Below are 56,114 nucleotides of genomic sequence, written 5' to 3'. Positions count from 1 at the left end.
CATCCTCCGCGTATTCAGGGCCCCAAACCTGGGTGAGGAGATAACGGTGGGGGAGCAGACGCCCGGGGTTGCGCATCATCACGCTCAACAACCGGAACTCCAGGGGGGTGAGCGATACGGGGCGCCCGGCCACCGTCACGGTATGTTGATCCAGGTCCAGCACGATCTCCCCGCACCGGTAAACCCCCTGCTCCGGCGGCGGCTGGCGCTGGGCTCTTCTCAGGAGGGCCCGGATGCGGGCCAGCAGCACATCCGTCTCATAGGGCTTGGTCACATAATCGTCCGCTCCCACCTCCAGGCCCCGGACCACATCCGGGGTCATCCCCTTGGCCGTCAGCATGAGGATCGGGACCTCGGAGACCTGGCGGATCCGCCGGCAGACCTCATAGCCGTCCATCCCCGGCATCATGATGTCCAGGATCACCAAATCCGGTCGCTCCGACTCCAGCATCCGCAGCCCTGTCTCTCCATCCAGGGCCGCCAGAATCCGATATCCGGCCCCTTCCAGGCGCTTGCGGAGCAGATCGATGAATCCCCGATCGTCATCGATCACCAACAAAGTAGGAGACATCGGGCGATCCTCTCCCTTTGCGGTCTGCATATCGGGCATTGAAGATAAGAGCCATCCGGATCCCTTCATGGCTCACCCCGAACGCCAATTATTTTGAGTTGAGTATAAAGGAGGATCGCCACTCCGGATATAGGACTTTCGTCCCCCCTGGTCGGTTCGCCGGAGGGGGCGATCCCGCTTACCATGGGATCCCTGGCCGGAGCCCGGGCCGGCAGGGACCTGCTCGGGCTTCGGACTCCGATGGGACCTAAGAGGAGCGTCGGGATGTCCTTAAGCCGCCGGATATGGATCTGGATCCTTCTGCTGGGGCTGATCGGGATGGCCTTCGCCTTGCGGCTGCACCGCATCGCCGTCCAGAGCTGGTGGTGGGACGAGGGCTATAGCACCTATCTGGCCCGCCACGGCTTCCTCACCGCCATCCGCATGACGGCGGTGGACATCCATCCCCCGCTTTATTACCTTCTGCTCTCCCTCTGGGGATCCTTCACGGGCTATACCGAGTTCACCACGCGCTTTCTTTCCACGATCTTCGGCATCCTGATCCTTCCCCTGCTTTACCGGGCGGGCCGGGAGGGGGCCGGGCGCGCCGTGGGGTTGCTCGCCGCCGGCCTGGCCGTCCTGGCCCCCGCTTATGTGTATTACTCCCAGGAAACCCGGATGTATACCCTCTTCGCCCTGGAATATCTCATCGCCCTCCTCCTGCTGGCCCGCCTGATGAAAACCCGGCGCTGGCCGGCTTCGACCCTCGCCGCCATCGGGGTGGCGGAGGCCGCCATGATGTATACCCACTATTTCTCGGTGGTCGCGGTGGCCTTCCTGAACCTGACCGCCCTTCTCCTGCTCCTGCGCCAACCTATCGAAGATCGTCGATGGAATTTCCGACGCTGGGCGCTGACCCAGGCGCTGGTGGTGCTGGCTTACGCCCCATGGCTCCCGCCCGCCTACCGCCAGACCGGCCAGCACAGCGATGAGCGGGCCACGTTCCCCACGCTGCCCGAGTTCCTCTCCCTCACCTGGCACTTCTTCAACATCGGCATCCGGGAGGTGCTCGGGAAGACCGGCGAGCCGCCCCCCCGCCCCGGCTTCGTCGGGGCCTCCGCCGCTTATGGGCTCGCCTTCGCCGGAGCCCTGGCGCTGGCCCTCTGGAGCCGGCGACGGGACCTCCGCCGCGTCCCCGCCGCCCCGGCGCTGTGGCTGGCCGCCTTCGCGGTGCCGCTCCTGCTGGTCTTCGGCATCACCCGCTGGAAGCCCATCGTCCACCCTCGCTACATCCTGATGCTCACGCCGGCGCTGCTGCTCACCGACGCCTTCCTGATGGTGGATCTCTGGCGGGCGCAGGGCCTCCGACGCGGGCCCGCTCGTCTCCTCGCGCTGGCCCTCGCCGTGGCCATCGGCGCCACCTTCCTCCAGGGGCTGTGGATCGTCTACTATGACCCCGCCTTCTTCCGGGAGGACGTGCGGGGGGTGGCCGCTTATCTCACCGGGGTGACAACCCCGGACGACGCCATCGTGGTGGACTCGGAGGAATACACGCTGCAACAATATTACGCAGGGCCTTCCCCCATCCAGGGGATCAAGATGCGGGGGCGGGAGGCGGAGGGGCTGGCGGAGCTCCGGGCGATCACCGCCGGCAAACGGCGTGTCTTCCTCCTGCATTGGTTCCGCTCGGTGACCGACGACAAGCGCTTCATCCCCTTCCTTCTGGAACACGCCGGACGGCTGGTCGATCACCGGGAGTTCCCGGGATACACCCTCCGGGTGTATGAGCTGGAGCGCCCGGTGGCGATGCCGCCGCTGCAGCCGGCGGCGGTGAACTTCGGGGATCGCTTGCTTCTGTCCGGCGTCTTCTACGAAACAGAGGGACATGCCGGCGAGGGGATCGCCGTCGCCCTCCGCTGGCGCATGCCGGCTCCGATCTCCGAGAACCTGAAGGCGGCGGTCAGCCTCCTGGACGCCGGCCGGCAGCGCATCAGCGGGATGGACTGGATGCTGATGAACGACCTCCACCGCTACACCGCGCGCTGGACCCCCGGCGAGGAGACCACCACGTATTTCGTGGTCCCGATCCCGCTGGGCGCGCCGCCCGGGCCCTACACCCTCACCGTCACCCTCTATCGAGAGCCGGATCTCAAAGGGCTGGACATCCTGGACGAGGCCCGCAATCCGGGAGGGCGGAGCCTTACCCTGGGCGCCGTCCGGGTGGATCCGCCCCGGATGCAGGTGGACCCCTACGGCACCATGTCGGGGATCCCTCAGCTCCCCGCCCCTGTTCCCCTGGGGGACGGCCTGGAGCTGCTGGGCTTCCAGCTTTCCACCTCCACCGTGGCACCGGGGGAGCCCCTCCATGCATCGCTTCTGCTCCGGGCCACGCACTCCGGCCTGCCGGATCGACCGCTGACCCTGGAGCTCCTGCGAGGAGAGGAGATCCTCGGGCGACAGCAAGGAGATCCGGGCTACGGCCGCTATCCGGTCTCCCGGTGGATCCCGGGCCTGCCTGTGCTGGACCGCCGGACTCTCTGGGTCCCCCCCGAGGCGACGGCGGGGAAAGCCGAAGTGCGCTTGCGCTGGGGAGAGGGGGCTTCCTTCTCGCTGGGAACGGTGGAGATCGCGGGGCGCCCGCGTCGGTTCGAGGCCCCGCCCTTCGACATCCCGGTGGGCCGTCGGTTCCCCGGCGTCGCGGAGCTGGTGGGGGTCACTCTGGATCGGACCACTTTGCGGGAGGGGGAAAGCCTCAACGTGAAGCTGGTCTGGCGGGCGCTGAACGAAACGCCCATCGAGCGTCCCTACGTGGTCTCGGTGCAGGCCCTGAACGCGGAGGGACGCCTGATCGGTCAGGACGACCGGCCGCCGGCGGACGGACGCTCCCCCACTACCTCATGGGTCTTCGGGGAGTTCATCGAGGATCCGCATCCGGTGACCTTCCGGGAGCCCCTGCGCGGGGAGGGCCGCCTCATCGTCGTGATGTATGACCCCGAGACCATGCAGCGCCTGCGAGCGGAGGACGGAAGCGACCACATCCTCCTGCCGGTGCGCATCCAGGGGTCTGCGGTGCCATAGCGGCAAGGGCCCCGCCCCCGCTTCCGGCTCAACGCTCAGGACGCAGCCTGCGTCCCCTCAGGCGGAGGAGGAGAGATCCGGGCTTCTCCTCTCAAAGAACGCGCGTTCCCGTAGCGCTCCAGGAAGCGCTCGCGGGAGATCCAGAACTCCACCCGCTCCAGCTGATGCAGGCGCTTGCCGCGCAGGCTGGCGGGGTTGTAAGCCTGCATCAGCATCCACACGTAAAGATCATCCATCCGATAGCGGAGCCATCGCCAGCCGCTCGCCCCCCGTTCCACCCGAAACACCTCAAAGCCCAGGTCGCGGATCAGCCCTCGCATGGGATCGATCAGCGAGGTCTCCCCTCGGAGCGCCCGGGCCTTCCGGGCCTCCGGATGGCTCTCCATCCACTGCGCGATCAGCCGGAGGGAAGCGATGGCCTGCCGGTAGAACTGCAGACCCCAAGCCAGATCCGGACCCTCCGGGGGCATGCGGGGGATCCTCTCGTTCCACAGATGGAGCTCAAGGATAGGCTCTCCTCGGCGAAGCTGGGTGCCATCGCAAAGCACGAGGTCACGCGGACATGCGCCGATGGCCACCCGGAGCAGACACCGCGGGTCATCGGTGAACTCCCGAACGCCATGCGCGCGCCGCAGAAGAGGATCCAGCTGGTGGACCAGGGCCTCCACCATGGTCTGCATGGTTCAACGCCCCCCGGCGATCAGGGTGATCCCCAGCACCACCAGCGCGGTCCCCAGCCATTTCGACCACCCGATGGGCTCGTGAAAGATCAGCCAGGCGGTGAACACCTGGACGCTGGCGAAGCCCAGCCCCATCGTGAGGCCCACCGCGACGTGGACCGGGAGCCAGCGAAGGAGCGCGGTGTAGGTCAGGACGCTCAGGAAACCCGCCAAGTTGCCCAGGACCTGCCAGGCCAGGAAAGCGGTCGCCGTCGTGCTCTCCGCCGAGCGCTTGAATCCAACGTTAGCGACCACAACCAGGCCCTGGTAAAGCAGGACGAGCAAAGGGATCCACACCGAATGGAGCAGGCCGGACATCGCGCACCTCATCCGAATGGATCGGTTCATCCTTCGCCGGGTTGAGGGGGCCGGGGAGGTTTTTCACGCCTCGGGTCATGGGGACGGGTGTTCTGACCGGAGGAGGGCGCGCTGCCACTCGGCCAGGCGCCGCAACGCTTCCAGGCGTTCCCGATCCCCTACCCGGGCCCGGGCCACCGCCTCGTGCAGGATCCGGATCGAACGGTCATAGAGGGCCCGGTCTACCGGGAATGGATGGCGATCCTTCCCCCCGTGAGCGAAGGCGAAGCGGGCCGGGTCCCGGAACGACAGGGGGGTGCCGTAGAGCAGCTCCGCCAGGAGAGCGAGGGCCCGGATGGTCTTGGCGCCAACCTGAGGGAGGCCGAGCAGCTCCGCGAACGAAGCCGGTTGCGCCTCATAGGTCTTCACAAAGATCGAGGCCAGATGATCCGGGTGGATGTCCCGGAGCAGGATCTCGTGGTGAGGCGGGAGGCGCAGGCGTTGCAGGCGCCGGAGCTCCTGGAGCAGCCGCCAGGGCTTCTCGCGGGAGAGCTCAGCCACCGCATGTCGGGCCGCCTCCGCCTCCGCCGCGACCATGTTGAGAGGACGGGTCCGCTCATCGCAACAGACCGCGGCGTGGGGTTCGTTCACGAAGTCCACGACTGTCTCGCTCAGCCAGTGATACCGGCGCGCATAGCGGTTCTCCAGGTTCATCCCTTGCTGGATCACCGCCCACCGTCCCTCTCGATCGAAGACCATCACGTGATGGTAGATCTGGTAGCCATCCTGGAGGGCGTGGTTGTCGACCTTCGCTGCCATCCGGCTGGCCCGGATCAGGGTTTCGGGGTCGCTTCGGAGGTGCGCGGCGGCGGCCGCGATCTCCTCCGGCGTGCGCCGCGAGGCCCTCCCCTTCCCTCCGGCCACGAACAGGCCCAGCTCCCGCCCGGCCTCCTTCAGGGCTTCCTTCAAAGCCCCGCAGACCACCGTGGTGAGGCCGCTGGAGTGCCAGTCATAGCCCAAGACGCAGCCGAAGGCCTGGAACCAGTAAGGGTCGCTCAGGCGACGGAGCACCTCCGCCGTCCCGAACTCATCGACCAGAACGGTGATGATCTCCCGGGCCAGGGCGGTCATGCGAACGAAGAGCCAGCGAGGCGCCCGGCCTGTATGGAGCGGAAGATCCGCGAACCCGGTGCGCGGCATAAGCCTTTCGGCAAAGATTCAAGAGGGAGAAGGGGTCCTCTGAAGCCTTTTTGCATGCAGGAAGCGCGCGAAGTCTAAAACCTCCAGCGCCATATCCTCCGGGAGCCGGGCAATGAGCTCGGCCATCCGTTCGGAAAGGGGAACCCACTCCCGGGTTCGGGCACGCCAGATCACAATGAACTGATCCCGATGTAAAGGAAGAAGCGCGATCGTTTCCCCATCTTCGTTAACAAACTCTATCTCGCAAACACTTTCTGAATGACAATGCACAACTGTGCCCTGCATGCCCGCCCGTAACCCATGCTCCGGGAGATCTACGATTAACTCAATAACATCGAACAGATCTGGCATGATTATTCGCTCCTTTCTATTCGTGAAACTTTTCGCACATAAAGGGTCAATAACTTTGCCTCTCGACTCCCATGGGGAATCAGCCAACCGGTTCGCACAATCGCTTCCTGCCCCTCAACGCCCCGGATCCGGAGATCAACCGTATAACGCTTTCCAAATCGGTCTTCTCTATGAAGAAAAGCCTCTCCATCCAAAGCTTTTTCCATGATTTGCTCCATCAGAAGTTGATAATTTTCCTTAGTAAATCCCAGCTTTTCCTTGAATCTTCTGGCCTTGTGACGCCCCCAGGGAGATTCCGGATCCAGGGCATACTCCGTTAGCTTTCGAGGATCAATCACTATGGAATCAGCCACGTCAGCAAGGCGCATGTTGCTCCCCTAAGCCAAATTATAATGCAACCGGTAAAACAGGAGATGGGTGCTCCCGTAATCCCGGCGGTCGACCAGATCCAGGTGATGGAGGGTCAGCGTTTCGAACTCGCGCGGGTGGATCTGGACCACGACCCGTCCCTCCGGGGCGATCCACTCCGGCCGGGCGTCCAATTGCTCCAGGGTGCGGCGCCACCAGCCCCGATACTGTGGGGGCGCGACGTAGATGAAATCAAAGGCCTCTGCGCGGGCGGAACGCAGAAATGTGAAAACATCTGCCCGCACCACCCGGGCCCGGTCCGCCAGGCCGGTCTCCCGGAGGTTTTCCCGCAGCACCCGGATCGCCCGAGGATCCTTCTCCACGAACACGGCCTCCGCCGCCCCGCGGCTCAGGGCCTCGATGCCCACGCTCCCGGTGCCCGCGAAGAGATCGAGGACCCGCGCCCCGACGATGCGGGGACCCAGGATGTCGAAGAGGGCGGTCTTCACCCGATCGGTGATCGGCCGGGTGGCGGAGCCCGGCAGGCTCTTCAACCGGCGGCCCCGGGCCGAGCCCGAGATCACCCGCATCAGTGCCCCCAGTCTCGCAGATATCGGAAGTCGATGCCCACCGTGCGGGAGGTTAGCTTGGCGATGATCGGCGTCCGCCGCTTGAACTGGGTGTCGCGGACCATCCGCCACAGGCGGCGGACGGTCTCCGCATCGAAGCCCAGGCGGATCACCTGCTCCGGCGTCATGCGCTCCTCCACCAGCAGGTAGAGGATGCGGTCCGCCTCATCGTAGGTCACCCCCAGCTCGCCCTCATCGGTCTGGCCCAGCCAGAGATCCGCCGTGGGAGGCTTGCGGATGATCTCCTCCGGCACGCCGACGGCGCGGGCCAGCTGGCGGACCTGGTTCTTGTAAAGATCCCCCAGGGGGGCCAGGGCGTAAGCGCCGTCGCCGTAGAGGGTGAAATAGCCCAGCAGGATCTCCGTCTTGTTGCTGGTGCCCACCACCATCCCGCCCCACGCCGCCGAGAGGTCGTAGAGGATGATCATCCGCATGCGGGCCATGACGTTGCCTCGCCGCCGGGCGTCCATGTCCGGGAACCGCTCGAAGAGCGGCTCCACCATGGGCGTGATCTCCACCGTTTCCGAGGGGACGCCCAGCTGCTCGATGACCAGATGGGCATGCAGCAGGCTGTCCGGCGAGGAGGTGCGATAGGGCATGCGCACCGCCAGCACGTTCTCAGGGCCCAGGGCCTCCGCGGCCAGGAAGCACGTCAGCGACGAGTCGACCCCTCCCGAAAGGCCGATCACCGCCCGCCGCATGCCGAACTTGCCGATCTCATCCCGGATGAACCGCACCAGCACCCCGCGCACCAGCTCGGGGTCGATGCGCATCCGCTCATCCACCCACTCCCGGATCCGCTGTGGATCCGGCACCCCATCCCGCTCGATGATCTTCCAGGATCGCATCCCGCTCACTCCCCCAGGATCTGCACCACGATCTCACGCTGACGGGGGCGGACGTCGAAATCGATCAGCACGATCTGCTGCCAGGTCCCCAGCAACAGACGGCGCTCCCGGAAGGGAACCGTGAGGGAGGGCCCGATCAGGGAGGCCCGCAGATGGGAATGTCCGTTGCGGTCCCCCCAGCGCAGATTGTGACGGTATTCCCGGTCCGCCGGGACGGCCTCCTCGAACCAGCGCTGCAGATCCTCCACCGCCCCTGGTTCGAACTCCATGGTGGTCAGCCCGGCTGTGGAGCCGGGGACGAACAGGGCGACGATGCCCGCTTCCAGACCGGAGCGCGCGACGGCCTCCGCCACCCGCTCCGTCAGATCCACGATGTGGTTGTTCCCATGCGTTCGCACCGTCAGGCGCTCGGTGACCACCATCTCCCTCACCTCCCCCTCGGTCAGGAGGCGCCCTCCTCCGGGCCCATTCGCTCCATGCGTCCCAGGAGCCGCAGGCTCTCCAGATCCTCCAGATCCGCCGGGCGATGCCGGCGGAACAACTCCCGGACATCCCGGAACTGCTCCGGGGTCGCCTGGCCCAGCATGCGAGCGATGTCCGCCAGATCCTGCAGCCGGCCCGCCTCGAATTTCATCAGGATCAGGTAAGGCAGCGGCATGATCGGAAACCCGGCCTCGTCCCGATTCCCCTGGGCCGCCTCCAGGGCTTCCTCGGCCCAGGGATCGTGCAGCTCCAGCACATCGAGGCGCCATCCTTCCCGGGAAACCCAGGAGAATCCCGGGATCGCCAGCTCCCCTTCATACCGGAAGCCGGCCGCCTGCAACCGCCGTCGGGCCTCCGGCCCGTCCGCAGCCCGGATGGCAATGTCCAGAGCCCGGGTTGCCCGCTCCGGCATATAATAGCGGGCCGCCATGGCGCCAACGACCGCCCACGGGATCGGATCGAGAACCGCGCGCAGGTCAGGAAGGCCGGACAAAGGCGACCTCCGGGCGAGGAGCTCCCACCGGCTCCCGGCCCCCGGCCGGGCGCGCCGGAGGGCCATCCGGATTAAGGTTTTCCGAATCCGGGTTCGAGGATCCATGCTTGCCGCGCGGACAAGGTTTCCCTTCGCTCCGTTAGGGCGTCTGGATCCGCATATCCAGCGGGACCATCTGGAACCAGGTGTTGCCCGGCTTCAAGGGGATGGGCTGCCCCTGGGCGTCCACGAAGCGGAGCATGTCCTCTCGCCGAAAGCGTTGCCACTGCCCTTCGAACATCCGCCCGTCCCGGAAGATCTGGACCGGCCCGCTTCCCCAGATCTGGATCTCAATGGAGTAGTTGCCCAACCGGTCCTCCAGGATGTCCGTAGTCTGGTGATGGGCGTAAACCACGACCACGTTCGCGGCGGAGAGCTGGCGGCCTGTGAGGGCATCCATATGGGGCTGGCCAGCCGTCCAGCGAAGCCAGCGTCCGGACCCGGAGTCGTAGCGCCAGGTGACCGGCTCCACGCGATAGGGGATGATCAGCGTGGAGACCGGCCGGCCGCCGGGTGGGGGCTGTTCTGAGAACATCATCCCCCGCAGGTTCGGACGGGTGTTGATCCCGCGACGGGTGGCTTCCTCCCAAAGCCGCCGGGTGCTGGTGAAGAGGGTATGCTCCAGGGCCACGCCTTCGCGAGGGATGCGCCAGAAGATCGGGGCTCCGACCCCAAAATCCGGGCTCAGGGCCCGCTCGAAGAAATCCGAGTTCCGGATACGGGCGTTGACGCCGGCGCTGGCCCCGGAGTAGGCGAGGATGGCCTGGAACATCGCCGGGATTTCCAGATCGATGAGCCGGGCGCTGCGCACGGAGCCCACCGGCTCGGCGTCCTGGCTCAGGAAAACGGCGGTGAAACGCGTCACCCCGCCCTCCGCATAGTGTTCAAAGACCAAATCGGCCAGATCCACCCCGGACTGGGGTCGGACCACCGGAGGGTAGTTCGAGATTTTGATGGCCAGGGGCCGTCGGTTCAGCACGGCGGGATCCGGCACGCGCAGGCCGGTGAGGGGGTTCACATCGGGCGGGAGCTCGTTCGCCCATACCAACGGAGTGGGGGTCGGCGAAGGAGCAGGAGAAGAGGTGGGTTGGGGTCGGGATGGGGAATCCGTGACGATGAGGGGAGGTGGCATGGTCGGCGTCGGAAGCCGGACCTCCCCCGCCGTCGTGCGGAAGGCGCAGGCGTTGAGCCCTACCACCCCGAGGATCATGAGCCATCGAGGCGGCCGCATCCTGAATCCCATATCTCCTCCTCCTGAAGGATCTTCCCATGTCTTGAAGTATAAACCGGGCGAGGCCGGCCTGTCGCAGCGCGAGGTGGGAGATCTTTCCCACAAACAAAACGCTGGGGGCCCGGCCGGCGTCCGCCGCGCCAGCCCGGCCCCCAGGCCCCTGTGGGGAGGGCGGCCGTTCATTCGGAGGACGAGGAGGACGACCCGCTTTCGGACTTCTCCTTTCCCTTGTTCGCGGACTTGCGGCTCTCGGTGATATACCAGCCATCGCCTTTGAAGATGATCCCGGCAGGGGAGAGCACCCGACGCACGCCCGGGTGGCCCTCCGGGCAACGCTCCAGAGGAGGATCGGTGAAGCGTTGCTGTTGCTCGAAGCGGATGCCGCAGACCGGGCACTCGTATTCATAGATGGGCATCGGCCATCACCTCCTGCGTCGGCAGGCTGTCAGGCGATCCGGGAAAGGGACAGGGGCGGGCCGAGGACCCGCCCCTGTCGGATTCGGGCTTCGACCCGGGATCAGAACTCCTCGGACGGCGTCGGCGTGGTCTCCTTCTTCTTCTCCGGCACCTCGGTGACCAGGGCCTCGGTGGTGAGGATCATGGCCGCGACGCTGGCGGCGTTCTCCAGGGCGGTCCGGGTCACCTTGGCCGGGTCGATGATGCCCGCCTCCACCATGTCCACGTATTCGCCGGTGAGCACGTTGTAACCGATGTTCGGGTTGTTCTTCTCCTTCTGGAGGCGGCGCACCATCTCCACCACCACCGCGCCGTCCTCGCCGGCGTTCTCGGCGATGCGGCGGAGCGGCTCCTCCAGGGCGCGGCGCACGATGTTGATGCCCGTCTGGACGTCGCCATCGGCCTTCAGGCTATCCAGGGCCTTAGCGGCGTTCAGCAGGGCCACGCCGCCGCCGGGGACGATGCCCTCCTCCACCGCGGCGCGGGTCGCCGACAGGGCGTCCTCCACGCGGTGCTTCTTCTCCTTGAGCTCGACCTCGGTGGCCGCGCCGACGCGGATGATGGCCACCCCGCCGGCCAGCTTGGCCAGCCGCTCCTGGAGCTTCTCACGGTCGTAGTCGCTGGTGGTCTTCTCCATCTCCGCCTTGATCTGCTCAATGCGGCCCTTGATGGCCTTCGGATCGCCGCGCCCGCCGATGATGGTGGTGTCATCCTTGGTCACCACCACCTTGTCGGCCCGGCCGAGGTCGGAGATGCGCACGTTCTCCAGCTTGCGGCCCAGCTCCTCGCTGATCACCTGCCCGCCGGTGAGGATGGCGATGTCCTGGAGCATGGCCTTGCGGCGCTCGCCGAAGCCGGGGGCCTTCACCGCCACGGCGTTGATGATGCCCCGCAGCTTGTTGAGCACCAGGGTCGCCAGGGCCTCACCGTCCACATCCTCGGCGATGACCAGCAAGGAGCGGGTCTCGCCCTCCTGGAGAAGGCGCTCCAGGACCGGGATGATATCGGCCGCGGCGGAGATCTTCTTGTCGTGGATCAGGATGTAGGGGTTCTCCAGCACGGCCTCCATGGTCTCGGGGTTGGTCACAAAGTAAGGCGAGATGTAGCCCCGATCGAACTGCATCCCCTCCACATACTCGGTCTCAAAGGGCAGGCCGGTCTTGGACTCCTCCACCGTGATCACGCCGTCCTTGCCCACCTTGTCCATCACCTCGGCGATCAGGTTCCCGATCTCCGGGTCCGCCGAGGAGATGGCAGCCACGTGGGCGATGTCGTCCTTGCTCTGGACCGGCTTGGCCATCCGCTTGATCTCCTCGACCACGGCCTTGACGGCCATCTCGATGCCCTTCTTCAGGAGCATCGGGTTGGCCCCCGCGGCCACGTTCTTCATCCCCTCCGTGACCATCACGTGAGCCAGGACTGTCGCCGTGGTCGTCCCATCGCCGGCCACGTCGTTGGTCTTGGTGGCCGCCTCCTTGAGGAGCTGCACGCCCATGTTCTCATAGGGATCGGGCAGCTCGATCTCCTTGGCCACCGTCACCCCGTCGTGGGTGATCGTGGGGGCCCCCCACTTCTTGTCCAGCGCCACATTGCGGCCTTTGGGCCCCAGCGTGGTCCCCACCGCGTTGGCCAGGATGTCGATGCCGCGCTTCAGGCGGCGGCGAGCCTCCTCACCGAAAACCAGCTGCTTGGGCGCCATCTCCGATCACCTCCTTCTCTGGGATTAAAGGTTGAGGGCGAGAGGTTTTTCGCCCCTACTCCTCAATGATCGCCAGGATATCGCTCTCCTTGAGGATGAGGAGCTTCTTGGTGGTGTCCACTTTGAACTCGGTGCCGGCGTATTTGGCGAAGAGGACGCGATCGCCGACCTTGACCTCCATCGGAACCCGCTTGCCGCTCTCATCCACGCGCCCCGGGCCCACGGCGATCACGCGGCCTTCCTGGGGGCGCTCCTTCGCCGTCTCCGGGAGGATGATGCCGCTCGGGGTCATCTCCTCCCGCTCGATGGGCTCCACCACCACCCGATCCGCAAGCGGTCGAAGTTTGAGCTCCGCCATCTCTGCCCTCCTCGGGGAACTCAGATTAGAATTAGGGGGTTGAGAGACCGCTCACTTCACCTTGACTTTAATCGTCCGCGCCTTCACCGCCTCGGCCTTGGGCAGCCGCAGGGTCAGGACCCCATGCTCGTATTCCGCCGTGGCCCTGTCTGCGACCACCTCAACCGGGAGCACGAAGGAGCGGGTGAAGGCGCCGAAGCGACGCTCCTGACGCACCCAGGATCCCTCCCGGGCCTCCTGCTCCTCCCGGAGCTCCCCACGGAGGGTGACGGTGTTCCCGCTCACCGTCACTTCCAGATCCTCCGGCCGGACCCCGGGGACGGCGGCTTTCACCACCACCTCGTCCTTGGTTTCGTAAATATCCACCGCCGGCCAATCAGCGGAGCCGAAGAAGAGGGAGGGACGGGCGAAGGCCTCGTCCAGGATGCGGTCAATGGCCCGCCGAAGGGAGAGGACCTCCTGGAAGGGATCCCACCGGCGGATCTCGCCAGCCATCGCAGGCCTCCTCGTGCCGTTCCTGGGATCGGGGCGTTCCGTCCCCCTATCGTAATTCGGCCGTGTTAGAGCCGCGCAAGAGCCGCATAAGAGTTTCGTAAGAGCCTCAGGCTGCCCGCCGGGCCAGCGCCTTCACGCGCAGGTTGTTCACCACATTACGAACGCCGCGGACGGAGCGGGCGATCTCCTCCGCGCGCTGGCGCGCGGCCTCATCGGGCACCCAGCCGGCCAGCGTGACATCGCCCTGGACGCTGGTGACCAGCACCCGGGCGCGCGGCGGGCTGAGGTCCGGATCCGCCGCCAGGCGCAGGCCCAGCTCGGCCTCGATCTCGGGATCCGAGATCAGATCGTTCTGCACTTCCCGCACTCCCGGCACCGCCCGGGCGAGGGTCTCCGCCATACGCTTCATGGAAGTGGAAGGCACCACCCCCTCCAGGATCACCCGTCCGTCCCGCGCGCAGATCCGGATCAGATGGAAATTCACGCGAAGGGGATCATAACGGTAGAGACGCTCTTCCACCTTCGCCTGCAGAGTCGCGTCGTCCATCACGTCCAGATCCATGGGTTCCGCTCCGGCTGGGAGTGAGGAGAAGGTCTGGAATGATGAACGCAGGATGCGCGCCGGTTCGTCCTCCCCGGCCTCCGTTCAGAAGACCGGAGGCCGGGGAGGAGCTCGATCGGCCTCAGACCTGGCGGTATTCGCCCTCCACGACCTCGCCCTCGCCCGAAGGCCGGGAGCGGCCCGAGCCGCCGGTCGCCGCAGCCCGCTGATAGACCGCCTGGCCGATGGCCAGGGCCGCCTGGCGCAGCTCCTGGGTGAGCTGCCGGATGCGGGCCGTGTTGTCCGTGCCCATCGCCTCCTTCAGCTGTCGGATCAGGCCCTCCAGGCGCTCGCGGTCCGCCGGGCTCACCTGATCGCCCAGCTCCCGCAGCGAGCGCTCCACGCTGTAGATCATGTTGTCCGCCTCGTTGCGGGCCTCGGCCAGCTCACGCCGGCGCCGGTCCTCCTCGGCGTAGCGCTCGGCCTCCTTGAGCAGCCGCTCCACCTCCTCCTTGGACAGGTTGGTGGAGGCGGTGATGGTGATCTTGGCCTCCTTGCCGGTCGCCCGATCCCGGGCCGAGACGTTCAGGATGCCGTTGGCATCGATGTCGAAGGTCACCTCGATCTGCGGCACGCCCCGCGGCGCCGGCGGGATGCCCTCCAGGCGGAACTGGCCCAGCAGGATGTTGTCCGCCGCCATCGGCCGCTCGCCCTGGTAGACCTTGATGTCCACCGCCGTCTGGAAGTCCTCGGCGGTGGTGAAGACCTCGGTCTTGCGCACCGGGATGGTCGTGTTGCGCGGGATGATCACCGTCATCACCCCGCCCAGGGTCTCCACCCCCAGGGAGAGCGGCGTCACGTCCAGGAGCAACACATCCCGGACCTCACCGGCCAGCACGCCAGCCTGGATCGCCGCGCCGACGGCCACCACCTCGTCCGGGTTGACGCCCTTATGCGGCTCCTTGCCGGTGAGCTCCCGGACCAACTGCTGCACCATGGGCATGCGGGTGGCGCCGCCGACCAGGATCACCTCGTCGATTTGCTCCGGGCGCAGCTTGGCGTCCCGCAACGCCTGCTCGAAGGGACCCTTCAGCCGCTCCACCAGATGGCGGGAGAGCTGCTCGAACTTGGCCCGGGTCAGGCGCATCTGAAGGTGCTTGGGCCCATCGGCCGTGGCCGTGATGAAGGGCAGGTTGATCTCCGTCTCCATCAGGGTGGAGAGCTCGATCTTGGCCTTCTCGGCCGCCTCCTTCAGGCGCTGCAGGGCCTGGCGGTCCTTGCGCAGGTCGATCCCGTGCTCCTTCATGAACTCCTCGGCCACATAGTCGATGATCACCTGGTCCCAATCATCGCCGCCCAGGTGCGTATCGCCCGCCGTGGCCTTCACCTCGATCACGCCGTCGCCGACCTCCAGGATCGACACATCGAAGGTCCCGCCGCCCAGGTCCCAGACCAGGATGATCTCGTTCTTCTTCTTGTCCAGGCCGTAAGCCAGGGCCGCGGCCGTGGGCTCGTTGATGATGCGCAGCACCTCCAGCCCGGCGATCTTCCCCGCGTCCTTGGTGGCCTGGCGCTGGCTGTCGTTGAAGTAGGCCGGCACGGTGATCACCGCCTGGGTGACCGGCTCGCCCAGGTAAGCCTCGGCGTCCTGCTTCAGCTTGCGCAGGATCATCGCCGAGATCTCCTGGGGCGTGAACTCCTTGCTCACCGCCGGGATGAACACCCGGGCGTCTCCGTTGGGCCCCTCCACCACCTTATAGGGAACCCGCCGGATCTCCTCCAGGACCTCGTGGTAGCGCCGGCCCATGAAGCGCTTGATGGAGAACACGGTGTTCTCCGGGTTGATGATGGCCTGGCGCTTGGCCGGCAGGCCCACCAGGCGCTCCCCGGTCTTGGTGAAGGCGACCACCGAAGGGCAGAGGTTGCCGCCCTCGGCGATGGGGATCACCTTGGGCTCCCCGCCCTCCATCACAGCGATCACCGAGTTGGTCGTCCCCAGATCAATGCCGACGATCCGCCCCTTCTTGGCCATCGGAGACCTCCTCCGCAGGATTCATCGGTTCCCCTCCTTCCGAATGGGAAACGCCCACCAGGGGGGCAGGTCGCCGGATCCGCATCTGCGCCGACGGGAAGGGCCCACGCTGAGCCAGCGCCGTCGGCGCTGTGGGCGACGGCAACCGGGCGTAATCACACTGGCACGGCCCTCCCTGGGCGCATCCCAGGCAACAGTAAGCGTGCCGGCCCACCCGGACCGGCTGCCAGTCGAACTCAATCCCGCAGTTCCGGCAGACCCACGCCACGGATCCCCCCTGTTCTCCACGGCCCTCATTTTAGGCCGCTTCTATTAGAAGATCATTAGAGGAACAAAGGCGTTCCATCAGCCACCGCTCCCGCCGTTCTCACGCGGGAGCAGGTGGAGGGGGAATTGCGAACCCAGGGGGCTCTCCCGGATGGCCTCCTGAAGGGCCTCCAGGGGGAGGATCCCGGTTTCCTGAAGGACCACCCCCAGCGCATACAGGGCGGCGTAGCGAGCTCCTGCCGGTTCCCGGAAACGCCGGAGCCGCACCTCCGCTCCGGTCTCCGGGACCGGCAGAGAGGCCTCCAGCCAGAGGATCCCCCGACGCATCCCTCGGATCCGATCCTGCTGATGGGAGAGGCCATCCTCGGAGGTGATCACCACCGCATCCGGCTCCTGGACCCCCGGATACAGGATGGGATCCGCGGAGAGGATGAGCTCCGCTGTGGAGAAGCCTACCCCCACAGTCACCGGATAGCTGCCCCGGCGGGCCACATGGAGCCCGGCTGCCATCGCCGCGCGGGCCAGGATCATCGCCGCCTGCTGTACCCCCTCCCCGGCGGAGCCGCTCAGGACCAGGGCCCAGCGTCCCCTCAGGGTAGAGTGGAACTTCGTCTCCACCGGAGGGAGATCCAGCAACCCCGGACCGCGGGGACCCGGAGATCCGTCTGCCGCCTCAGGCAGGCGGAACACAGGCCGGGGGGGACGCTCCCAGGTCCCGAGGGCCAGGCCGGCCTCTTCGACCAGGGCCTTCAGCCGCAGGCCCGGATTCCACTTCACCCCATATTCCACACAGAGCTCCAGGACCTCCACCAGCGCGAACCCCTCCGTCCTCATCGCCCGGTGGAGGACTTCGGAGAAATCCCCTTGCCCGAGGACGCGGGCCACGAAGGAGGCCCCGGCGTCGAACGCCAGCTGGCAGAGATCATGGGGAGGCAGCCGCACGCCTTGCGGAGTGATCGCCGTGCGGAAGCCCCGGGGGGTCAACCCGCTGGGCTGGCCACCGGTCATCCCGTAAAGCATGTTGTTGTGCACCACCACGGTGAGATCCACATTCATCCGCGCCGCTTCCAGGATGTGTTGCAAGCCGATGGTGGCCCCTCCATCTCCGACGTAAACAATGACCTTCTTGCCGGGCGGAAGCCCCATGGCAATCCCCGCCGCCAGGGCTACCGCCCGCCCATGAAGGCCATGGACGGTGTGGGTGGCGAAGTGGCCATCCACGATGCCGTGACAGCCGATGTCCGTGACCAGGATCACATCCAGGGGATCCACCCCCAGGATCTCCAGCGCTTTCACCGTGCTGCGCACCACAAAGTGGTGCCCGCAACCCTTACAGAAAGGCAGATCCGGACGGGTCAGGAAGGCGCTCATGGGGCCAGGACCTCCCGAACGATCTCCTCCGGACGCACCATGCGCCCGACCGCGCCCACCCGGCGGACATGGTCAGGGGTCCGCCACCCGAAGAGCAGACGGGCCAGCTGGCCCTGGGCGTTTTCCTCTGCAATCACCACCCGGGGATATCGGGCCAGCACTTCATAGTAGATCGCGGGGATCGGCAGCAACGTGCGGATGAGAAGCAGGGAAGCCGGCACGCCCTGGGCCCGCAGGATCGCCGCGGCCTCCCGGGCTGCTCCGCTGGTGATGTCATAGCTGACGATCAGCGCCCGAGCCCCCTCCTGCTCATCCAGTTCATAGAGAGCCGGCGTGAGCGCCTCGATCTTCTCCCCCAAACGGCGTGTGTTGGCGATCGCCTCCTCGCCAGCCGATCGCAGGATCCCCGAGCGATCGTGCGTGGAAGCGTTCAACCGCACCGGATGGCGCTCGTTGCCCACCGGGAGGAAGGGAGGGACCAGGCCATCCCCAGGATCATACGCTCGATATGGGGCGGATCCCCGATAGAAAGAGCGGCGGATGGGCTCGATGGGCGAGAGACGGCGCAGGTCGAAGCTGTGTTGCGTCATCACCATCTCTTTCGAGCTAAGAAGAACCACGGGAGTGCGCAGGTCCACGGCGGTTCGCAAAGCGATCGGCGGCAGTCGCCAGCAATCCTCAAGATCCGCGGGGCAGAAAACGGGGAGCGGATAACCCCCGGAGATCAGGCCGTCCAGAAGCAGCACGTCTCCCTGCGCGCCGACCGTAGCCGTCCCTGTGGAGGGCCCCAGCCGCTGGACCAGTATGATCAGCATGGGGAGCTCCATCATATAGGCCATGTTGATGGACTCCATCATCAACGCGAAGCCCGGGAAGGAAGTGGCGGTCACCGGTAAAAAGCCGGCGGCGGAGAGGCCTGCCATCCATTGAAGCGCGGTGATCTCATCCGGAGCCGGCAGGGCGACGGGAAAACGCTGGCTGGCGTACGAGAAGATGAGGTTGGCAGGAGTGATGGGATAACCCACATAGACGTCCGCTCCGGCCTGCACGCAGGCCTCAACGATCAAACGGGATCCGTCCAGGAGAACCCGGTGCGCGCGATCGGCCTCCATGGAAGCCATCTCCTTTGTGGAAGATCCCCACTCCCCCAGCGCGCCCGATCCCCTGAAAGGATCTTCTCACAGACGGCCGGAAGCAGCAAGCTCCATGGGGAAGGACTCCCCTCTTGCTATGTTAAAATGATTGACGAAACAGGCCTGCTTCACCCGCGGCCTCATCGCGGGAGGATACGCCAGGCCGGCCTGGCCTTCCATTGATCCGGAGATCTGTCGTGGCGCGACCGCGAACGCAATATGTGTGTCAGAAGTGCGGGGCGGTGCACCCGAAGTGGATGGGGCGCTGCCCGGACTGCGGGGAGTGGAACACCCTGGTGGAGATGTCCCCCGCTCCCACCGTGCGGGCGGTGGGCCTCGCCGGGAAACCGGGGGCCCAGCCGGTGCCGCTTCCGGCGGTGGCGGCCGCTGAGGTAACGCGCTGGCCGCTGCCCATCGGGGAGTTCGCCCGGGTGCTGGGCGGCGGCGTGGTGCCCGGCTCCCTGGTCCTGGTGGCCGGCGATCCGGGGATCGGGAAATCCACCCTCCTGATGCAGCTGGCCGATCGCATGGCCGGCCCCGATTTCCCCGTCCTCTATATCTCCGGGGAGGAATCCCTCGGCCAGCTGAAGATGCGCGCCGACCGCCTGGGCCTGCACAACCCCCATCTGTATCTCTTAAACGAAACCCGGATGGACGCCCTGGCGGATCACATCCAGGGGATGCGCCCCCGCCTGGTGATCGTGGACTCCATCCAGACCGTCTACGTGGAGGAGATCCCTTCCCCTCCGGGGAGCGTCAGCCAGGTGCGCGAGTGCGCCGTCCGGTTTCAGGCTATGGCCAAGAACCTGGGGATCACCATCTTCCTGATCGGCCACGTCACCAAAGCAGGGCTGATCGCCGGGCCCAAGCTGCTGGAGCACATCGTGGACACCGTCCTTTACCTGGAGGGGGATCGGTATCACGCCTTCCGCCTGCTGCGCAGCGTGAAGAACCGGTTCGGTGCCACCTCGGAGGTGGGAGTCTTCGAGATGCGCGGGGATGGGATGGCCGAGGTGCCCAACCCCTCGGAGCTCTTCCTGGCCGAACGCCTCATCCAGGCCTCCGGCTCCGCCGTGGCCGTGACCATGGAGGGCACCCGCCCGCTGCTGGTGGAGATCCAGGCCCTGGTGAGCCCAGCCCCTCCCGGGGCCGCCCGACGCACCGCCAACGGGGTGGATCCTTACCGCCTCCTGCTCCTGGTCGCCGTGCTCACCAAACGGGTGGGCCTGCGCCTGCACGATCACGACCTCTTCGTGAACGTGGTGGGGGGGCTGCGGGTGGACGAGCCGGCCGCCGACCTGGCCATCGCCATGGCCATCGTCTCCTCCGCCCGGGACCGCCCCCTCCCGCCGGACATGGTGTTCATCGGGGAAGTCGGGCTATCCGGGGAGCTGCGGGCCGTGGGACATATGGAGCTGCGCCTGGCGGAGGCGGCCCAGCTGGGCTTCCGGCGCTGTCTCCTCCCCCGAACCGCCCGACGCCTGCGGGAGGTCCCCCCGGAGCTCACCCTGTTACCCGCACGCACCCTCGCCGAGGCGATCGCTGTGGCGTTCCCCGGATGACCGCTCATCCCAGCATCTCCCGCAGCTCCACGGCGTTGATCACGGCGTGTCCGAAGGCGTCGTTGTTGAAATACGCGTAGACCTCATGGCCGGCGCGCAGGAACCCCCGGATGCGCTCCGCCCAGGCCGCCAGCGCTTCGCGAGCGTAACGCCCCGCATAGAGGGCCGTCGATCCGTGAAACCGGATATACACCACCGGCCCGGTCACCCAGAGCGGAGGGGAGAGCTCCGGCATATCGAACAGACAGAAGGAGAGCGCGCCTCGGGCCAGCACCTCCCGCACCGGCTCAATCCACCAGCGGGGATCCCGAAGCTCGAACACGTGAAGCATATCCGAGGGGAGGAGGGCCGCGAACTCCGCCAGACGGCCGGGATCCGGTGGCCACCCGGGAGGAAGCTGATAGAGGATCGGCCCCAGGCGATCGCCCAAGCGCCGAGCGCGCTCCAGAAAGCGCGCGAGGGGATCCGCGCAATCTTTCAGCCGGCGGACATGGGTGAGATACCGGTTGGCCTTCACGGCGTAGCGGAAGCCTTCCGGGGCTTGGTCGCGCCAGCGATCGAAGGTCGCCTCGGAGGGCAGACGATAGAAGGTGTTGTTGATCTCCACCGTGTCGAAATGAGCCGCGTAATAGGAGAACCAGCGGCGCTGCGGGAGATCTTCGGGGTAGAACACGCCGCGCCAGTGGGGGTAAACCCACCCGGACGTCCCGATCCAGCAACGGGGGCCCATCAGCGCTCCCCCAGGATGATGGCGCTGCGGTCCGCGCCCCGGGCCACGGCAGGGGCTTGAAGGGCCGCCTCCTCCAGCGCCTTCATCCGTGCGGCCAGCCCTTCGATCTCATCGAGATGGAGCCGCAACGTCTCCGCCAGATCCAGCAAGGCCTGGATCAGGTGACGTTCAAAGGCATGGCGGAAGGCAGCCAGCGAATCGAAAACGATGCGCTCGACCTTCGCCCCGTGCTCGCTCAACCACAGGGCCGCCGCCGGGCTGTGCGGGACCTCTTTCACGAAGACCAGGGTTCGCTTCCGTGCCCGGACCGCCCGCCCCCACTCCAGCCCCATGGGGGAGGCGTAATCCATGCCCAGGATGAAGACATACAGATGCGCGGCCTCCACGGCCTCCAGCGCGGGGGCGAGGGCCTCCCCCGGTTTCGGGGTGTGCCGGATCTCCCATCCCAGCCGGACCGGGAGGCCGGCCACCACCTGCCCGACCACTTCCCGCTCCGCTTCCAGCTCCGGACTGCTGCTCACAAAGAGCCGGATGGGCTCGGCCATGGCCTTGTTTCAGGGTGTCGCCAGGGATTCATTCGGCGCCCCCCACCACCGGTGGGAAGAGACGAACCACATCCCCGGGCTGAAGAGGCGTATCCAGCGTGGCCTGGACTTCGTTGACGAAGACCGCGTGGATCAACTCCAGAGGGATCCCCAGCGCCGCCGCGATATCGCGAGGGGTGCCTCCCTCCGGGATCTCCACCGGGATCCCTTCATCCCGGATCCCGGCGGGGCGGTAGCGGCGCAGGATCGCATGCAGCTTCGCCGTCACCTGCATCGGGGCTCACTCCAGGACCGGTCGGATCCCCTGATGCACCACGCGCCCGCCGATGGTCTGGAGGATCTTCTGAGGGTCCTCCCACCGGCCGGTGCGCTTCTGGAGGGCCTGGGCGATCTGTCGCGGGGTCATGGGCTGGTTGCCGTTCACCAATAACAGCCGGAACACCGCATCGGTGAGCGGGGTTTGGGGCGTGATGAAATCCGGCTGGCGGCTGCAATGCTGCAGAAGGATATGCCACAGCCCGTCCACCCGCCGCACCTCGGCGGTCTCCGGATCCACCCAGTCGATCTCCGTCTCCTCCGGGTGAGCGAGGAAGCGCTCCCGATGCTCCAGGCAGAGATGGCTCATCAAATACGCCCGCAGATCCTGGCCCTTGCGCTTCCACCAGTCCAGGTCGATGTGGAAAGGGGTATCGAGGGTAGGTTTGATCAGGCGCTGCAGCGATGGACCCGGACGGCTGCTCATGCCTCTTCCTCCCGCCACCGCCAGTATCCATCGCCCAGGTAGAGGCACCCGGGCAGGCTCATCATCTCCTCGAAGAGCGGCTCCGGCGGCGTCCGGATCAGCAGGTTCACAGCCTGGTAAAGCGTGCGGGCGTGGACGGTGCCCTGAGGGGTGAGCTGGGCCAGCGATGGAAGCAACTGCTGGGCCAGAGCCCGGACCGGACGGTTCCGCCAGCGGGTCCACAGCTCCTCCAGGGCCGCCGGATCATCCACAACGATCAGGCTTTGGTCGTCGAACTCGCCCGGGATCTGCCGGCGGAGCATCTCAAAGACCAGCTGGCCCTCCTCCGCCCGAACCACCCGCACCCAGTCGCGCCGGCTGCGGCCTCGCAATGCCACCCGGATCACACCGGGCTCTGGGGAGCGTCGGAAGGCCACCAGGCAACCCGGCTGGACCTGATAGGCCTCATACCATTCCTTGAGGCCGAAAACGTATTTCCGCTCCCGAACCACCCATCCGGGCCAGCGTCGGCCGCTGACCGGATCCTCAAACTCAAAACGGATGCGATGGGTTCGGCCCAGGGGGAAGACCTGGCCGGTGCGCCGGGTGAGAGGGGCCGTTCCACTCCGCAGATGGGGATACGAAGCGACCCAGATCACCTCATCGGCCTCCCCCAGGCCCGGCCGGATCTCTTCCGGATCGCTGAGCTCGTCATCGATCTCCGCCGCGATGCGGCGCAGGGCCTCATCGAGGCGCGCGCGGTCCCCCCCATAGGGTCGACCCTGCAGGCGGGGCGGCGTCTCCTGCACCTCCGGGGGTTCCATCCGCCGCAGGAACCACAGGAACTGACCTGCTGGGCCCACCTCATCGAAGCGAGGATCCCGGTAGAGGGCCGCGTTCAGGGAGAAGACCCGCAGGGGCAGGGGAACATCCGCCGGGAGCTCCAGATGCGGCAGGAGCTCCTCCGGCGAGAGAGGCCCTCCGTTGTGGACATCGAGGACCGCCTCCACCAGATTCAGGTGGCCCTCATGGAGCTCCACCAGCAAGGCCCGAGGGAACCAGTGATCCCCTACCCGGACGAAATCCGGGCTGGCCTCCAGCCGCGCCCGCAGCTGCTCCCGGATGCGCTGCCCCCACCGGTCCCAGATCTCCTCCGGGCGCAGCTCCTTCTCATCAGGTCCCCGCCACCCGTCCAGATCGTTGAGGCGATGTGGAAGCGGATACTCCGCCGCGAACTCCCGAACGGTCCCGTCCTCTTCAAAGCGCACCTGGATCACCTTGAAGGGGCCGATCTCGGGGTTATGGCCCTCGCGGATCCCCACTACCGTTCCCACTGCGAAACCCATGTGTGGGAAGAAGAGGCGTTCCCCCACCTCATAGCGATCCCGGGGGCGGAAGGGACGGGTGCCGGCGAGGGCGGCACGCCGGCGCTCCTCAATCTCCTGCAGGCGCTGCCGGATCAGGATGCGAGCCAGCTCCTCATCGGTGCGGGGAAGCGGATCCTCCAGGAAGCGGTTCAGCAACGCCTCCAGATCCGCTTCCGTGATCTCCATGTGCTCCCAATCCATCGGGCCGGGCCATGCCATCGCCACCGCTTGCTCCTCACAGATCCGCCTTGAAGCCTGCGATGCGGCGCTCCTCCAGGGACGAGGACCCGTGATCTTCAAGTCGAAGCGCCGAGATCCTACAAGATTATAGCGAGGCCGAACGGGAGCAGCAACCACATGGGCTTCTATGCGCCGCGGCTTCCTCTCCGGAGCCCGGAGGGCGATGAGGCCAGAGGGACGAGATTTGCATCCGCGAAGGGTCCTCGCTATAATCATTCCAAACAACCGAATATAGGTGCCGCTCTTATCCAGAGTGGGTGGAGGGACCCGGCCCGATGAAGCCCCGGCAACCTGCCCGCCGTAGCGGGCGGCCGACCGGCGAACGGCCGCGCGGGTAAGGTGCCAAGTCCGGCAGAAGCGTTCGCCGCGCTTCTGGGAGATAAGGGTGGCCTGACGCGAGGCCCCTTTTCCCAGAAGGGGCCTTTTTGTTATCCCTACAGGCCTCGCCTTGCTCCTCCCATCCGTCTCAGAGGTGGTCGAAGGATCGCATCATCTTCTTCCGCAACGGATAAAGGAGGTGCCGGCGATGGAACTGCAGACGGAAACCGGATGCGCCACCTCGCTGGAGATCCGCGGCCCATCCACGCGGGCGGTGCATGGCGGCGCGGAGCGCCATAACCCCTACCACGCGGTGGTCCCGCCCATCGTCCAGACCGCCACCTACGCGTTCCGGGACACGGCGGACCTGATCGCCTTCCAGGAGGCCCGGCAGTGGGGCGCGGCCGGCGGCCGCGTGGATTACGGGCGCTACGGGAACCCCACCGTCGCCGCCCTGGAGGCCCGGGTGGCTGCCCTGGAAGGGGCGGAGGCCGCGGCAGCCTTCTCCTCCGGCATGGCCGCGGTCACCGCCATCCTCTTCGCCTCCCTGCGCAGCGGAGCCCACCTGATCGTCACGGAAGACGCCTACCGGCGCACCCGCCAGTTCGTGCTCCAGTTCTTGCGCCGCTTCGGCGTGGAGGCCACGGTGGTGCCCATCGGGGATTTCGAAGCCCTCGAGGCCGCGATCCGGCCCAACACCCGGCTCATCTTCACGGAGACCCCGACCAACCCGTATCTGCGGGTGATGGACCTGGAGCGGCTGGCGGAGATCGCCCGTCGGCGCCGCATCCGCACGGTGGTGGACGCCACCTTCGCCACCCCCATCAACCTGCGCCCTCTGGATTACGGGATCGACCTCGTGATCCACAGCGCCACCAAGTATCTCTCCGGCCACAACGATGTGATGGCCGGGGTGGTGGCAGGATCCGCCGACCTGATCGCCGGGCTGCGGGAGATGCAGGCGATGATCGGGGGCATCCTGGATCCCCACGCGGCTTATCTGGTCCTGCGGGGCCTAAAGACCCTGGCCCTGCGGGTGCACCGGCAGAACGAGAACGGCATGCGGGTGGCCGAGTTCCTCAGCGCCCATCCCCGCATCCGCCGGGTCTGGTATCCGGGGCTGCCCTCCCATCCGGATCACGCCGTCGCCCGCCGCCTGATGCGTGGGTTCGGGGGGGTGGTCACCTTCGAAGTCGCTGCGGATCGCGAGGGCACCTCCCGCTTCATCGACGCCCTGCGCATCCCGTATATCGCGCCCAGCCTGGGCGGGGTGGAGAGCCTGATCGAACAGCCCGCCCTGATGTCCTACTATGAGATGGACCCCGAGGAGCGGTCCGCCATCGGCATCACGGACAACCTGGTCCGTCTCTCGCTGGGCATCGAGGACCCGGACGATTTGCTGGCCGACCTGGAACAGGCCCTGGCCCGCCTTCCTTAGCGGGCCCTCGACCGGGGAAGCGCGCGAGGGCATAGGCCGCGTGGATCCTCGTCCCGCGCGGCAGCCGGATGCCGATCCCCTGGATCCCATGTGAGGAAGAGCCTCCAAGCCGCCGGATGTGGCAAGAGCCTTGATGATCATCGCCGATGAAACGTCCACGCTCGCCCGCTGGAGGGGAATCCTCCGGGCCGTCCGCCGGGACGGGATGCCGGCGCTGTTCCTGATCGGCGCGACGGCCCTCTTCTTCTGGCCCCTCTGGATCGCCGGATACCGCTTCCCCAAGGGAGGCGGCGATCTGTGGGGGCAACTGTATCCGGTCTGGTCCTTCGTGGCCGAAGAGCTGGGACGCGGCGTCCTTCCGCTGTGGAACCCCCGAATGCTGGGAGGGGACCCCATCTTCTCTGAGGGGCAATATGGTTTGTTCAACCCCCTCAACTGGCCCCTCTTCATGGCTTCCCCGATCCCACCGGGATGGGTGCTGCTGCGCGGTGCCTTCAGCCTGTGGCTGGCCGGAGTCGGGATGTATGTGTATCTGCGTCGTTCGCCGATCTGGAGGCTGGGACGCTCCGCAGCCCTCACCGGCGCCCTCGCTTATATGTTCTCGGACCCATTTGTGGTCCACCTGGGCCACCCTCAGTTCAACGACGCAATGGCCTGGCTCCCGTGGGCACTGGCCGGTGTGGACCAAGCCGCGCGGCGAACCCGCAGGATCCCCCTCGGTGCCCTCCCCATCGCCCTGCTCCTCCTTTCCGGGCACGGTCAGGCGGCGCTGTATGGGATGCTCACTGTAGGGCTTTACGCTCTCGGACAGGCGGCAGCGGGTGGATGGCCTCGGGGCTTCTACCGAATCGGACGGCTGGCCTTAGCCGGGCTGCTGGGCATCGCCCTGGCTGCCCCCTCCCTCCTCCCCGGTCTGGAGCGGCTCCCCCTGACGGATCGAGCCGGCGTTCCCCTTGAACAACGGCGGGGGTATGAATTCCCACCCGCGATGCTCATCGATCTCCTCAGCCCGCTCTTCCACGGGCGGGGAGCTGACCAGTTCTGGCTTCCGGCAAATCGAGTGGAGAGCGGCTACGTGGGATCGGTGACCCTGTATCTGGCCCTGCTGGGGCTGTTGGGGACCTTGCGGTTTCGTCGGACGTGGGCGCTGATCGGCCTGGGCACGCTGGCGCTGCTGTTCTCCCTTGGCTACCAGGGGCCGCTCTACCCTGCCCTGGCTCGGCTCCCCCTGTTCTCGGAGACCTGGAAGACCGCCCGGGCGATCTATCTGGTTTCCTTCGCGCTGGCCATCGCCGGGGCCATGGGGGTTGAACAGCTTCGACGTTCGTGCCCGCGGACCCTCATTCTCTGGGCCCTGGCGTTGTCGATGGGCGGGCTGGTGCTCTGGGGGGTCGCCCCGCGCTGGGCTGCGGAAGCCCCGGAGGGGCCCGCCCGGGCGCGCGCCGTAACCGGGCTGCGTTTCGCCGCCTTCCTGGCGTGGGGAACCGCTCTGTCCGGCTGGGCGATCTCACAGGGGAGGACATGGCTTCGTCCCGCCCTGCCGCTGCTTTTGACCGCCGAGCTGGTAGCCCTGGGAGCCACCGCCGAAGCGGAACCCTCCCCGCCTCACCGGGATCCTCATCCGCAGGCCCTGCGCTTCCTGCGGGCGGATCCCGGCTGGTTCCGGGTGGATGTGGATCCGGCGGCGCGCGACCTCTGGCCCCCCATCGCTCTGCAGATGGCCGGCTTCGAGGTCCCCCAGGGAACAGGCAACCCGATGGAGCTCCGGGAATTCAACATCCTGCGCTGGTGGATCCCCTCCGCGACCCATCCTGCTTACCGGATGCTGGGGGTCAAATACATTGTGGTCCCCAAAGGGGCTCCTCCCGGCGGCGAGGGGATCTGGCCTGTTTTCGTGGACGACCCGGCTATCGACATCCACCTCCACACCGGAGCCCTCCCCCGAGTCTGGCTGGTTTACCGAACGGAGATCGTGGACCACTACGGCGAGGCGCTGAAACGGGTGCTGGACGAACGCTTCCGTCCGGAGGAGATCGCCGTCGTCCAGAACGGGCCGCGGCTCAACGGGGAAGGTCGAGGACGGATCGGGGTCGCTCGCTACAGCCCGAACGAGGTCATCCTGGATGTGGAGACGGACGCTCCCGCCCTGCTGGTCCTCTCGGACACCTTTTACCCCGGCTGGCAAGCGACAGTGGATGGCCTCCACGTTCCCATCTACCGGACCAACGCCGTCTTCCGGGGCGTGGAGGTGCCCCCGGGACGTCACCGGGTGACGTTGCGGTTCCGGCCGGGGAGCCTGCGGATCGGCCTGGGGATGGCCATGGCAGGCGGGCTGATGGGTCTGGTCCTTGGGGTCGCAGGAAAACGAAGTCGCTGAGGGCCGAATCCCATTTCGTCCCCCCGGAATCGGACGATCCTCACCCTCCACACCTGAAGAAAAGCACTTCATCCCCCTGGGCGCTTCGGAATAGGATCAAAGCGGGTGATCCTTTTTGAGAGGGGGCATCCATGGCATGGTATCTGGTGGAAACCCGCTACTGTCCGATCCTGAAGACCGAGGTGGCGTTGCTGGAGCAGCGGATCTACCCCCGCAGCGATCATCTCTCCGACATGGCCTATCGGGTCCTTGCCCGTCGTTGCTCCCACGATCTGATCTGCAACGCCAACGATCACATCCATTGTCGCTGGGCCTACACGAACCCGGCGTGGGATCCCTTTGAGGAGGGCACAGACTAAACCGGGGGGGAGCGGCGCAGTGGGAGCATCTCACGGATCCGGGCCGACTCCTCCGGTGTGAAGGGCTGCAGCATCCACCAGGCGAGCCCATAACCGAGGGCACCTAAAGGCAGGGCGAGGACCGGCGTCGTCCTCCAGAGGGCGGCCATGAGGCCACCCATGACGACACCCGCCAGAAGCGGCCGCCCCAGGATCTCCCCCCAAGGCAACGGCCCCATCCTCCGCCGCAGGTCGTAATAGAAAGCGAGCCCCTCGACGATCTCGGACAGGATGGTGATCACCGCCGCCGCCACATACCCGAAGAGCGGGATCGCCAGCAGGTTCGACAGAGCGTTGAACCCCAGGGCGATCAGGAAGGCTTTGGTCTGGTAACGCTGTCGGCCCAGGGCCACCAGCACATAGTTGATCAGGCTGTTCATCCACCCGATGGGGATGGACCAGATCATGATGCGCAGGGCGATGGCCGCATGGGGGAGATACTGGGCGCCCCCCAGGAGATATGAGAGGGGCTCGGCCAGGAAGGTGAAGAGCACCGCGGTGAAGACGGCGATCGCTGCCAGACCTTTGAGGGTGAGGATCACCGAACGCCGCATGGCCTCTGTCGAGCCGGCCGCCTGCCGGGAGATCACCGGGAACACCGCGAAGGTCGTGTAGGCAGGGATGATGTTCAGCGCGTCCAGCCACTTGTAAGCGGTGCTATACCACCCCACCTGCACATCCCCTTTCAACGCCTGGAGGATGGGGACATCGATCTTGAAGAACAGGGTGGCCAGGAGATGGTTCAGCATCAGAGGGGCGGATTCGCGGATCATCTCCCGCCGCAGGGCCGGATCGTCCTCCCAGCGTGGGCGGAAGAAGGTCCGGAAAGCGATGCCGCTGAGCAAGGCCAGGGTGATCCCGTTGACGACCACCGAGGAGGCCGCGAGCCCGACGAACCCCCCGCCCATCAGGAGGATGGGCACGCCGAAGCTGACCTTGAGGAGGACGGTCACCACCGTGAGGGCGGCCGGGATCTCCGCCTTCTCATACACGTAGAAGAGGGCGGTGACGCCAGTGGAGAGGCTGGCGGGGACCTGGGCCAGGGCCAGCAACAGGATGGCCAGGGCGGTGTCGCCGCTCAGGCGGAACAGCCCCATCCAGAGCCCGGTGATCGCAAGCAGCAGCGGCAGCCAGGCGGCAAGCAGGACCAGACGCAGGGCCGAGCTGTTGACGAAATAGCGGTTCACCTGATCCCGGCGCCTCGCCCCTTCCCGCGTGAGCCAGACGTTCAGGCCGAAGTTCGAGAGGATCTCATACCAGCCCACCAGGACGATGGCGAAGTAATACTTCCCCGCCGCCTCCGGGCCCAGGATGCGCAACATCAGGGCGGCGAAGGCGAAGTCGATGGAACGGGTGAAGAGGTTGAGGGCCATGGCGGTGAGGCTGTTCTTGAGGACGCGGCGGGCGGTGGAGTGCTCCAGCTCCTCCCGATACAGGCGCCCCCAGAGCCAGAGGGCCGCCAGGAAGATCATCCCCATCCCACCGATGAAGGTGGTGAAAAAGCCCAACTTCACCGAAAGCGGGCTGTAGCGGAACCGCACCGTCCAGCGGCCCGGAGGCAGGATCACCGCCCGGAACAGGCCGTTAGCAGCGTAGATCTCCAGCGACTGCTCCTCCCGCTCGCTCCCCCCGATGGGCCGCCGATATGCCACCCAGCCCGGGAAGAAGGTGTCCGCCAGCACCAGCCAGGAGGGTTCCTCCACCGCCGCATCCACCCACACCTCGTTGATCCCGTAAACGGTGACCGTCGCCGGGCGCGACGCCCCCCGCTCCCCGAACCGCTCCAGCTCCGGGACCCGACCATCTACCACCACGTAGAAGCGGGGGTCGAACTGCCGCAATGCCCCGAAGGGGTCCCGGTGGAAGACCGTGGCGGTCAGAGGCAACGTCCACGCCCGGGGCATGGCGCCCTCGTTGCGGTAGACCCGCACTTCCCCTTCGTAAACCTTCGTGTAACGGGGCGAGGGGATCTCCTCTTCCGTGACCACGTATTTCACGTTCAGGGCGTCCAGCAGCGGGGAATCCAGGGCGGCCGGATCGGTGAGGGGCGCGATGCGGTTGAAGGGCAACTCGTGCTGGAGCTGGATGGTCGACATATAGGCCACGTAACGCTTGAGGATGATGGAATCGTATCCCCGCACGTCCTGCAGATCATACAGCCAGGGGCCGTTGGCGTTGAAGGTCTTGCGCCCGTGCGGATCGAAGGTCGTCAGCCGCCACGGACCGGGATCCTGGCGCAGGAACCGAACAACCGGCGGGACGAAGTCCAGCCAGCGGGGATCGGCGGCAGGATAGAACCCCGCCCCCGCCTGAAGCAGGTCCAGGGCCAGCATCCCGATGGGCAGGACGCTGCGAACCGGACGGGGTTGAAACAGCCGGAGGGCCAGGCCGCTCCCCAGGGCCACCCCGCCGAAACGAAGCAGGTTCCAGAACTGATACGAGAAAAACGTGCGGCCGTCCGGGAAGGCCTCCGGCGCCTTGGCCAGGGCATGGAGGGCCCGCTCCGCGAGGGACAGGGCGGTTTCCGGCATCCCCCAGCGGGCCAGGACCAGGGCGGCCAGGGTGAGCGCCCCCACTCCCATCCATCCCAGGGCCATCCACCGCACCGCCTTCCCCTCCTCCCGCAGCGCCACCTCAAATCCCGCTCCTGCCAGACCCGCCATCGCCAGGGTGAAGGGCCAGATCCAGCGGAAGGGCGAGTGGAGCTGGTTGATGCCCGGCAGGCCGTAATACAGCAACGCATACGTGGGCATCCCGAAGGCGAACGAGAACGAGAGCGCCGCGAGGAGGACCAGGAACAGGATGGGAACGCGGGAGCGGGCGAGGGATCGCCAGCGGAGCAGCGCGAGGAGAGCGAAGCTCCACGGCAACAATCCCAGATATGCCCCTCCTTCCACATAGTTCTTGATCCCCCAGTGGCTGGTGAAGGCCCCGTTCGGGTTGGGCTGGCCGTAGGCGTTCACCGTGAAGGGCACCCAGGCCCCGCTGAACACATCCCGCACCCCATGGTGGCTGGGGTTCCCGTAGAAATCCGGGATCAGGAAGACCAGAAGATGGCGCCAGGGATACGCCCAGCCCAGCACCTGCTGCAGGGTCGCCGTCCCCTCGCGGAAATTCTCCCGCACCACCTCATACAGCGGCATCCACTGGGCCGCCCCCAGGGCGAACCCCAGGCCCACCGCCAGGCCGGTCCATCCCAGGGTCTCCAGCGCGGCCCGGATCCGGGCCCGGGCACGCCACGCCCCCCACAGGCCGTAGCCCAGGCCGATCAAGACGGTGTAGTAGGTGATCTCCACGTGCCCGGCCAGGATGTTCATCCCCAGGGCGATGGCCGCCAGCAACGTCCAGGGGAGGGCCGCCGGGCGGCCGAGCAGCGGACGCCGCTCGATCATCCCGTGAAGGGCGGCGAGAAGATAGGGGAGCCAGGCCGCGCCGGCGATGATCATGGGGAACACCATGCTGACCACCATGAAGGCGCTCAGCTCATAGGCGACCCCGGCGAAGGTCGCTGCGGCCCGGCTCAGGCCCCAGGCCCGCGCCAGGGCATACATCCCCAGGCCGGCCAGGAACAGTTGCAAGGCGTTGAACAGCGCATAGGCCTGGGGGAGGGGGAAAAGCAGGAAAAGCGCGGTGAACGGGTAGAGGGCGGAGTGCTGCCCGTTGGCCAGGAAGGGAGCGCCGGCGAACAGATATGGGTTCCATAGGGGAAGCTCCCCCCGCCGCAGGGCCTCAAGGAGAAAGCGCTTCCACGCGTAGTTCTCCAGCACCAGGTCGGAGAGCAACGCGTTGTGAGGAACCCCGATCCCGAAAGCGGTGGCCGCCGCCCGCCAGGGCTGCCATTCGTAAAGATTATCCGCCGGGAGGATGGTCCGCGACCCGGTCAACGTGGGACCCAGCAACAAAACCGGCAACAGGGCGAAGATCCCCATCGGCCCCAGCCGGGAGAGCCACCTCATCCCTCGTCGCATCCTCTCATCCGCCCTCCCACGCAGGATCCCATCGCGGGTCCATTATACCCGGGGCGGATCGACCGGCCCGCCCGAAAGTTGCAGGCCTCCCTCGCTTCGCCTTATAGTGAGTGAGCACTCACTCCATGGAGGCACCGATGGGGCCACGGAAGGCTCCGGAGATCCGGCGGGCGCAGATCCTGGAGGCGGCGGCCCGGATCTTCGCCCGGCATGGGTTTCGGGGAGCGACCACCCGGCAGATCGCCCGGGAGGCCGGGGTGGCAGAGGGCACGCTGTTCCGCTACTTCCCGACCAAACGGCATCTCCTGCTGGCGATGTTTGAGGCCCTGACCGTCCAGCCGATTCAGCGCCACCTGCAGGCGCTGCCGGCCATGGAGCCGCAGCGCTGGCTGGAGGAGTTCCTCCGGGAGCGCCTGGTCGCGATGCGCGCGCAACTGCCGCTCATGCAGGCCCTGTATCAGGAGATCCGCACCGACGAAGCCGTGCGCCGGGCCTTCCTGGATCAGATCGCGCAGCCGCTTCTGGAGGAAGTGCGCCGCATGCTGGCGGCGGAGCTGGGTCAGGGACGCTATCGCCCGCTGCACCCCGCCCTGGTGATGTGGGCCATCTGGGGCGCCCTGCACGGCGTGACCGTCTTCGGCATGGAGCTGGATCCCGAGCTGGCAGCCCTCCCGCCGGAACAGATCGCCAAGCAGCTGGCTACCTTTGTGCTCCGAGGCATCGAGGATCCTTCCCAAACCTGAACTCCAGGAGGACGCTTCATGAAAGGCCGCGTTCGATGGCTCCTCGGCGGATTGCTCTTCCTCGCCCTCATCGGGGCCGGGGCCTTCTTGGCGCAAGCCCGGGGGCGTTCCCCCGCCCTGCCGGAGACTGCGACGATCCGGCGGGGGACCCTCCGAGTCACCCTGAGCGCGGCGGGGAAGATCCGTCCCCGCGCCCAGGCCGTGCTGAACTTCGCCACCGCCGGCACGGTGGCCGAGATCTTCGTTCGGGAAGGCGAGGCGGTGCGCAAAGGGCAACCCCTGGCCCGCCTGGACACCACGGATCTGGAGCTGGCGGTGCGCCAGGCGGAGGTCGCCTATCTCACCCAGCAGGTGGTCTACAGCCAGACCGTTCAGGGGCCGAAGCCGGAAGAGCTGGCCGCGGCCCGCGCGGCGGTGCGCAGCGCGCAAGCCGCCCTCCGGGCCCTGGAGCAGGGCCCGGATCCCACGGATCTGGAGATCGCCCGGCTGAACTACGAGGTGGCCAAGAACGCCATCTGGCAGGCCCAGCTGACCCGGGATAAAACCGCCGGCTCTCCCCTCTCCGCCCCCATCGACGTCGACCTGGCCCGGGCCCGGGTGGGACAGGCGGAGCTCCAGGCGGAGATCGCCCGCCTGCAATACGAGAAGATGAAGGCCGGGGCGCGGCCGGAGCAGCTGGAGGCCGCTCGAGCCCAGCTGGCGCAGGCTCAGGCCAGCCTGGCCCGGCTTCAGCCGGACGCTCTCACCGTGGAGCGGACGCGGCTGCAGCTGGAGCAGGCCCGCCTGCAGCTGGAGCAGGCCCGCCGCCGCCTGGAGCAGGCGACGCTGCTGGCTCCCTTCGATGGCACCGTCATCGCGGTGAACATCGAAATCGGCCAGGTGGTCGGGGCCGGCGTCCCCGGCGGGGCCATCGTCCTGGCTGATTTGAGCGATCTCTATCTGGACCTGACCGTCGATGAAGTCGATGTCGTGCGCCTGAAGGAAGGGATGCCGGTGGAGATCACCCTGGACGCCCTGCCGGGCCGGTCCTTCCGCGGGCACATCGACGCCATCGCTCCCGCCGCCACCGAAGCCGGCGGCGCCGCCACCTATCGAGTCCGCGTGGTGCTGGATGAGCGGGATCCCGTTCTGCGCGCCGGCATGAGCGCCAACGTGGAGATCGAAGTGGAGCGCCGGGAGAACGTGCTCCTCGTGCCCAACGCCGCCGTCCGGCGGGATCGGGAGACCGGGCGGGCCTTCGTGTATCGGGTGGTCGGCGATCGGGCGGAGGAAGTGGAGATTCGCCTGGGCGCCCAGGGGGAGACCGAGAGCGAGGTCCTGGAGGGGCTTCAAGAAGGCGACCGCGTCGTCCTGGGCGAGGTGCAACCGGCTTCTTCGTTCCGGATCTTCCTCCGGCGCTGATCGGATCCGCAAAGAAGGGGATACCGGGATGCGAGCGGCGTTGTGGAGGGAGAACATCCAACAAGCTTTCGAGACTCTGGCCACCAACCGTCTGCGGGCGGCCCTCACCCTCCTGGGCATCCTGATCGGGGTGGCTGCCGTCATCGCCATGGTGGCCATCGGCCGCGGGGTGCAGAACTACATCCAGGACCAGTTCGCCGCCCTCGGCACCAACCTGATCTTCGTGATCCCACGAGCAGCGGCGGAGGGCCCATCCGCAGGGGCCGCGCTGCAGGACATCTCCTCCCTCACCATGCGGGATGTGCGCGCCATCGAGCAGGAGGTGCGCGGCCGGGTCACCGTCGTCGTCCCGGTGATCCAGCGTTTCGGGCCTCTGGAGAGCGAGGGCCGCGAGGCGGTGACGGTGATCCTGGGGACCACCCCGGGCTACGCCCCCGCCCGCAACTGGCCTCCCCAGCACGGCACGTTCCTCGAGGAGGCCCATCTCCTCAACCGCTCCCGGGTGATCGTGCTGGGCCTCACCCCGGCCCGCCGCCTCTTCCCGGACGTCCCCAACCCGGTGGGGCGGACGGTGCGCATCAACGGGGTTCCCTTCCGGGTGATCGGGGTGATGTCGGATAAGGGCGGCAACGCCTTCGGGGACTACAACGACCTAGCCTTCATCCCGATCACGGTGGCCCAGGAGATGCTCTACGACGCGCGGGATCCGCGAACCGGGGAGCCGCTGGTGACCGGGATCATGCTCCAGGCCACCCGATCGGAATACACCGACGAGATCGTCCGACGGATCACAGAGCTCCTGCGGGAGCGGCATCGCATCCGCTTCCGGGACGAGGACGACTTCGCCATCCTGACCCAGTTCGAGCTGGTTTCGATCTTCGGGCAGATCTCCGGCGTGCTCACGGTGTTCCTGGGGGCGCTGGGCGCCATCTCCCTGATCGTGGGGGGCATCGGGATCATGAACATCATGCTGGTCTCGGTGACCGAGCGGACGCGGGAGATCGGCCTGCGCAAGGCCGTGGGAGCCCGTCGGCGAGACATCCTGCTCCAGTTCCTCACCGAGGCCATCCTGATCACGATGCTCGGCGGCGTCCTGGGCACCGGGGCCGGGATCGCCCTGGCCTCGACGATCAACGTCCTGAGCGGCGGAGCGGTGCGGGCGGCGGTGGGCCTGGATACGGTGCTCCTGGCCGTGGGGGTGAGCGCCGCCGTCGGGCTCTTCTTCGGCCTCTACCCGGCCTGGCGCGCCGCCCGGCTCGACCCCATCGTCGCCCTCCGCGCCGAATGACGGGGGGAGCGACCGCATCGTTCGGGAGGACCGGAAGCGATGATCGCGCAATTTCAGGAGAACCTGCAGACAGCCCTTCAAAGCCTGCTGGCCAACAAACTGCGCACCGCCCTCAGCCTGCTGGGCATCCTGATCGGGGTCGGCGCCGTCGTGGCCCTGCTGGCCGCCGGCCAGGGCGTCCGGGACTACATCCAGCGCCAGGTGGAGGCCATCGGGCCCAACGTGCTGTTCGTCTTCCCCGGCGGGTTCTCCCAGAGCGGCCTCACCCGGGCCGCCGCCCAGCAGTCCGGCCTGCTGCGGCCCGCCCTGACCCTGGGGGATGCGCGGGCATTGCAGGATCCCGCCCGGGCGCCAGACATCGTCATGGTGGCCCCGGTGGTGGCCCAGACGCTCCCGGTGGCCTCCGCCAGGGAGCGGATGGTCACCACCGTGCGTGGGGTGACGCCGGAGTATCAGGTCGCCCGGAACTGGACGGTGGCGCGAGGCCGCTTCCTCACCCCGGAGGACGAGCGGACTGCGGCCCGGGTGGCGCTCCTGGGCGTGGAGGCCGCCCGAAGGCTGTTCGGGGAAGCCGATCCCGTCGGGCAGCTGATCCGTATCCGGGATGTCCCCTTCCGGGTCATCGGGATCCTGAGCCGCAAAGGAGGCACCTCCTTCGGGAACGACGATGAGGTGATCCTCATCCCCTTAAGCGCCATGCATCAGTATCTCTACTCGGTGCGGGGGCGCAGCGGGGAACCCGGCCTCTCGGCCATCGTGCTGGTCGCTCGCTCCCCGGACCGCATCCGGGCGGCGCAGGAGCAGGCCACGGCTGTCTTGCGAGAGCGCCACGGCATCCGCTTCCGGGAGGATGAGGATTTCACCGTGGTCTCCCAGGAGGAGATCCTGAGTCTCTTCGGCAACCTCACCTTGATCCTGACCGCCTTCCTCTCCGCCATCGCCGGGATCTCCCTGCTGGTGGGAGGGATCGGCATCATGAACATCACCCTGGTTTCCGTGCGGGAGCGAACACGGGAGATCGGCCTGCGCAAGGCCGTGGGGGCCCGGCGACGGGACATCCTGCTCCAGTTCCTGATCGAGACGGTTCTCCTGGCCCTCATCGGAGGGTTCCTGGGGGTATTGCTGGGGATCGGGGTGGCTTTCCTGATCTCCACGCTGGCTGGAGGGGCGTTCCGGGCCATCGTGACCCCGGAGGCGATCCTGCTGGCGGTGGGGATCAGTTCCGCGGTGGGCCTGGCCGCTGGCCTCTACCCGGCCTGGCGCGCCGCCCGGCTCGACCCCATCGTCGCCCTGCGCTATGAATGAGGGAAGAAAACCAGGGATCGGGGATCTCCGGCTTCCCCCGACCCCTGGGTCCGGCTCCGCTCACCGTTGTGGGGCTGGCTGGAGATGCGGGAGGATCTGCCGGAGCAGGCGCTCCCGGGGCTGGTAGCCGACGATCCGCGCCACCTCCCGCCCGTCCTTGAACAGGATGAGGGTGGGGATCCCCATCACCCCATAGCGCATGGCCAGCTCGGGGTAATCGTCCACATTTAACTTGCCCACCTTCAGGACCTGGGCGTATTCCCGGGCGATCTGGGCCACGATGGGTTCCAGGGCCTTGCACGGCCCGCACCACTCCGCCCAGAAATCCACCAGCACCGGTTTCTCGGACTTCAGGACTTCCTGCTCGAAATTCTGTGCCGTGATGGTCACCTCATGCTCACCCATCGGTCGTTCCCCTCCCCTGGGGTTTTCTCGGATGCGCAGTCCTGCGGGCCTGCGCCGCGCCTCAGATGACGCCCCTCGACTCGGAGGGCTCCTCCTGCAGCACGACTACCGTCACCGGGCCCCGTCCCGCGACCTCCCGATGGGACCCATCGCAGAACGGGAAGTTCTTCGACTGAAAGCACCGGCACAGGGTGACCCGCTCGCCGGGCCGAAGACGCACCGTTGTCCGCGGATGATCCCCCCACGTGGTCTCATGGTCGGCCATCGCGAATCCCTCCGGCGCACATGGATGGAGTCCATCCGGTGGACGTATTGAGTGTATGCGCAAGGCGGAAGGGCGTCAAAAACTCAGGCCGAGGGACGCCTTCTCTCAGAGGACCCGACGGGGAACAATGTGGAACTCCTCGGACCGATCACGCCGTTGATCCGTGGCCGAAAATGGAATCCAGGGCCCGCTGGGCAGCAGGCGGCACCGTCAAAGCAGGTTCCAGTCCGTCCATGGCCTCCAGGACCGGCAGGAGCTCCGTCCTATGTCCCCGGGCCGCGAGTGCCTTCAGAACGTGACGGGCGCCCTCCCGCAGCCAGGGAGAATCCGAATGATGAACCAGGGCCTCCAGCAAAGCCTGCAATCCCGTCTCATCGAGGCGGAGAAGCCCTTCCGCCGCCAGCCAGCGGACCCCTGGGTTGGGATCCTCGAGGAGAAGGCGGATGAACAGTGGGGCGGCGCGGGGATCCCCCAGGTCCCGGAGGGCTTTGACAGCCTCCCAGCGTAACGAGTCTTCCTCTTCCTGGAGGACCGCGATCAAGGCTTCCAGCGCCGGAGCGCCCAGGGCGGCCAGGGCCTCCCGGGCTGCGCGCACCCGATCTGGATTCGAGGAGCCGAGATCCCGGAGGTAGCGCTTGATTTCGGGATCAGCGGATGCCTGTGGGCTCATCGATTAGCCTCCTGTAAAGAGATAAACCGGGAAGGCAAGGCTCAGCGCAGATATAGCCCCAACAGGAGAAGCCCCAGCAGGGCGAGTCCCCATCCGCCCAGGAGGATCCATCCCCCCATACGCCACAGCTCGGAGGCCTGCGTCCGGCGATGGAGCGCCCACCCGGCCCCACCCACGGCCACGAGCAGCAGCAAAACCAGGGCTTTGGAAAGAAACAGGGGCTTCGGCCACCCTGCCCAAGTCCGCAACGGAAGCTCCTGCAAGAAAGCTCACGCGGGAGGCCCTGGGGGCTCCGGAGGGGATCCGCGCGGTTCACGCGGTTCCGGCGCGGCGCTCTCGCTGTTCTCCGTCAGGCCGCGTCGGAACTCCCGCACGCTCTGGCCCAGCTCCCGGGCGATAGCCGACAGCCGACCCGGCCCGAACAGCAGAAGGGCCAGGAACAGAATCAGAAGCAGCTCTTCCGCGCCGATGCGGATCATCGAAGGGTCCTCCGAAACAAGGATCGACCGGTGGGGGGCCGTATCCATGCCCCCCACCGGCCAACGTCGCGCCCTTCAGCGGGTGGGACGGATCCGGGCGACCTGGTTGGCATACCAGAGGTCATCCCAGTGTCCGACGGCCACCGCGCTCACCCGATCGCCGACCCGGAGGTCCTTCACGCTGGGGCTCTTCAACCCCCGGATGCGGAAGCGGGTGCGCTCGTCGGTGACCAGGGTGACCTTGCCCTTCCCGGTGTCCACGACCAGCTGGTTCCCTCGGATCTCCGCGATCACCCCGCGCACGCTCCGCACAGGTGGGCGCACCCCGATGCGCAGGGCCTCCACCTTGCCATCCGCCCGCTTCCCCACCACCAGCACCCGCCCATCCGGATGGAGATCGTTCCATGTCGGCTTGCGGATCCCAACTATCAGCAGGACCGTCTTGTCAGTTCCGACGACCTCCACCGTCTCTCCCTTCGCGGTCTTCACCGTGAGTGTCTTCGCCGCCGGATCCACCTTCGCAATGGTCCCCCGCAGGATCACCCGGGCGGGAGCGCGGGCGGCGTAGGCGACCCGGAGGCCGGCCGTGCCCGCCCACCCGCTAAGCAGAAAACCCGCCGTCAGCAACGCGCCGATCCACATCTTCCACCGTCCCATCTCTTCCTCCTTTTCACCCCTCGATCATTCGGATTCCGCAGCGATGTGGGAGACCGGGGGATAATGGACACCCATCATCCCCTTGCCTTCACTTCTTGATCGGCATGCCATCCGGTCCGATCACATACCACAGGTTGTTAAACCCCTGTCCGTTCGTGTCGCCGGGCTTGGCGTCCCCGGAGAAGTAATAGAGTGGATGCCCGTTATAGGTCACCTGGGTTGTGCCATCCTTGCGGCGGATGGTGCCCAGCAGGGCGGCGTTCACCCCGGGGCCTGCGAGGGGCTTGCCTGCAGTCAGGAAAGGCGGCCACCGCTGGGCGCACTCCGCCTCGCACGTGCTGGTGTTCCGAGGATCGTTCATGAACACATAGAGGGTGAAGCCCTGCTCATCGGTCAGGAACTTCCCCAGCGCGGCGCTCTGGCCGAGCTTCACCGTGACCGCCTTGCTGGGGGTCGGCCGGGGCGTGGGAGTGGCCGTGGGCGCGGGCGTCGGGGTCGCCGTCGGGGCCCGCGTCGGCGTGGGAGTGGGCGCCCGCGTAGGCGTCGAGGTGGGCGCCTTCGTGGGAGTGGCCGCTGGCCGAGTGGGGCTTGGGGTCGGCGAGGGCGTGGCCCGGGCGCAGGCCGCCAGGGCCAGCATGACCACGGCAAAGCCGAACCGCCGGATCCCATCATGCGCCATGGGCTTCTCCTCCTTTCAGCCGGATTTCCTGAAAAGAACTTACCCTGCAGGCAGGCCCGCTGTCCTGAAGAGCAGCTCAAGCCAAGCTTAAGGAGACCTTAAAGACGTGGGCTGCTTTTCCGGATCCGACCGGCTATAATTTGAAGCAGGGCCAGAGACGCGGAGGAGCGGAGGAGGCGATGCGGGAGCCACCGGTCTTTAAGCGCTGATGTTCCGAAATAACAGCCTGAACTCTTATGCCCGAGGTAGGAAAATGGGTTACTCAGAATACGATTTCAAATTCGCAAAAACCATATTGAGCCAACACTTTCCAGAATTTATAGATGAGATCGAAGATTCGATTAGGCAGCTACAATACCTGCTATCCTTAGGTAAGACGAAGTTGGGAAGAGGAGCACGTCCAACTCCTGCACAAATTTTGGAAGAGTTGCTCGCTCGGAAAGGCTGGCAACGCCAGCAACCCGTTACTCCTCAACATAAACACCTAAAGTTTGATCTTAAGAAGAGCAAGGTTGCGATAGAAATACAACTTTCAGATCCATCTGATTGTTATAACGATTTTTTGAAATTTTTGCTTGCCTATAATCTTGAGGTTATTGATGTTGCGGTAGAAATCGTGTATGATGATAGTATAAAAGGAAAGAATCTCCCTCATTTGAGTAAGGTTCAACGGGATCTGGAAACCTATCGACGTGTCCTCCCATGCCCAATCTGGGTAATCGGGTTGAGACCGGAATAAATCTTGATCGGACGAGGGGATGCGAGAGATGGTCCCGCTGGTTGGGATCACGCGGATGAAGCTGCAGGAACCCCCAGGCTCAGCATGCGCTCCCCCTTCGATCCGGATGGGCTGCCGGCAGGATCAGGGTGAAAGCGCTCCCCGCCCCCGGCTCACTGGCTACCTCCAGACGCCCTCCATGGGCTTCCACGATGGTCCGGGCCAGGAACAGGCCCAGCCCCAAGCCGGGCCGTCCCTCCTGATGCCCCCGATAGAAGGGCTCGAACAGCCGGGGCAGATCCTCCGGCGGGATCCCCGGGCCGGTGTCCTGAATCCGGATCCATACCTTCCCATCCCCGCTCCCGGCCTCCATCCGCACGCATCCCCCAGGCGGCGTGAACTTCACGGCGTTGTCCACCAAGTTGTCCAGCGCCTGAGCCAGCCGGTCGGGATCCGCCACGATCGAGGGGAGTTCGGACGGAACCGCATCCTCCCAGCGCAATCCCCGCTCCCGGGCCATCCCGGCCCAGAGGAGGATCCGCGCCCGCAGCCAGCTCCCCGGATCCAGCGGCTGGGCGCGAAGAGAAAGCGGCTCCCGCGTCTGCCGATAGGTCTGCGCCAGATCGTCCAGCAACCGGGTCAGATCTCCGGCGACCTGGGACATCCCCTGGAGCAGCTCCCCCCGCAAGCGAGGATCCTCGGCCGCGCCGGCCTGAAGGGCGTGCAGCGCCGCCTGCAGGGCGCCGATCAGCCGGCCGAACTCATGGACGATGCTGCGCAACAGCAGCCGGCGCGCTTCCTCGAGCTCCGCGCGCCGGGTCTGGAGGCGATTGAAGGTTCGGATGAGCTGACGGACCTCCTGAGGCCCGCTCTCCGGCAAGATCATCGCGGGCCCCTCCAGGGGAGACTCCGCGATGGCCCAGGCCACCGCCTGGAGGGGTCGGCTCAGCGATTGCGCCAAGATCAGCCCCAGCAGCCCGCTCACCGCCAACCCGATCCCCAGGGCTCCCAGGATGAGCCGCCGCGCCAGCCGCAAGCCCTCCACCACATCCGGGAGACGCCGGAGCAAGCGGATGTAGCCCAGGCGCACCCCACTTTCATCCGCCACCGGGACGACCACATCCAACACCACGTCGGAGTCAGAGCCTCGGAGAGCCGCGTGCCACACGATCTCGCCCGCGCGGGCGCGCTCGGGCAACGCCCCCTCCTCCGCCTGTCCCAGAAGGCCCCTCTCCTCCGGCCCCGCCAACAACCGCCCTGAGGGATCCAACAGCAGCACCTGAGTGGGCTGTCGGATCTCCAGCGCCCGCAGGAAGGCCTGGGCCGCCTCGGGATCCCTCCAGATCTCCGGGAGGACCTGCCCCAGCCGGGCGATCAGGATCCCCTGGTCGATCATCTCCTGGGCCAGCGCAGGCAGGAGGATGCGCTCCTCCACCAAGCCGATCAGCATCAATCCCAGGATGGGAGCCATCACCAGGAACGGAAGCCAGACGCTCCACAGGAGACGAGATCGAAAGGTGCGGAACACGGCCGTTCTCCTTATCCCTGGGGCACCAGCTTGTAACCCACCCCCCGCACGGTCACGATGCGCCGGGGATGCTCCGGATCCTCCTCGATTTTCTCCCGCAGCCATCGGATGTGAACATAGAGGGTCTCGGGCTGCCCTTCATATTCGGCCCCCCAGACCTGCGCGAGCAGCGTCTCCGTCGACAGCACCCGATTCGGGGCCAGCGCCAGCGTGTAGAGGAGGTCAAATTCCTTTGGGGATAAAACGACGGGCCGGCCAGCCACGGTGACCGTGCGGCCCTCCGGATCGAGGACCAAGTCCCCCACGACCAGCCGACCCGGCGGCGGAGGGGAAGCGGATGCCCCCCGCACCCGGCGCAGGACCGCCCGGATGCGGGCGATCAACACGTCGGTGTCGAACGGCTTGGTGATGTAATCATCCGCCCCCAACTCCAGCCCGACCACCTGGTCCAGCTCCCGGCGCCGGGCGGTCAGGAACACCACCGGCACCCCCAGAACCTCCCGGAACCGCCGCAGGGCCTCCAGGCCGTCCATCCCCGGCAGGCCGATGTCCAGGAGGACCAGGTCAGGGCGCTCCCGGGCGGCGACGGCCAGGGCCTCCTCCGCGCTGGCCGCTGTATGCACCCGGAAGCCCGCCTGCTCCAGGCTGAAGGCCAGGCTGCGCCGGAGCAACGCGTCATCGTCCACCAGCAGGATGCGCGCGCCCATAGATGCCCCTCCACACGAGATTGTAATCCCATCCTGGAGCGGTTAGCAGAAGGAGATGATCAATGGCCCGTTCAGGGGGGCCAAAATGGCCCAAACGGGGGATGACAACTCCCCCCACCCCTTGTGAAAATGTTCGTTAACCCCGGGGGCTACCCGGACGCGGAAGGATCCCTCGCGGGAACGCCATAGGGGCGCAGCCAGGAGGAATCCGATGGAGGGAATCCACCGACGGGAGCGCGACGCATGCGGGATCGGGTTGCTCGCCCGTCCCGGAGGCCCGGCGGATCACGAGCTGCTGACGATGGCCCTTCAGGCCCTGGACCGCATGGCCCATCGCGGGGCCACCGCAGATGATGGGCGGACCGGCGATGGGGCAGGGGTGCTGACCGCCCTCCCCCGCCGCCTGTTCCTGCGCTTTCTGGAGGCTCAGGGCCTGCATACGGCGCCCGAACGTCTGGCGGTTGCGATGCTCTTCCTTCCTCTGGATCCCGCCGCTCAGGAGAAAGCCCGCGCGCTCCTGAGGGCCGCCTTTCAGGCGCAGGGATTCACCCTCCTGGCGTGGCGCCCCGTGCCGATCCGCGCGGAGCTCCTCGGCCCTCGGGCCCGGGCCACGTGCCCGGCCATCGTTCAGGCCCTGCTGGCGGACGAACGAGGCGACACCCCCGAAGGGATCGACCGTCGGCTGTATCGCGCCCGTCGCCGGAGCGAGCGGGAGGCGGCCGCCGAAGGACTCTCCCTCTATGTCGCCTCCGCTTCCTCCCGCACCATCGTTTACAAAGCTCTGGTCCTCTCCCGAGATCTGCCGCGTTTCTATCCGGATCTGGAGGACCCGGCCTTCGAGACGGACTTCGTGATCTTCCACCAGCGTTTCAGCACCAACACCCTGCCCGCCTGGGCCCGGGCTCAGCCCTTCCGCACCCTCTGCCACAACGGGGAGATCAACACGCTCCAGGGAAACATCCACGGGATGCGCGCCCGGGAGGCCCTGTTGACCTCCCCGCTTTGGGGGGATTCCATCGAGGACCTGCGGCCGATCATCGATTCCGAGGGCTCGGACTCCGCCATGCTGGACAACGTGGTGGAGTTCCTGGTCCACTCCGGCTACGACATCCGCCACGCCCTGCGCATGCTGATCCCGGAGGCATGGGAAAAGTCCCCCGAGCTCGATGAAGCGGCGCGAGGCTTCTATGCTTACCACCAGGGCCTGATGGAACCGTGGGACGGTCCCGCCGCAGTGCTGTTCACCGACGGCCGCTTCATAGGCGCGCTGCTGGATCGCAATGGCCTGCGCCCGCTGCGGACGCTGCGGACGGTGGATGGCCTGCTCTACTGCGGCTCCGAGATCGGGGCCCTGGAGATCCCCCCCGAACGGATCCTGCGGCTGGACCGCCTGGGGCCGGGTCAGATGCTAACAGCGGATCTCCGCACCGGCCGGGTGCAGGATCCCACCGCCCTGCGGGCCGAGCTCAGCGCCCGGCGTCCCTACGCGGAGTGGGTGCGCCGCCATCGGGTGCGTCTCCCGGAGGCCCCCGCCTATATCCCGCCCTCCGAACCAAAGGCGCTCCTCCGGCGACAGATCGCGTTCGGCTACACGGCGGAGGAGCTGGCCCTCCTGCTTCGCCCGATGGCCTGGACCGGTCAAGAGCCCATCGGCTCCATGGGCGATGACACGCCGCTGGCGATGCTCTCCGGATGGCCCCGCCCCCTTTACAATTTCTTCAAGCAACGCTTCGCCCAGGTGACGAACCCGCCCATCGATCCCCTGCGGGAGACCCGGGTGATGTCCCTGACCGTGCTGCTGGGCGCCCGCGGCAACCTGCTGAACCCGGATGAGGAGGCCGCTCGCCTCATCGAGCTCCCGGGGCCGATCCTCACTCCGGCTCAGGTCGCCGCCCTGCGGGCCTTGCCAGATCCCCGCTTCCGCTCCGCCACGCTCCCCATGGTGTGGCCGGTGGCTGCGGGGCCGGAGGGATTGCGACAGGCCCTGGAGGAGCTGTGTCGGGCCGCCGAGCAGGCCGTTCGGGAGGGATGCGCCCTGCTGATCCTCAGCGATGAAACGGTCGACGCGGCCCACGCCCCCATCCCGGCCCTGCTGACCGTCGGCGCGGTGCACCATCACCTGATTCGGACCGGTCAGCGGACCCAGGCGAGCCTGATCGCGGTCTCCGGGGAGCCCCGGGAGGTCCACCATTTCGCCTGCTTGATCGGGTATGGCGCCTCGGCGATCTGTCCCTATCTGGCCCTCGAGACCGTCGCCGCCCTGGCGACGCGCGAAGGCGAAGGCGGGCGCGCCGGAAGCCCGGAGGAGGCGATCCGGCGTTACATCCAGGCGGTCGAGAAGGGCCTGCTCAAAGTGATGGCCCGCATGGGGATCTCCACCCTGGATGCCTACACGGGGGCTCAGATCTTCGAGATCATCGGCTTGCAGCGGGAGCTGGTGGAATGGGCCTTCGCGGGGACCCCGGCGGTCTTCGGCCCGGTCGGCCTGGAGGAGATCGCCCGGCGTGTGGAGATCTGGCATCGGGCGGCCTTCGCCTCGGAACGCCCGGAGCTCCCCTCCCCGGGGTTCTACAAACACCGGACGCGCGGGGAGTTCCACGCCCTGAACCCGGAGGCCATCCGAGCGCTCCAGGAGGCCGTTCGGACCCCTGAGGCCCTGGGGGAGGGTTTCCCTGAAGCCTATCGCCGCTACCGAGCCTTCGCCGCCCATGTCCATCGGGAGTCGGTGGATCTGCGGGATCGGCTGCGCTGGGAGAGCGACCGCCCGCCGATCCCGCTGGACCGGGTGGAGCCGGAGGAGGCGATCCTCCGCCGCTTCTCCACCGCGGCGATGTCTCACGGCGCCCTCTCCCCGGAGGCCCACGAGGCCCTGGCCATCGCCATGAACCGCCTGGGGCTGCGCTCCAACAGCGGGGAGGGCGGCGAGGATCCCGACCGCTACGAGACCGAGCGGAACAGCCGGGCCAAGCAGGTGGCCTCCGCCCGCTTCGGCGTCACGCCGTATTACCTGATCTCCGCCGAGGAGCTCCAGATCAAGATGGCCCAGGGCTCCAAGCCCGGCGAGGGCGGGCACCTGCCGGCCACCAAGGTGACGGCTGAGATCGCCCGGCTGCGCTTCGCCCAGCCCGGCATCGACCTGATCTCGCCGCCTCCACATCACGATATCTACAGCATCGAGGACCTGGCCCAGCTGATCTACGACCTCAAGGCCATCCACCCGCGGGCCCAGGTCTCCGTGAAGCTGGTCTCCACCATCGGGGTGGGGGTGATCGCGGCCGGCGTGGCCAAGGCCGGGGCGGACATCATCCTGATCAGCGGCCACGCCGGCGGGACCGGGGCCTCGCCCTGGTCCTCGATCAAGAACGCGGGAATGCCGTGGGAGGTCGGGCTGGCGGAGGCCCACCGGATGCTGGTAGCCTGCGGGCTCCGGGACCGCGTGCGGCTGCGCGTGGACGGGGGCCTGCGCACCGGACGGGATGTGGTGATCGCCGCCCTCCTGGGGGCGGACGAGTTCTCCTTCGGCACCGTTCCCCTCGTCGCCCTGGGATGCGTAATGGCCCGGGTCTGCCATCAGAACACCTGTCCGACCGGGGTGGCCACCCAGGATCCGGAGCGCCGGGCGAAGTTCGCCGGGCGCCCGGAGCACGTGATGGCCTACTTCCGGATGGTGGCGCATGAGGTGCGGGAGATCCTGGCCTCGATGGGCTACACCCGGTTGGGAGAAGTGATCGGGCGAACGGATCTGCTGAAGGCGGTGGATGATTCGGTGGACTGGGAGTCGGTGCTCCGCCCGGCGACGCCGCCTCCGGCCGTTCCTGCCGTCCCGCGGGTCTGGTCTTTCGCCCTCAACGATCAGATCGTGCGCGACGCAGTCCACGCGCGGATGGAGGGCCGGCCGGTGCGGGGGATTTACCGGATCCGCAACGTGGATCGCGCGGTGGGGGCGCGGCTGGCCGGGGAGATCGCCCGGCGGTATCGGGAGGCCGGGCTGCCGGAAGGCACCGTCACCTTATTGTTCATCGGGGAGGCTGGCCAGAGCTTCGGGGCCTTCGCCCATCGGGGCATGCGGCTGATCCTGATCGGGGCCGCCAACGACGGCGTAGGCAAAGGGCTGGGGGGTGGGGAGCTCATCGTCCGCCCGCCCCATGACCTGCGGGATCCGTCCCCGGTGCTGATCGGCAACGCCGCCCTGTATGGGGCCACCGGCGGGTGGCTCTTCGTCGCCGGGCGGGCCGGCGATCGCTTCGCGGTGCGCAACAGCGGGGCGTGGGCCGTCGTGGAAGGCGTGGGGGATCACGGCTGTGAGTATATGACCGGCGGCGGCGTGGTGATCCTGGGCCCGGTGGGGGACAACTTCGGGGCGGGGATGACCGGAGGCGTGGCCTATGTCCTGGACGAGCGGGAGGAACTGGAGCGGCGCTACAACCCCCAGCTCGTCCGCATCGAGCCGGTGGAGGATCCACAGGAGATCGCGTTCCTGCAGGCGATCCTGGAGCGGCATGCCCGGCTCACCGGGAGCCCGCGGGCACAGGGGCTGCTCGCCCGCTGGCCGGAGCCCCTGGCCTGCTTCCGGCGGGTGCAGCCCCGGGGCCTGGCCCGGATCCTCCTCCCTCCGCCGGACGCACTGCCCGCGGCGGAGCTCACCATCCCCACGTCCCTCGATTCACAGAGAATCCCCTTCCGGGTCTCAGAGCACATCGAGGCTCTATCTCGCTGAGGCGGGATCTCCTCGAGAACTCCTAAACAAGAGGCCGGGCGGCTTGATCGCCGCCCGGCCCCGGTCTCTGAACCCCCAGGTTTCTCACGAGGAGCCGGCAAACAGATAGCCCGCGAAGCGCTCCAGCATGGGGACGCCGCGCACCTCGTTCTCCAGGAGGGGGGTCATCCCCCGCACCAGGCCATCGAAGAGCGCCTCGATCTCCTGGAGATAGCGCCCCTGCATCTCGATGCGGTTGCGGACGAAGTCAGGCGTGTCCTCCCCCAGGAAGGACCGATCGATGAGGCCGTTGACGATCACGCCGCCCACCGGGATGCCGAAGTCGTGGAACCAGTGGATGAAGCGGCGGATCACCGCGATGGGCAGCGCCTCCGGCAGGGTCACGAAGAAGAAAGCGGTGAGCTCCGGGTCGGTGATCAGCCGGCGCGCCCGCTCCATGCGGTCCCGGAAGCTGATCAGGTAATCCATCAGAGGGTCCGGCTCCTCCTTCTTGGTGAAGGAGAGCAGCTTGCGGAGGGCCTGGGCCTCCTGACGGGACTTGATCATCTTGTTCACCCAGAGGGCGTAAACTTTGGACATCCCGAGGAGCCGGCGGGCGTTGGCTGTGGGGGCGGTGTCGAACACATAGACCTCATATTCGTCCCGGAACATGAGGTCGATCATGTTCTCGAACATCGCCGACTCCTCGAAGGCCGGGTTCATGGTGGCCGATTCCACGAACTCGTCGGCCCGCGTGGAGATCTCGGCGAACTTGAGAAACCACTGGATCTTCTCCCGGATCTCCCGCTTGGAGCGCTCAATGGTGTCCTTGGTGTCGATCTCATAAGCCCACAGGTTCGGCACCCCGGCCACCGGCGTCGGCTTGCCGAAGACGTTCTGGTCCAGCAGCCCGGAGAGGCTGTGGACCGGGTTGGTGGAGGCCAGGAGGGTGCGGCGGCCCTGCCGGGCGAACCAGAGGGCTGTGGCCCCTGCCATCACCGTCTTCCCAACCCCGCCCTTCCCGCCGAAGAACACATACTTCAGGCGAGGATGTTCCCGCAGGAAGTCCACCATCGTCTTCTCGATGCGGATCATCCCTCTCCCCTCCCGGATCGATCTCACGCCTTCCCGTTTCCGAAGAGCAGCTTCGCCACCCGGGCGATCATGTCCAGTCCGGTGACATCCCGCTCCAGCTCGGGCACATAGGCCAGGACCTGGTCGCCGAAGCGGGCGCGGATCTCCTCCAGATGCCGCCGCTGCATCTCGATGCGGTTGCGCAGATACTCGGGGATGTTCTGGCCCAGCAGCTCCGTCGGAAGGACCCGGTTGACCACGTAGCCGGAGATGGGCACGTCGAACCGACGGAACAGCTCGGCCGCCTTCAACGTGTCCAGGATCACCAGCTCCTCCGGGATCAGCACGAAGAAGAAGGCCGTGCGGCGGCTGTCGGTGAGGATGCTGGAGGACATGTTGATCCGCTGCCGGATATACTGGAGCTCCTCCAGGATGCGGTCCTCCTCGGTCTGCTGGCGGCGGATGCGGGCCACCATCTCTTCATACTCCCGCATCTCCTCCCGCAGCTTCGTGATCTTGGTGATCCACTCATCGTAGACCTTGGCCATGCTGAGGTAATACAGAGCATGCCCCAGGGGGACCAGGTCGTAAATGTAGTAGTCGTAGCGGCCCTCCACCACAATGTCCACCACGGCGTCGAAGATGGCGCTCTCCTCCATCGCCGGCTCGGCGGAGGCCGCCTGGATGTAGTCCTCGATCTCCGGGGGCACCTGATCCAGGCCATACATGTCCAGGATCTTGCGCCGGATCTCCTCCTGATACTCCTTGATCCGGCGATCAGCGTCGATCTCCTGGGCCCAGAGGTTGGGCATGATCTCCACCGGGCCCTTGCCGAAGATGTCCCGCTGGAAGATGTCCGAGAGGCTGGCCTGGGGGTCGACGGAGAAGACCAGCACCTTATAGCCCTGCCGGGCCAGCCAGTAAGCCGTGGCGGCGGAGAAGGTGGTCTTGCCCAGCCCGCCCTTGCCGCCGAACATGATGTAGCGGCGCTCGGGGTTCTCCCGAAGCAACTTCGCCAGCGCGGTGGCCATCCCGGTTCACCTCGCGTAAGGGATTCGCTTGACCTTCAGAACATCGCGTCCGCCACGTCCCGCTCCCGGAGCATGCGGCGCTTCCAGGTGCTGATTTGGGGCACCACGTAGGGCAGGATGCGCAGGCTGTAATAAGGCGGCAGGATGGGGACGCCGATGAGGTCGCCCATGGTGATCAGGATGAACAGATGCTCCATGCTGGCCCGGGTTCGGAGGGCGTAGCGAGCCATGTCGTGGGCCGCCATGCCGTAGGTCAGCTCCTGCACGAAATTCACCACCCGACGCAGCAACCCCTCACGTGTCTTCTGCTCCGCCATGTCTTCACACCTCCTCAGAGATCCCTCACGGCAACGATCCGGCATCGGGATCGATGCCGCAAGCCGTCCCTCACAGGCCGTGCAAATGGAAATCGTGCTCGTCGGTGAACTCGCGCTCCCGCAGGACCCGTCGCTTCCACGTGCTCAGGACCGGGACGACATAGGGCAGCAGGCGCAGGCTGTAGTAAGGCGGCATGATGGGGAGGCCGATGAGGTCACCGAAGAGAGCAGCGATGAACAGGTTCTCCGTGGCGGCCCGCATCTCCAGGAGATGCTGGACCACATCGTAGGCGGCGAAGCCGTAGAAGAACTCCTGGAACGCCTGACGCCAGGCCCGCCAGCGTTCCCTCAGCTGCGTCAAGGAAAGCGCCATGCCGCCTGCCCTCGCAGGATCTTCCCCCCGGGTCCTGATCCCAACAGGAGGGCACAATCACAACCCATTATATCAAAAACGACCCATATGGGCCAGGGCGACGTTCACCCCCCACCCTTGCGCCCGGTTCCGGGCCCCGTAGCCGGCCTTCGGGGCCTTCCGGTCTTTTCACCCTCCCGTAGGCGAGGCGGTGGAGGCGCAGCGGCGCTGCAACCCCACTTCTCCCGGAAAGTCCCGGCCTCTGGAGATTTGACCTTCCAGGAAGCTGGAAGGTTTAAACTCCTTGTAGAGCGATCCAGAGGGAGGGAAAGATGAATGCGGTGTGGCATGCGCGCATTGGGGGGATGCATTGCTCGCTTTGCGTGGAGTCCATTCGCAAAGCCCTCACCCGCCTCCCGGGGGTCCTGGAAGTTTACGTGAGCATCGCCCACGGGGAGGCGCTGATCCGCTACGAGCCGGCCCAGGCTTCGCCAGCGGATTTCCTTCGCACTCTGGAAGCCCTGGGGTTCACCGTCCACCCGGCGGAGGAGCAAGCGGCCATCGCGCAGGAGGAGCGGGAGCTCCGGACAGCCCGTTCCCGGGCCCTGGGGGCAGGGGTGGCGCTGGCGATGGCCGCGCTGATGGCCGGGATGAGGATGGGAGGGTCCATGAAGCCCGGATGGATGGTGGGACAGGCAGCAGTGGCCCTCTTTCTGGCCCTGGGGCCGGCCCGGTTCGTCCTCCGAAATGGGTGGGAATCCCTGCGCCGCGGCATCCTGAACCAAGACGTCTTAGTCTTGGTGGCCGCGACGGCCGGCCTGATCGGCGGCGTGTTGGGATGGCGGGATCCTGCCATCCCGGGCGATGTGTTCCTGGGGGCAGTCGCCTTCATCCTGGCTTTCCACACCATTGGTGGCTACCTCTCCGTGAAGGTCCACGCCCAAGCCTCCTGGGCTGTCCGCCGGCTCCTGCGTCTCCAACCGGAGATCGCCATCCGCATCCGACCGGATGGGGCTGAGGAGGAGATCCCGGTTCGATTTCTCCAGAAGGGAGATCGCATCCGCGTGCGGCCGGGCGAACGGATCCCCGCGGACGGCGTGGTGGTCGCCGGGAGCTCCACCGTGGATGAAAGCCTCCTGACCGGGGAACCGATGCCCGTCGTGAAGAGCCCGGGGGATGAAGTGATCGGAGGAGCCATCAATGGCGAGGGAAGCCTGATCGTGGAGGTCACCCGCGCGGATGAGACGATGTTCCTGCGCCAAGTGGCCCGTCTGGTGGCGGAAGCCCGGGCGATGAAACCCGGGATCTTGCGGCTGGTGGATCAGGTGCTGCTGATCTATGTGCCTATGGTGTTCACCGCCAGTCTGTTCGGTTTCATCCTATGGACCATCGGGCCGCTGACCTGGGGAGGGGAACCGGATCCGCCTCGAGGCTTGTTCGCGGCCCTCACGGCGCTGATCATGGGATATCCATGCGCCCTGGGGATGGCCACCCCGCTCGCCCTCATCCGGACCACCGGGTTCGCTGCCGCTCGAGGGATCCTGATCCGATCCGGGGAGGCCTTCCATCTGCTCACGCGGGTGCAAAAGGTTCTGCTGGATAAAACAGGCACGCTGACCGAAGGGCAGCCCATCCTGAGCATGATTCATCCCATGCAGGGGGAGAAGGAGGAAGAGATCCTGCGCTGGGCGGCCGCGGCCGAACGGCCCTCGGAACATCCGCTGGCTCGGGCTATTATGGACGCCGCCCGAGCCCGGGGGCTCACACCTCCGGAGCCGGAGTTCTTCCAGGCGATCCCCGGACGTGGCGTGATCGCCCGTGTGGAGGGCCGGCCGGTGATCGTGGGGACCCCCGACCTCTTGGTGGAACATGGGGTGGAGATCCGGCCGGCCATCTCTCTCTTATCCACCGTCGATGCGGATCAGACGGCCGTTCTGGTCGCCGTAGAGGATCAGGTCCGAGGCCTCCTGATCTTCGCGGATCGCCTCAAGCCGGAGGCCCCTGCTGTGATTCAGACGCTCCGTTCGATGGGCGTGGAGCCCATCCTGGTCACTGGGGACCGCGCCTCGGTCGCCCAGGCTGTCGCCCAGGCGCTGGGGATCCATGAGGTGTATGCGGAGGTGAGGCCGGCCGGGAAGGTAGAATTGGTGCGGGCGCTCCAAAAGCAGGGGCAGCGTGTCGCCTTCGTGGGGGATGGGATCAACGACGCGCCGGCCCTGATGCAATCCGATCTGGGGATCGCGATGGGGACGGGGACCGATATCGCCCTGGAGGCCGCAGATGTCGTGTTGATCCGTAAAGATCTTCAGGCCCTTGCGGACGCGTTCCGGCTGGCCCGGGTCAGCTATCGCCTCACGGCCACCAACGTCGGACTGGCCTTGGCCTTCAACGGCATGGGGGTGATCGCCGCCATGAGCGGGCGCCTGGATCCGATGTGGGCGATGCTGGCGATGGCCCTCAGCGTCTCCGCCGTTCTGTTGCGATCCTTAACGATGCGAGCATAATCCGATCCGATTGGGGAGGTTGGTGCGATGACAGCTCGAGGGAATCGTCCGCTGCGGCGGATCGGCGAGCTGGCAGCGGAGCTGGGGCTGAACCCGCGGACCCTGCGGTATTACGAGGCCATCGGCCTGCTTGATCCCTCCTGTCGGACTTCCTCCGGCTACCGGCTTTACGGGGAGAAGGAGAAAGAGCGCCTGATCTTCATTCGCAAGGCCCGGGCTCTTGGGTTTCGCCTCGCGGAGATTCAAGAGATCCTCGCCCTCTGGGAAGCCCATCAACCGCCATGCCGGCGGGTTCGGGAGCTGCTGGATCTCAAGATCGCGGAGATCGATCGTCAGATCCGGGCGCTGAAGGCCTTCCGCCGGGAACTCCGGAGGCTCCGCCAGCGCGCGGGGATCCCCGCCCGGAACGGACAGATCTGCCGGATCATTGAGGGGGTCTCTTCTCCCAGCCCCGTGAAGGCCGGCGCCCTGCTCGAAAGGAAGGCTCGGAGCTCACGCTGAACGTTTCGGGACAACCGGAGATGGGGCTGGTCCCTCAGCCGGATCCGGCTATGGAAAAGGAGTTCCCTGCCTCCGGGGCCCCGGGGAAAGTCTCCCCGGGCCGAGTGGGAGAAGTGCTCGCTTTCTTCCTCCGGCTGGGCTGCACCGCCTTCGGAGGCCCAACGGCCCACATCGCCCTCATGCATCACGAGCTGGTCCGTCGCCGGCGATGGGTCACGGAAGCCCAGTTCCTCGACCTTCTCAGCGCCACCTATCTCATCCCCGGCCCGAACTCCACCGAGATGGCCATCCACCTGGGGTTCGTTCGGGCCGGCTGGCCGGGCCTCGTCGCCGCAGGGGCGGCTTTCATCACCCCCGCCATGCTGATGATGATGGCCTTGGCCGCCCTCTATGTCCACTTCCAAACTACGCCGGACCTCGCCGGGATCCTTTATGGGGTCAAGCCGGTGGTCCTGGCCCTGATCGCCCAGGCGATAATCGACCTGGGACGGCGGACAGCGCGGGACCTCCGCGTCGTCCTTATCGGCCTGGCCGCCGGGGCGCTGTATCTGCGCGGGGTCCACGAGCTCCTGCTGCTGCTGGGCGCCGGGCTGGCCATGCTTGCCCTTCGACAGATCCGCCGACCCGAACCTCCCCTGATCGGGGCCGCCGGGCTGGCCCTCACCCCCCTCTCCGCCTCGCCCGTCCCGTTCCATCTCCTGTGGATGTTCCTGCTCTTCCTCAAGATCGGGGCGACCCTGTATGGGAGCGGCTATGTGCGGGTGGCCTTCCTGCGGGCGGATTTCGTCGCCCGCTTGGGGTGGTTGACGGAGTCCCAGCTGCTGGACGCCGTGGCGATCGGTCAGGTGACCCCGGGGCCGGTGCTCACGACAGCCACTTTCATCGGCTACCTGCTCGCAGGCATCCCGGGGGCGCTGCTGGCCACCCTGGGGATCTTCCTCCCTTCCTTCGTCCTGGTCGCCCTGACCGGCCCGTGGATCCCTCGGATGCGGCGCTCCCCGACCCTGGCGGCCTTCCTGGATGGCGTGAACGGGGCCTCCCTCGGGCTGATGGCCGGTGTGCTGATCCAGCTGGCCTCCGCCTCCTTGGTGGACCCCCTCACAGTGGGGATCGGGGCCCTCAGCTTCCTTCTCCTGATTCGAACCCCCATCCACGCGACCTACCTGGTGCTCGCCGGGGCCGCCCTGGGCTGGCTGAGAAGCCGGGTCTAATCCTCGGAGCGTGAAACCACCGGCAGCCAGATATAAAAGGTGCTCCCCGGGCAGCGAACCTCGTCGTATCCCGGGCTCTCCACCCAGATCCGCCCTCCGTGGGCCTCGATGATCCCCCGCGCCAGGGGCAACCCCAGCCCGGGGCCCGCACCTTTGAACTTGATCGCGCCCGTGGAGTGCCGCTCAATCGGCCCCACCCGGTAGAACTTCTCGAAGATCAGGGCCTGATCCTCCGGATCGATGCCGATCCCCGTGTCCTGCACCGCGATCTCCACATAGTCCGTGGAGCCGCCGGCCTCCTCCGCCGGGACCCGGCGGGCGCGCAGGGTGATCGTCCCCCCGTCCGGGGTGAACTTGATGGCGTTCTGCACCACGTGACGCAGGGCCTGCACCAGCCGGGTCAGATCCCCGTAGATCACCGGCAGGTCCTCCATCGGCTCCACGATCAGCTTCTGCCGTCGCTCCGCGATCGCCCCCTCCAGCGGCTCCACCGCCATGCGGACCAGGGTGGGGATCTGGATGGAGATGGGATAGATGGAAAGGGCCTCCGCGTCGATCTGCGAGATATCCAGCATGGCGCTGATGATCTCCTCCAGGCGCAGGGCGGCACGGCGGAGGCCCTGCAGGATGCGCTCCAGGGAGCCATCGGGCTCGTCCTGCCCGCTCAGGGTTTCCGCCAGCAGATCCGCATACCCCCGGATGTGGGTGAGGGGGGTCCGGAGCTCGTGGGAGGCGATCTCGATGAAGTGGGTCTTGACCCGATCCAGCTTCTCCAGCCGTCGGGCCGCCCGGGCCAGGTCCTCGTTCAGCTCGGCCATGCGCGCGTTCAGGCGCCGCAGATCCTCCACCAGGCGGATGTTCTGCAGCACCGCGGCCGTCTGCTCCGCCATGGAGGCCAGCAGATCCCGATCCGCCGGGCTATAGGCCTCCACCCCGCTGCGAGCCCCCAGGGCCAGACACCCCAGGAGCACCGCCTGCGCGCGGATGGGGACGAAGAGCTCGACGCCCAGGCGCTGCAGCCAGCGCCGCTCCGCAGGATCCGCGCGCTGGAACGCCTTTCCGAAGTCGATCTCATACTGGGTGAGGGAACGGCCCTTCTGCCACGCCTGCAAGATTGGGCTGTCAGGGGCGAAGCGGCCCGGGTCATCCGGCGCTTCCCCCAGGCCCCGGATCACCCGCGCCTGCAGCGACGCGTCCGGCTGTTCTTCGAATAGCAGGAGGACCCCCTGCCGGAGCCCGAAGGTCTCCTGCAGCACCGTGAAGGCGGCCTGCGCCAGCGCCTCTACATCCAGCAGGTTGCT

Annotated in this window: 54 protein-coding genes and 1 riboswitch (2 of these 55 only partly in view); of the genes, 14 read left to right on the top strand and 40 right to left on the bottom strand. The window is 66.9% G+C overall.

Annotation, left to right across the window (positions count from 1 at the left end; genetic code table 11):
* Positions 1-571 carry the 5' portion of a response regulator transcription factor gene (locus tag KNN16_RS03420; RefSeq protein ID WP_303898818.1) on the bottom strand. 119 nt of this gene lie to the left of the window's left edge, so only the first 571 of its 690 coding nucleotides appear in the window; the start codon lies at positions 569-571; the stop codon falls past the left edge of the window.
* Positions 572-835: 264 nt separating this feature from the next.
* On the opposite strand from KNN16_RS03420, the gene KNN16_RS03415 reads away from it, so the two are divergent.
* A complete protein-coding gene (locus KNN16_RS03415; RefSeq protein WP_303898816.1) occupies positions 836-3,628 on the top strand; it encodes a glycosyltransferase family 39 protein in 2,793 nt (930 codons plus the stop codon).
* 35 nt (positions 3,629-3,663) lie between these two features.
* Here the strand turns inward: KNN16_RS03415 and KNN16_RS03410 are convergent, their stop codons facing one another.
* The 19 genes from KNN16_RS03410 to KNN16_RS03320 all read right to left on the bottom strand — a co-directional run bounded on the left by KNN16_RS03410 (position 3,664) and on the right by KNN16_RS03320 (position 18,597).
* Positions 3,664-4,308, bottom strand: coding sequence for a hypothetical protein (locus KNN16_RS03410; protein ID WP_303898813.1), 645 nt, complete (start codon positions 4,306-4,308; stop codon positions 3,664-3,666).
* A 3-nt stretch (positions 4,309-4,311) separates the two neighbouring features.
* Positions 4,312-4,665: a hypothetical protein gene (locus KNN16_RS03405; RefSeq protein WP_299287829.1), complete on the bottom strand. Its 354-nt coding sequence runs from the start codon at positions 4,663-4,665 to the stop codon at positions 4,312-4,314.
* A 75-nt stretch (positions 4,666-4,740) separates the two neighbouring features.
* On the bottom strand, positions 4,741-5,844 hold the full coding sequence (locus KNN16_RS03400) for a DUF763 domain-containing protein (RefSeq protein ID WP_299287826.1): 1,104 nt from the start codon (positions 5,842-5,844) through the stop codon (positions 4,741-4,743).
* A gap of 18 nt (positions 5,845-5,862) precedes the next feature.
* Complete coding sequence (locus tag KNN16_RS03395; RefSeq protein ID WP_299287824.1) at positions 5,863-6,195, bottom strand: DUF4926 domain-containing protein; 333 nt, start codon at positions 6,193-6,195, stop codon at positions 5,863-5,865.
* Between the two features lie 2 nt (positions 6,196-6,197).
* A complete protein-coding gene (locus tag KNN16_RS03390; RefSeq protein WP_303898809.1) occupies positions 6,198-6,563 on the bottom strand; it encodes a DUF6883 domain-containing protein in 366 nt (121 codons plus the stop codon).
* A 9-nt stretch (positions 6,564-6,572) separates the two neighbouring features.
* Positions 6,573-7,133 (bottom strand): 16S rRNA (guanine(966)-N(2))-methyltransferase RsmD, encoded by a 561-nt coding sequence (gene rsmD / locus KNN16_RS03385; RefSeq protein ID WP_303898807.1) that lies wholly within the window; start codon positions 7,131-7,133, stop codon positions 6,573-6,575.
* Positions 7,133-7,945, bottom strand: a complete 813-nt coding sequence (locus KNN16_RS03380; protein ID WP_369685880.1) for an NAD+ synthase — start codon at positions 7,943-7,945, stop codon at positions 7,133-7,135. The genes rsmD and KNN16_RS03380 overlap by 1 nt, the downstream gene beginning before the upstream one ends.
* Before the next feature lie 80 nt (positions 7,946-8,025).
* A complete protein-coding gene (locus tag KNN16_RS03375) occupies positions 8,026-8,442 on the bottom strand; it encodes a secondary thiamine-phosphate synthase enzyme YjbQ (protein ID WP_273088401.1) in 417 nt (138 codons plus the stop codon).
* A gap of 20 nt (positions 8,443-8,462) precedes the next feature.
* A complete protein-coding gene (locus KNN16_RS03370; protein WP_299286491.1) occupies positions 8,463-8,996 on the bottom strand; it encodes a hypothetical protein in 534 nt (177 codons plus the stop codon).
* Between the two features lie 139 nt (positions 8,997-9,135).
* Positions 9,136-10,278, bottom strand: a complete 1,143-nt coding sequence (locus KNN16_RS03365; RefSeq protein ID WP_303898799.1) for a DUF3048 domain-containing protein — start codon at positions 10,276-10,278, stop codon at positions 9,136-9,138.
* Between the two features lie 167 nt (positions 10,279-10,445).
* Positions 10,446-10,682 (bottom strand): FmdB family zinc ribbon protein, encoded by a 237-nt coding sequence (locus KNN16_RS03360; protein ID WP_299286485.1) that lies wholly within the window; start codon positions 10,680-10,682, stop codon positions 10,446-10,448.
* 101 nt (positions 10,683-10,783) lie between these two features.
* Complete coding sequence (groL, locus tag KNN16_RS03355) at positions 10,784-12,421, bottom strand: chaperonin GroEL (protein ID WP_299286482.1); 1,638 nt, start codon at positions 12,419-12,421, stop codon at positions 10,784-10,786.
* A gap of 55 nt (positions 12,422-12,476) precedes the next feature.
* Entirely contained in the window at positions 12,477-12,779 is a 303-nt protein-coding gene (groES, locus tag KNN16_RS03350; protein WP_088571186.1) for a co-chaperone GroES, read from the bottom strand.
* Positions 12,780-12,830: 51 nt separating this feature from the next.
* Entirely contained in the window at positions 12,831-13,274 is a 444-nt protein-coding gene (locus KNN16_RS03345; RefSeq protein ID WP_088571185.1) for an Hsp20/alpha crystallin family protein, read from the bottom strand.
* Between the two features lie 106 nt (positions 13,275-13,380).
* Positions 13,381-13,836 (bottom strand): BON domain-containing protein, encoded by a 456-nt coding sequence (locus KNN16_RS03340; RefSeq protein WP_088571184.1) that lies wholly within the window; start codon positions 13,834-13,836, stop codon positions 13,381-13,383.
* A gap of 121 nt (positions 13,837-13,957) precedes the next feature.
* Complete coding sequence (gene dnaK / locus KNN16_RS03335) at positions 13,958-15,847, bottom strand: molecular chaperone DnaK (RefSeq protein ID WP_303898792.1); 1,890 nt, start codon at positions 15,845-15,847, stop codon at positions 13,958-13,960.
* Positions 15,816-16,115 carry a hypothetical protein gene (locus tag KNN16_RS03330; protein ID WP_299286469.1) on the bottom strand — a complete coding sequence of 100 codons (300 nt, stop codon included), beginning with the start codon at positions 16,113-16,115 and terminating at the stop codon, positions 15,816-15,818. Before KNN16_RS03330 ends, dnaK begins: the two co-directional genes overlap by 32 nt.
* A 77-nt stretch (positions 16,116-16,192) precedes the next feature.
* On the bottom strand, positions 16,193-17,485 hold the full coding sequence (locus tag KNN16_RS03325) for a thiamine pyrophosphate-dependent enzyme (protein ID WP_303898787.1): 1,293 nt from the start codon (positions 17,483-17,485) through the stop codon (positions 16,193-16,195).
* On the bottom strand, positions 17,482-18,597 hold the full coding sequence (locus KNN16_RS03320; protein WP_303898784.1) for a hypothetical protein: 1,116 nt from the start codon (positions 18,595-18,597) through the stop codon (positions 17,482-17,484). The genes KNN16_RS03325 and KNN16_RS03320 overlap by 4 nt, the downstream gene beginning before the upstream one ends.
* Positions 18,598-18,815: 218 nt before the next feature.
* Between KNN16_RS03320 and radA the strand changes: the two genes are divergently transcribed.
* On the top strand, positions 18,816-20,180 hold the full coding sequence (radA, locus tag KNN16_RS03315) for a DNA repair protein RadA (protein WP_303898782.1): 1,365 nt from the start codon (positions 18,816-18,818) through the stop codon (positions 20,178-20,180).
* A gap of 4 nt (positions 20,181-20,184) precedes the next feature.
* On the opposite strand, the gene KNN16_RS03310 is transcribed toward radA, so the two are convergent.
* From KNN16_RS03310 to KNN16_RS03290, 5 genes are read right to left on the bottom strand one after another with little or no spacing between them, the layout of a single operon-like run.
* A complete protein-coding gene (locus tag KNN16_RS03310) occupies positions 20,185-20,910 on the bottom strand; it encodes a DUF72 domain-containing protein (RefSeq protein WP_303898779.1) in 726 nt (241 codons plus the stop codon).
* A complete protein-coding gene (locus tag KNN16_RS03305) occupies positions 20,910-21,455 on the bottom strand; it encodes a hypothetical protein (RefSeq protein WP_303898776.1) in 546 nt (181 codons plus the stop codon). Before KNN16_RS03305 ends, KNN16_RS03310 begins: the two co-directional genes overlap by 1 nt.
* A 28-nt stretch (positions 21,456-21,483) precedes the next feature.
* Positions 21,484-21,729: a MoaD/ThiS family protein gene (locus KNN16_RS03300; RefSeq protein WP_273089607.1), complete on the bottom strand. Its 246-nt coding sequence runs from the start codon at positions 21,727-21,729 to the stop codon at positions 21,484-21,486.
* Between the two features lie 6 nt (positions 21,730-21,735).
* Positions 21,736-22,197, bottom strand: a complete 462-nt coding sequence (locus KNN16_RS03295) for a hypothetical protein (RefSeq protein ID WP_303898771.1) — start codon at positions 22,195-22,197, stop codon at positions 21,736-21,738.
* On the bottom strand, positions 22,194-23,768 hold the full coding sequence (locus KNN16_RS03290; protein WP_303898769.1) for a hypothetical protein: 1,575 nt from the start codon (positions 23,766-23,768) through the stop codon (positions 22,194-22,196). The genes KNN16_RS03295 and KNN16_RS03290 overlap by 4 nt, the downstream gene beginning before the upstream one ends.
* Before the next feature lie 256 nt (positions 23,769-24,024).
* A riboswitch (SAM riboswitch) is annotated at positions 24,025-24,169 on the top strand.
* 140 nt (positions 24,170-24,309) lie between these two features.
* Between KNN16_RS03290 and KNN16_RS03285 the strand changes: the two genes are divergently transcribed.
* The 3 genes from KNN16_RS03285 to KNN16_RS03275 all read left to right on the top strand — a co-directional run bounded on the left by KNN16_RS03285 (position 24,310) and on the right by KNN16_RS03275 (position 28,275).
* Positions 24,310-25,539 carry a PLP-dependent aspartate aminotransferase family protein gene (locus tag KNN16_RS03285; RefSeq protein WP_299282456.1) on the top strand — a complete coding sequence of 410 codons (1,230 nt, stop codon included), beginning with the start codon at positions 24,310-24,312 and terminating at the stop codon, positions 25,537-25,539.
* Positions 25,540-25,672: 133 nt separating this feature from the next.
* A complete protein-coding gene (locus KNN16_RS03280; protein ID WP_303898766.1) occupies positions 25,673-27,916 on the top strand; it encodes a YfhO family protein in 2,244 nt (747 codons plus the stop codon).
* Positions 27,917-28,047: 131 nt separating this feature from the next.
* A complete protein-coding gene (locus tag KNN16_RS03275; protein ID WP_299282462.1) occupies positions 28,048-28,275 on the top strand; it encodes a hypothetical protein in 228 nt (75 codons plus the stop codon).
* Here KNN16_RS03275 and KNN16_RS03270 read toward each other — a convergent pair.
* Complete coding sequence (locus tag KNN16_RS03270; protein WP_303898764.1) at positions 28,272-32,282, bottom strand: flippase; 4,011 nt, start codon at positions 32,280-32,282, stop codon at positions 28,272-28,274. The two genes, KNN16_RS03275 and KNN16_RS03270, sit on opposite strands and share 4 nt — an antisense overlap.
* Before the next feature lie 137 nt (positions 32,283-32,419).
* Between KNN16_RS03270 and KNN16_RS03265 the strand changes: the two genes are divergently transcribed.
* The 4 genes from KNN16_RS03265 to KNN16_RS03250 are packed head-to-tail and all read left to right on the top strand — an operon-like array spanning position 32,420 to position 37,019.
* The gene (locus KNN16_RS03265) at positions 32,420-33,025 is read left to right on the top strand and encodes a TetR/AcrR family transcriptional regulator (protein WP_303898762.1); all 606 of its coding nucleotides are present in this window, start codon (positions 32,420-32,422) and stop codon (positions 33,023-33,025) included.
* Between the two features lie 18 nt (positions 33,026-33,043).
* Positions 33,044-34,426 (top strand): efflux RND transporter periplasmic adaptor subunit, encoded by a 1,383-nt coding sequence (locus KNN16_RS03260; RefSeq protein WP_299282470.1) that lies wholly within the window; start codon positions 33,044-33,046, stop codon positions 34,424-34,426.
* A 28-nt stretch (positions 34,427-34,454) separates the two neighbouring features.
* On the top strand, positions 34,455-35,714 hold the full coding sequence (locus KNN16_RS03255) for an ABC transporter permease (RefSeq protein WP_303898759.1): 1,260 nt from the start codon (positions 34,455-34,457) through the stop codon (positions 35,712-35,714).
* Positions 35,715-35,753: 39 nt separating this feature from the next.
* Positions 35,754-37,019 carry an ABC transporter permease gene (locus KNN16_RS03250; RefSeq protein ID WP_303898757.1) on the top strand — a complete coding sequence of 422 codons (1,266 nt, stop codon included), beginning with the start codon at positions 35,754-35,756 and terminating at the stop codon, positions 37,017-37,019.
* Between the two features lie 60 nt (positions 37,020-37,079).
* On the opposite strand, the gene trxA is transcribed toward KNN16_RS03250, so the two are convergent.
* The 7 genes from trxA to KNN16_RS03215 all read right to left on the bottom strand — a co-directional run bounded on the left by trxA (position 37,080) and on the right by KNN16_RS03215 (position 40,174).
* The gene (gene trxA, locus KNN16_RS03245; RefSeq protein WP_299282477.1) at positions 37,080-37,424 is read right to left on the bottom strand and encodes a thioredoxin; all 345 of its coding nucleotides are present in this window, start codon (positions 37,422-37,424) and stop codon (positions 37,080-37,082) included.
* A 61-nt stretch (positions 37,425-37,485) separates the two neighbouring features.
* A complete protein-coding gene (locus KNN16_RS03240) occupies positions 37,486-37,689 on the bottom strand; it encodes a CDGSH iron-sulfur domain-containing protein (protein ID WP_159461627.1) in 204 nt (67 codons plus the stop codon).
* A gap of 148 nt (positions 37,690-37,837) precedes the next feature.
* Positions 37,838-38,359 carry a HEAT repeat domain-containing protein gene (locus KNN16_RS03235; protein ID WP_303898756.1) on the bottom strand — a complete coding sequence of 174 codons (522 nt, stop codon included), beginning with the start codon at positions 38,357-38,359 and terminating at the stop codon, positions 37,838-37,840.
* A 41-nt stretch (positions 38,360-38,400) separates the two neighbouring features.
* Positions 38,401-38,607, bottom strand: coding sequence for a hypothetical protein (locus KNN16_RS03230; RefSeq protein WP_299282490.1), 207 nt, complete (start codon positions 38,605-38,607; stop codon positions 38,401-38,403).
* Positions 38,608-38,628: 21 nt separating this feature from the next.
* On the bottom strand, positions 38,629-38,838 hold the full coding sequence (locus KNN16_RS03225) for a twin-arginine translocase TatA/TatE family subunit (RefSeq protein WP_303898755.1): 210 nt from the start codon (positions 38,836-38,838) through the stop codon (positions 38,629-38,631).
* A gap of 75 nt (positions 38,839-38,913) precedes the next feature.
* Positions 38,914-39,495 carry a DUF5666 domain-containing protein gene (locus tag KNN16_RS03220; RefSeq protein WP_303898754.1) on the bottom strand — a complete coding sequence of 194 codons (582 nt, stop codon included), beginning with the start codon at positions 39,493-39,495 and terminating at the stop codon, positions 38,914-38,916.
* Between the two features lie 88 nt (positions 39,496-39,583).
* Positions 39,584-40,174, bottom strand: coding sequence for a hypothetical protein (locus tag KNN16_RS03215; RefSeq protein ID WP_303898753.1), 591 nt, complete (start codon positions 40,172-40,174; stop codon positions 39,584-39,586).
* Between the two features lie 253 nt (positions 40,175-40,427).
* Between KNN16_RS03215 and KNN16_RS03210 the strand changes: the two genes are divergently transcribed.
* Complete coding sequence (locus KNN16_RS03210) at positions 40,428-40,913, top strand: BglII/BstYI family type II restriction endonuclease (RefSeq protein WP_303898752.1); 486 nt, start codon at positions 40,428-40,430, stop codon at positions 40,911-40,913.
* A 79-nt stretch (positions 40,914-40,992) separates the two neighbouring features.
* Here the strand turns inward: KNN16_RS03210 and KNN16_RS03205 are convergent, their stop codons facing one another.
* Together KNN16_RS03205 and KNN16_RS03200 are read right to left on the bottom strand one after the other, a co-directional pair.
* Positions 40,993-42,420, bottom strand: coding sequence for a sensor histidine kinase KdpD (locus KNN16_RS03205; RefSeq protein ID WP_303898750.1), 1,428 nt, complete (start codon positions 42,418-42,420; stop codon positions 40,993-40,995).
* Between the two features lie 11 nt (positions 42,421-42,431).
* Positions 42,432-43,127, bottom strand: a complete 696-nt coding sequence (locus tag KNN16_RS03200; RefSeq protein WP_299282512.1) for a response regulator transcription factor — start codon at positions 43,125-43,127, stop codon at positions 42,432-42,434.
* Between the two features lie 211 nt (positions 43,128-43,338).
* Here KNN16_RS03200 and gltB point away from each other — a divergent pair, with 211 nt between their 5' ends.
* Positions 43,339-47,844: a glutamate synthase large subunit gene (gltB, locus tag KNN16_RS03195; RefSeq protein WP_303898748.1), complete on the top strand. Its 4,506-nt coding sequence runs from the start codon at positions 43,339-43,341 to the stop codon at positions 47,842-47,844.
* Between the two features lie 84 nt (positions 47,845-47,928).
* Here the strand turns inward: gltB and KNN16_RS03190 are convergent, their stop codons facing one another.
* The 4 genes from KNN16_RS03190 to KNN16_RS03175 all read right to left on the bottom strand — a co-directional run bounded on the left by KNN16_RS03190 (position 47,929) and on the right by KNN16_RS03175 (position 50,618).
* A complete protein-coding gene (locus KNN16_RS03190; protein WP_303898746.1) occupies positions 47,929-48,918 on the bottom strand; it encodes an ArsA family ATPase in 990 nt (329 codons plus the stop codon).
* A 23-nt stretch (positions 48,919-48,941) separates the two neighbouring features.
* Positions 48,942-49,928 (bottom strand): TRC40/GET3/ArsA family transport-energizing ATPase, encoded by a 987-nt coding sequence (locus KNN16_RS03185; RefSeq protein WP_303898744.1) that lies wholly within the window; start codon positions 49,926-49,928, stop codon positions 48,942-48,944.
* A gap of 35 nt (positions 49,929-49,963) precedes the next feature.
* Entirely contained in the window at positions 49,964-50,245 is a 282-nt protein-coding gene (locus tag KNN16_RS03180; RefSeq protein ID WP_299282523.1) for a hypothetical protein, read from the bottom strand.
* A gap of 70 nt (positions 50,246-50,315) precedes the next feature.
* Entirely contained in the window at positions 50,316-50,618 is a 303-nt protein-coding gene (locus tag KNN16_RS03175; RefSeq protein ID WP_299282527.1) for a hypothetical protein, read from the bottom strand.
* A 311-nt stretch (positions 50,619-50,929) separates the two neighbouring features.
* On the opposite strand from KNN16_RS03175, the gene KNN16_RS03170 reads away from it, so the two are divergent.
* Genes KNN16_RS03170 through chrA form a run of 3 tightly spaced genes read left to right on the top strand, consistent with a single transcriptional unit; the run spans position 50,930 to position 54,813 of the window.
* Positions 50,930-53,101 (top strand): cation-translocating P-type ATPase, encoded by a 2,172-nt coding sequence (locus KNN16_RS03170; protein WP_303898742.1) that lies wholly within the window; start codon positions 50,930-50,932, stop codon positions 53,099-53,101.
* A gap of 27 nt (positions 53,102-53,128) precedes the next feature.
* Positions 53,129-53,602, top strand: a complete 474-nt coding sequence (locus KNN16_RS03165; protein WP_303898740.1) for a heavy metal-responsive transcriptional regulator — start codon at positions 53,129-53,131, stop codon at positions 53,600-53,602.
* A gap of 20 nt (positions 53,603-53,622) precedes the next feature.
* Positions 53,623-54,813 (top strand): chromate efflux transporter, encoded by a 1,191-nt coding sequence (chrA, locus tag KNN16_RS03160; RefSeq protein ID WP_303898739.1) that lies wholly within the window; start codon positions 53,623-53,625, stop codon positions 54,811-54,813.
* Here the strand turns inward: chrA and KNN16_RS03155 are convergent.
* Positions 54,810-56,114, bottom strand: the 3' portion of a protein-coding gene (locus KNN16_RS03155) for a HAMP domain-containing sensor histidine kinase (protein ID WP_303898737.1). 981 nt of this gene lie beyond the right edge of the window; only the last 1,305 of its 2,286 coding nucleotides appear in the window; its start codon lies off the right edge, out of view — the gene reads right to left on this strand; it ends in the stop codon at positions 54,810-54,812. The genes chrA and KNN16_RS03155 overlap by 4 nt on opposite strands.

It is taken from the genome of Thermoflexus hugenholtzii (assembly GCF_018771565.1).
Taxonomy (GTDB): Bacteria; Chloroflexota; Anaerolineae; order Thermoflexales; family Thermoflexaceae; genus Thermoflexus; species Thermoflexus hugenholtzii_A.
The sequence above is the reverse complement of the archived record's forward strand: the minus strand, read 5'-3'. Positions and strand labels throughout refer to the sequence as shown.

Bases quoted from the DNA above. Each gene is read 5' to 3' on its own strand.
- KNN16_RS03170 (WP_303898742.1), top strand. From the start codon at position 50,930: ATGAATGCGGTGTGGCATGCGCGCATTGGGGGGATGCATTGCTCGCTT.
- KNN16_RS03415 (WP_303898816.1), top strand. From the start codon at position 836: ATGTCCTTAAGCCGCCGGATATGGATCTGGATCCTTCTGCTGGGGCTG.
- KNN16_RS03255 (WP_303898759.1), top strand. From the start codon at position 34,455: ATGCGAGCGGCGTTGTGGAGGGAGAACATCCAACAAGCTTTCGAGACT.
- chrA (WP_303898739.1), top strand. From the start codon at position 53,623: ATGGGGCTGGTCCCTCAGCCGGATCCGGCTATGGAAAAGGAGTTCCCT.
- KNN16_RS03175 (WP_299282527.1), bottom strand. From the start codon at position 50,618: ATGGCGCTTTCCTTGACGCAGCTGAGGGAACGCTGGCGGGCCTGGCGT.
- KNN16_RS03240 (WP_159461627.1), bottom strand. From the start codon at position 37,689: ATGGCCGACCATGAGACCACGTGGGGGGATCATCCGCGGACAACGGTG.
- KNN16_RS03375 (WP_273088401.1), bottom strand. From the start codon at position 8,442: ATGGTGGTCACCGAGCGCCTGACGGTGCGAACGCATGGGAACAACCAC.
- KNN16_RS03180 (WP_299282523.1), bottom strand. From the start codon at position 50,245: ATGGCGGAGCAGAAGACACGTGAGGGGTTGCTGCGTCGGGTGGTGAAT.
- KNN16_RS03365 (WP_303898799.1), bottom strand. From the start codon at position 10,278: ATGGGATTCAGGATGCGGCCGCCTCGATGGCTCATGATCCTCGGGGTG.
- groL (WP_299286482.1), bottom strand. From the start codon at position 12,421: ATGGCGCCCAAGCAGCTGGTTTTCGGTGAGGAGGCTCGCCGCCGCCTG.
- KNN16_RS03360 (WP_299286485.1), bottom strand. From the start codon at position 10,682: ATGCCCATCTATGAATACGAGTGCCCGGTCTGCGGCATCCGCTTCGAG.
- KNN16_RS03185 (WP_303898744.1), bottom strand. From the start codon at position 49,928: ATGGCCACCGCGCTGGCGAAGTTGCTTCGGGAGAACCCCGAGCGCCGC.
- KNN16_RS03215 (WP_303898753.1), bottom strand. From the start codon at position 40,174: ATGGCGCATGATGGGATCCGGCGGTTCGGCTTTGCCGTGGTCATGCTG.
- KNN16_RS03225 (WP_303898755.1), bottom strand. From the start codon at position 38,838: ATGATCCGCATCGGCGCGGAAGAGCTGCTTCTGATTCTGTTCCTGGCC.
- KNN16_RS03410 (WP_303898813.1), bottom strand. From the start codon at position 4,308: ATGCAGACCATGGTGGAGGCCCTGGTCCACCAGCTGGATCCTCTTCTG.
- KNN16_RS03235 (WP_303898756.1), bottom strand. From the start codon at position 38,359: ATGAGCCCACAGGCATCCGCTGATCCCGAAATCAAGCGCTACCTCCGG.
- trxA (WP_299282477.1), bottom strand. From the start codon at position 37,424: ATGGGTGAGCATGAGGTGACCATCACGGCACAGAATTTCGAGCAGGAA.
- KNN16_RS03200 (WP_299282512.1), bottom strand. From the start codon at position 43,127: ATGGGCGCGCGCATCCTGCTGGTGGACGATGACGCGTTGCTCCGGCGC.
- KNN16_RS03190 (WP_303898746.1), bottom strand. From the start codon at position 48,918: ATGATCCGCATCGAGAAGACGATGGTGGACTTCCTGCGGGAACATCCT.
- KNN16_RS03260 (WP_299282470.1), top strand. From the start codon at position 33,044: ATGAAAGGCCGCGTTCGATGGCTCCTCGGCGGATTGCTCTTCCTCGCC.
- KNN16_RS03275 (WP_299282462.1), top strand. From the start codon at position 28,048: ATGGCATGGTATCTGGTGGAAACCCGCTACTGTCCGATCCTGAAGACC.
- KNN16_RS03405 (WP_299287829.1), bottom strand. From the start codon at position 4,665: ATGTCCGGCCTGCTCCATTCGGTGTGGATCCCTTTGCTCGTCCTGCTT.
- rsmD (WP_303898807.1), bottom strand. From the start codon at position 7,133: ATGCGGGTGATCTCGGGCTCGGCCCGGGGCCGCCGGTTGAAGAGCCTG.
- KNN16_RS03280 (WP_303898766.1), top strand. From the start codon at position 25,673: ATGATCATCGCCGATGAAACGTCCACGCTCGCCCGCTGGAGGGGAATC.
- KNN16_RS03285 (WP_299282456.1), top strand. From the start codon at position 24,310: ATGGAACTGCAGACGGAAACCGGATGCGCCACCTCGCTGGAGATCCGC.
- KNN16_RS03210 (WP_303898752.1), top strand. From the start codon at position 40,428: ATGGGTTACTCAGAATACGATTTCAAATTCGCAAAAACCATATTGAGC.
- KNN16_RS03250 (WP_303898757.1), top strand. From the start codon at position 35,754: ATGATCGCGCAATTTCAGGAGAACCTGCAGACAGCCCTTCAAAGCCTG.
- KNN16_RS03295 (WP_303898771.1), bottom strand. From the start codon at position 22,197: ATGAGCAGCCGTCCGGGTCCATCGCTGCAGCGCCTGATCAAACCTACC.
- KNN16_RS03340 (WP_088571184.1), bottom strand. From the start codon at position 13,836: ATGGATCTGGACGTGATGGACGACGCGACTCTGCAGGCGAAGGTGGAA.
- KNN16_RS03395 (WP_299287824.1), bottom strand. From the start codon at position 6,195: ATGCCAGATCTGTTCGATGTTATTGAGTTAATCGTAGATCTCCCGGAG.
- KNN16_RS03265 (WP_303898762.1), top strand. From the start codon at position 32,420: ATGGGGCCACGGAAGGCTCCGGAGATCCGGCGGGCGCAGATCCTGGAG.
- KNN16_RS03165 (WP_303898740.1), top strand. From the start codon at position 53,129: ATGACAGCTCGAGGGAATCGTCCGCTGCGGCGGATCGGCGAGCTGGCA.
- KNN16_RS03345 (WP_088571185.1), bottom strand. From the start codon at position 13,274: ATGGCTGGCGAGATCCGCCGGTGGGATCCCTTCCAGGAGGTCCTCTCC.
- KNN16_RS03305 (WP_303898776.1), bottom strand. From the start codon at position 21,455: ATGGCCGAGCCCATCCGGCTCTTTGTGAGCAGCAGTCCGGAGCTGGAA.
- KNN16_RS03270 (WP_303898764.1), bottom strand. From the start codon at position 32,282: ATGCGACGAGGGATGAGGTGGCTCTCCCGGCTGGGGCCGATGGGGATC.
- KNN16_RS03320 (WP_303898784.1), bottom strand. From the start codon at position 18,597: ATGGAGGCCGATCGCGCGCACCGGGTTCTCCTGGACGGATCCCGTTTG.
- KNN16_RS03380 (WP_369685880.1), bottom strand. From the start codon at position 7,945: ATGCGCATCGACCCCGAGCTGGTGCGCGGGGTGCTGGTGCGGTTCATC.
- gltB (WP_303898748.1), top strand. From the start codon at position 43,339: ATGGAGGGAATCCACCGACGGGAGCGCGACGCATGCGGGATCGGGTTG.
- KNN16_RS03390 (WP_303898809.1), bottom strand. From the start codon at position 6,563: ATGCGCCTTGCTGACGTGGCTGATTCCATAGTGATTGATCCTCGAAAG.
- KNN16_RS03220 (WP_303898754.1), bottom strand. From the start codon at position 39,495: ATGGGACGGTGGAAGATGTGGATCGGCGCGTTGCTGACGGCGGGTTTT.
- KNN16_RS03300 (WP_273089607.1), bottom strand. From the start codon at position 21,729: ATGCAGGTGACGGCGAAGCTGCATGCGATCCTGCGCCGCTACCGCCCC.
- dnaK (WP_303898792.1), bottom strand. From the start codon at position 15,847: ATGGCCAAGAAGGGGCGGATCGTCGGCATTGATCTGGGGACGACCAAC.
- KNN16_RS03325 (WP_303898787.1), bottom strand. From the start codon at position 17,485: ATGAGCGCCTTCCTGACCCGTCCGGATCTGCCTTTCTGTAAGGGTTGC.
- KNN16_RS03310 (WP_303898779.1), bottom strand. From the start codon at position 20,910: ATGGGCCCCCGTTGCTGGATCGGGACGTCCGGGTGGGTTTACCCCCAC.
- groES (WP_088571186.1), bottom strand. From the start codon at position 12,779: ATGGCGGAGCTCAAACTTCGACCGCTTGCGGATCGGGTGGTGGTGGAG.
- KNN16_RS03400 (WP_299287826.1), bottom strand. From the start codon at position 5,844: ATGCCGCGCACCGGGTTCGCGGATCTTCCGCTCCATACAGGCCGGGCG.